Here is a 57671-nt window from a genome sequence, read left to right as displayed (position 1 = left end):
CGACAGCGGTGCCCTCGAAGCGATGAGACAACGTGCCATCGGTCGCGGCAAGAGGCAGATCATCGGCCCATTCACCGCCCCAGCGCTGGTGTTGCGCCCAGAGCAGCAGCGAGACGATATCGCGTGGAGTGGCACGGTCATAGGGCGACATGCCAGAGCCATCGGCCAGCGAAACGCGGCTGAAATCCACGCCGCTTGAAGCCAGAAGCTTTTCGCGTTCCTCCAGCCCGGCCTGAACCGTTCCCTTACCGGCCAGGAGGCCAAGCCGGCGCAGAAGAAGTTCGGCGTGAAGGTTCTGACTGTTCTTGAGGATATGTCTGATATCGATGGCAAGCGGTCTTTGCGGCATGGCGCCCAGACGGACAAACGGGAGGTCCTGTGGGGCGGCGTCCTCACCCTCTGGGCGATGACGGGCTTTCGTTTCATCAACGCGCACCCCACGGGCGACCAGCATGTCCCCCAGTAGCCTTGCGGCAAGTTGCGCGGGATCGACGATGCCAGAGTGCACAGTCAGGGGAGTGGGACCCGGCTTGATGGCGCCTGTGAGGATGCCGGTACCGCGCTCCGTGTCGCTGTCGGGGAAGAGCCTTATTGCCGGTGCCTCGGCCGCATCACTGCGTGTCACGACATGGTTCACCACGCGATAGGCCGGGGTGATGGCCGACACGGTGGCGGGTGCGCCCTCGACTGGGCCGGGCATCACGATCAGAGAGGCGATATTGTCGTCAAGCGTCAGGGCTGAAATGGCTGTGCCATAGCGGGTGGAGAGATTGTTCCAACTCCAGCCATCGCCCCAGCGCGTATCGGCAAACAGGGTGTCGTCACCGATCACGGCATGAACGTGTTTGAGGCCAGCTTTGGCGGCGGAATCGGCAAGTTCGGTCAGGCATTGCTGCGTGCAACCCGGCGCGGCGGAGAGAAACGGATCTGCCGCGCCGCGCAGGATAAGATCGGGCGCTCCGTTGTTGCGTGGTGCCAGGAACAGGGTCGTATCGAGCTGATAGGGCGGGCGTGTGAGCGTGTCATAGGCGACGAGCGCAGCAGCCGTCGTGAAAAGCTTGGCGTTCGAGGCTGGAACGAAGCGCTGCCCTTCATGACGCGCGTAGAGCACGCGCCCTGTGTCGTCAGTGACCAGAATGCCCCAGCGGGCGCCTCGGGCCTCCATCGGGGCCAGCAGGGGGGCGAGGCGGGCGGCCAGCCTGTCGTGGCCGGGGGCAGGCACACAGGCGGAGAGCCCGAGCGCCGAGGCGAGGGAGGCGAGAAACAGGAGGGCAGGGCGCATGAGCATCAGAATTCCATGCGTATGCCGCCGCGATAGGTCCGCCCCAGCAGGCTGCTATAGGTGGAATCCGCAGCCAGCCCGCTGGTGGGCAGCAGGATCGGCGGGGCGTTGCCCAGATTGGTGACGTTCAGGAAAATCTGCATCTGGCCGATATTCTGAACAGGCAGTTTGTAGGTAAAGTTCATGTCGAAATAGAAGGTGCCTGCTACCCGGTTATTGTTGATCGATGGGTAATTGGCATTATACACGCCGCAGGTTGTCGTGCACTGCACATAACTGTTCGAGTAATTCCCTGCGCTGATGCCGCGGGCCACTGCTGTGATGCTGTAGCTCTCCGCGCTATAGGTGGCCGAGAAACGATAGATCCATTTTGGTGGTCCGTTGGTGATGTCACCTGCCGTATCGACCACATAACCTACACCCGAGTCAGAAACGTATTTGAGGTAATTGCTGGCCTGACCATGCAGTGTGAAGGCTCCTCCTGCCTTGGGCAGGATGCGGCGCAGCGGGAAGGTATAGGAAGCGTCGATATCGATACCGCTGGTTTCAAGCTTGGCGAAGTTGAAGGGCGAGGCGCTGATCAGCAGGTCACGCGTGCCGCTCGGGTCGGGGCGAATGGCGGAACAGAAAGTCGTGTAGCCCTGATAACACTCGTCGATGATCGATTGCGGGTAGAATTGCTGGATGGCGTGTTTGATCTTGGTGTGAAACCAGTCGATGGAGAGGGCCAGCCCCGGTACGTAGCGGGGCGTGATGACGGCACCCACCACGGTTGTATTGGCAGTCTCCGGCTTCAGGTTGGGGTTGCCTGTCGTGGTGGACAAAACTGTGTCGGTCTTGCCCGTGGCCGGGTCGAGCACCGTGGTCGTTTGCGACGTGCCAGCGTTATAGAGTTCGTTGATGTTCGGCGCGCGGATGTCATGGGACTGCGTGGCGCGAAAGAGAATATCGCGTATCGGCTGCCACGTGCCGCCGATCTTCCATGTCGTGACATAACCCGATGTGGAATAGTCGGTGGCGCGTACCGCGCCATTGGCGGCCAGCCCGCGTGCAAGAGGCACCGCGGTTTCGACATAGGCTTCCTTGACGTTGTAATTGCCGAAAGTGGGCAGGTAGTTACCGACCGACCAGCCCTTCTGATATTCCGTCGGCACATAGCCTGAGGCGCGCTCATCGCGATATTCGCCGCCGATCGCTACATTCACGTCGCCGGCCCAGGTGGCAAACGGAATGGTGGAGAGATTGACGCCGGAAACGATCTCCTGAAAACGCTGCTCGCGCCATGGGTTGCCGAGCACATAGCTGATGGCGGCCTGTGACATGACGCCTGTACCAAGCCAGTCGATGGGCGCGCAGCCATTACCCGGATCCGTCAGGCTGGATCGACAGACAATCTGGCCAGAGGCATTGCGCACCGCATCTGTCGCGTTGGCGATCTTTGCTGTATTCATCACATTGTTGATCTGCTCATGCGAGTGCGTGACGCCATATTGAGCATAGGCCGTCCATGAGGCCTTGCGCCCGAAAAGCGTGAAATTACCCTCGCCGCCAAAGGTATAACGCTGCACGTCACGTGTGTTGGTGATCTGGCGATAGGGCATGTCGAGCGCGGTTGTGCCCACGGTGACGCCCGTCACGTTCCTGAGGGCATCCGCGCCCAGCGCGTCGATCAGATACGGGTTGGTGCTCTTGATCGCAATGGAGGTCAGGTATTGCGGCCCGGCGTTATAAACGTAGTTGCTCTGGTTATAGGCACCCTCGGCATAGAGGGTCATCCATGAAGCAACGTCATAGCTCAGGCGCCCATAGAGGTTCTTGCGGTCGCTCTCCGGTTGTAAGCCGAGATTGACGTTGTTATTGGCAAGACCTTCATCCCCACCGACCGACACGCTGGAAGTGGAGGGTGAGCCGTAATTGTAATGATTGACGCTGCCGCCCTGACCGAAATAGACGCCACGCAGGCTGTTGGCCACAGCGCCTGTCGAGGCGTTGATGATGCCGCCGGGCAGGGCGTTGTTCGTGCCTGCATTGCCCACGCGGATGTAATAGGGCTGGCCGTTTCCGGCGACATAAGCGGGGTTGGCAATAATGCGCTCGCCATTCTGGTTCCAGCCGCGCGTGATCTTGAAAATACCGTCCTGATGAGCGTAATCGCCACTAAGCAGGACATGGCCCTTGCCCTTGGCGAACCCGAAGCCGCCGGCAATGGCAGCATGCTCGTTCTGGCCATCACCGTAATTGGAAATGCCTGAATCGGCATCGACCTTGAGCCCGGTATAGGTCTTGTCGAGAACGAAATTGGTCACGCCCGCTACAGCATCGGACCCGTACTGCGCCGAGGCGCCCCCGGTAACGACATCCACGCGCTTCACGAGTTGCTGGGGCAGGGTATTGATATCGACGATACCCGTAATGGCAGACGGCGCGGTGCGCCGCCCATCAATCAGAACCAGCGAGCGCACGGCGCCGAGGTTGCGCAGGTTCAGCGCATTGATACCGGCCAGACCCGAGCTGAGAGCAAGGGTCGAGTTCTGCGGAGTGGTACTGCCTGCAAACTGTGGAAGCTGATTGACCAGATCAGCCAGATTGTTGGTGGGGGACTGGTTGCGTATCTCCTGTGCGCTGAGCGTGCTGACCGGCGTGGGCGATTTGATACGGCTATTGGCGATATGGCTGCCGGTGACAGTCAGAACCTCACGATTGCCGGATGGGCGATCACTGGCCTTGTCTGCCCTCCTTTGCGCGATGGCGGGTGACCTGGCGGGCCCCGCCTTGGCGTGCTTGTCTGAAACTGTGCCTGAAGGTGCGCCCTGCGGCGCGAGCGGCGTGATCTGAGCCTGTGCCGTGCCTATAAAACCCCTACTCACGGCATGGGGGGCGGACAGGATAGTGAAAGCCAGAAGCGCGCTGCGAATGTGATGCCTTGATGTCATGACGCTGCTCCTGGGGCCGGTAACAATCGCAACATTGCGATATCGAACCAATATGGGCAACCCGCTCCTCTCGTGTCGATTTCGGAACGACGCCCAACCCATAACTTTCTGTTAAGGGTTGGCGGTTCAGTCGCGCACCCTAGAGGGATCTTGCCTGGCAGCGCTTAACCGATCGGCAGGCGTTGTTTCCCGCTTGCAACTTGTGCGGGTTCTGCCTGTTGGAGGAGCAGACTGGCACTTCAGGAACTTCAGATGATGCTCAACCCGCCCTTGCGTTTTTCCCCGGATGTCGAAACGCCGGAGGAAGACGAGCAGCATGTTATTCAGGGCATCATTGATGGCATGATGGAGCAGAGCCGTGTGGTCGGCAAACGCGAGGGCCGCATGGTGCGTGCCAGCCATGCCAAACCGACGGCGCTGGCCGTTGGTACACTCGATGTTGCAGCGCATCTGCCAGCTGAACTCGCCCAGGGCGTTTTTGCCACGCCAGGCCAGTATCCCGTTGCGGCACGTTTTGCACAGGGGGCGGGCGAGACACTGGGCGATCGCGTCTCGATTCATCATGGCCTTTCCCTCAAACTGTTTGGTGTGAAGGGGGAGAAACTGCCCGGTCATGACACCGAAACGCAGGATTTCATCCTGGCGTCAGGCCCGACTTTCCCATCGGGCACGGCCGCGGGCTTCCTGCGTGATGGTGGGGTGATCGGCAAGGCCGCTGCTTTGCCTGAAGGGGTGAAGAGTGCGGTCTCGTCCGTGGCGCGTGGTTTCAATCATGCCCTTGGTCATGTGGGTACACAGAGCCCTATGGCTGATTTTCTGGGCCATCCCTACTCCCACCCGCTTTCTGAGCCGTATTACAGCCAGGCACCCCTGCGTTATGGTGCCTATGTTGCCAAGATCGCGGCATTTCCAATAATGCCGGACCTCGAAGCCTTGCAATCATGGCGGCTCGACCCCCATCATGATGAGGATGGGTTCCGGCATGAGACGATCACCTATTTCGGTGGGCGTGAGGTGGTGTTCGACATACGCGTTCAGCTCTGGAACAACGCCGAGACGCAACCTATCGAGGATGCCTCAATCATCTGGCCGACCGATGAGGCACCCTTTCGATCAGTAGGCAGGCTGAGCTTTCCCGTACAGAACGCCTTCAGTGCCCAACGCTCGGCGTTTTTTGAGGATCATTTGGTTTTCCGCCCGTCACAGGGGCTCAGTGCGCATCGTCCACTGGGTTCGGTCATGCGGGCAAGGATGCAGGTCTACAAAGCGCTATCTGCCTTTCGACACGGTGAGAACGGACAAGACGAAATCCAGCCGGTCAGCATCGAGCAAATCCCCGCCTGAATCTCCAGACAGGCTGTTCGACATATACCTGCTTCCCGCCTGCCGGTCCTGCGCGGTGAAGCTACCAACTGAAGGAAAGACCCCTGATCATGCGTATCGAATTTTATGTCATTGCGGGGCTGGTTCTGGTCGCACTGGTGAACATATTCTGGGCAGGAGCCGCCAAGACGCGCCAGTATGGCACGGAATGGAATATGGGCGCACGAGACGGCAAAATGCCGGAATTGCAGCCTGTACCGGCACGGCTGGCGCGTGCGCAGGCCAATCTGTTCGAGACGCTACCCCTTTTCCTTGCGACGCTGCTGGCAGCGTTGCTTGCGGGCCATGCGGGATGGAAGACGCAATGGGGTAGCTGCATCTATCTTGCAGCAAGAGTGATCTATCTGCCGCTTTATGCCGCCGGTGTGCCTGTTGTGCGAACCATGGTTTTCATGATCTCGCTTCTGGGCCTGCTTCTCACGCTCTGGGCGCTGGCTTTCGGGTAGGCTCTATCCAAGTATCAAACGCGAATGGGGCCTGACTAAGCCTTGCGATGCGCGAAATGTTAGCTGCGTTTGCCGATGATGCACGGTTGGCGGGGGAACCGCTGACCAAGGCGGTCCAACGGGAAGTCAAAGCTCGCCACGCACTCTGCGGCGGGTAGTGTCGCCAGCCGATATGCGAAAACGACCAAGCTCTTCAGAGCCGTCATCTGCAGGGTGGCCACAGCAGATTGGATCAAGACCTAGCGAGGCCTTTTGCCTCCCGGTTGGATGTCTAGAAAGGCAGGTACCTTACCCGCAATGAGATAGTGGTGCGAACTATGGAAATCGAACCTCAATACTTCGGGTTGATCGCATCACTATTTCCAATGATTTGAGGTATTTCGCCTTCTATACGCTTCTTCCTGTTTCTTTCCATTCCCATTATTGGACAAACAATCCGGGAAGGCAAGAGCTGATTTCGAAGGCTCTTATGGCTTGTGATTGGCTCGTCATGATCGGATGGAGCGCTGGTAGAGTTCGACCGGTGATCGCGGGGAGAATGAGCGATTGATAGCGCTTCTATCGATCATAAAATGTACTTATAGTGATCGATAGGTGGTGGGGATATCGATTATGCGTTGGAACTGGCAGCTTCAGGACTGGACATGTTTCCAGTTCGACAGGGCTCGTTTGGAAGAGGCTGAGAAGCGGATTTTAAAAGGTTCGGGCGTCGTCGTCGGGTCCATGCAACATCTGGATAACGCGGCCACTCAGCATCTTGTCGTGCAATTGCTGTCTCAGGAAATGGTGCAGAGTTCGGCTATTGAGGGCGAAGTGCTCGATCGTGCGAGCGTCCAATCATCGATAGCTCGACAATTAGGCTTTGCCGCAGACAGGCGTCGTTCCAGCCCCGCTGAAGCAGGCGCTGCGGAATTGATGACCGATCTCTATAGAAACTGTTCGACGCCTCTGACGGATCAGGGCCTGTTCGCTTGGCATGCCATGCTGATGAACGGCCGTCGTGATCTGGAGATTATTGGTGGTTATCGGACACATAGAGAGGCGATGCAGATTATCTCTGGTCCCATGCATGCGCCGCATATTCATTTTGAAGCGCCACCTTCCCAGCGTGTGTCTGCGGAGATGGCCCAATTTATCGACTGGTATAACAGGACGGCGCCAAATGGCGCAGACCCTTTGCCAGCTATAGAGCGGGCCGGGATCGCTCATCTTTGGTTCGAAACCATTCACCCTTTTGCGGATGGGAATGGTCGTCTTGGTCGGGCTCTCGCTGAAAAGGCTTTGGCGCAAAGTCTCGAAACCCCGGTAGTGACGGGGCTGGCCGCAACCATCAATACTCATAAAAAAGCGTACTACGATGAGCTGCACCGGGCGAGTACATCCAATCACATCGAGAGCTGGATGGCATGGTTCGCAAGCATCGTTCTCGAAGCACAATCCCGGACAATTGCCACGATCAGTTTCGTCGTGGAAAAGGCGCGGTTCCTTGATGGGCTCAAAGGACAGCTCAACCCTCGCCAGGAGAAAGCCGTACTCCGGATGCTGGCTGAAGGAATAGACGGATTCCAGGGTGGTTTGAGCGCCCAGAACTATCGCGCAATCACAGGAGCAACCTCCGCCACAGCCACGCGCGATCTGGCGGAGCTGGTCGCGCTTGGGGCGTTCATCAGGACTGGAGAGAACCGCTATGCCCGTTATTCTCTCAATCTCAAGCATCGTTCCGGATCTGATTGACCGCCACCGCATATTGGAAAGCTTCTGTCCGGCCGGGCATGGCTCACGCGAAGCGGTCTCTCTCGACTTCCACGCTTCCCTTGGCCGGGTATCGGTATAAGATCGTGTGTAACAACGGGCCGGATAACGGTCCATCATGACGTGACGAAGCAGGACCCAGAACGTGACTGAGCAGATTTCACAGGACACCATCAACAAGGCGCTCTGGAGCGCCTGCGACACGTTTCGCGGCACTGTCAGCGCCGATACCTATCGCGACTATGTTCTGACCATGCTGTTCCTGAAATACATCTCCGATGTGTGGCAGGACCATTATGATGGCTACAAGGCCCAGTTCGGCGATCATCCCGAGATGATCGAGTCCATGCTCGCCTCCGAACGCTTCGTTCTGCCGAAAGGGGCTGATTTTTACGCGCTGTTCAAGGAGCGCAACGCCCCCGGCAATGGCGAGCGTATCGACAAGGCGCTTCATGCCATTGAAGAAGCCAACGGCACCAAGCTCAAGGACGCCGGGAAGAGCGTTTTCCAGGATATCAGCTTCAACTCCGACCGCCTTGGCGATGAAAAGCAGAAAAACAGCATCCTGCGTCATCTGCTGGAAGACTTTGCCAAGCCAAGCCTGAATCTACGCCCCTCCCGCGTGGGCAATCTCGATGTCATCGGTAATGGCTATGAGTTCCTCATCAAGAACTTCGCCGCCAGTGGCGGGCAGAAAGCGGGTGAGTTCTACACCCCACCCGAAGTCAGCGAACTTCTGGCCCGTCTGCTCGATCCGCAGCCGGGTGACAGCATCTGCGATCCTGCCTGCGGCTCGGCCTCGCTGCTCATGAAATGCGGGCGTCAGGTCACGCAGAACCACAAGGGCAGCAAGAACTACGCCCTGCTGGGGCAGGAGGCGATTGGGTCAACCTGGTCTTTCGCCAAAATGAACATGTTCCTGCATGGTGAGGATAACCATCGCATCGAATGGGGCGATACCATACGCAGCCCCAAGCTGCTGGAAGACAAGGGTCATCTCCTGCGCTTTGATATCGTGACGGCCAACCCGCCTTTCAGCCTCGATAAATGGGGCCATGACGAGGCTGAACACGACCCGTATCATCGTTTTGCCCGTGGCATTCCCCCCAAGACAAAGGGCGATTACGCTTTCATCCTGCACATGATCGCCACGCTGAAGGAACGCACCGGGCGCATGGGCGTGGTGGTGCCCCATGGCGTGCTGTTCCGTGGAAGCTCGGAAGGAAAGATACGGCGCAAGCTGATCGAGGAGAATCTCCTCGACGCCGTGATCGGTCTGCCGGAAAAGCTCTTTTTCGGTACCGGCATCCCGGCGGCTATTCTGATCTTCCGCAAGGACCGCAAGACACGGGACGTGCTGTTTATCGATGCCAGTCGGGAATTCAAACCGGGCAAGAACCAGAACACGCTGAGCGATGAGGCAATCGAGACAATCGTTGCTACCTATCGCGCCAGGCAAAGCGTCCCGAAATACGCCCATCTCGCCACACCGGAAGAAATTGCCGAGAACGACTTCAATCTGAACATTCCGCGTTATGTGGATACGTTCGAGGAAGAAGAGGAAATCGACCTGACCGCCATTCGGGCGGAGCGTGTCGCCATCCGCGAAGAGCTTCTGACGCTTGAAGCGCAGATGGATGTTTATCTGAAGGAGCTGGGTTATGCTTCCTGAGGGGTGGGATTGCCGCACGCTCGATCTAGTCACAAAAATTACGGACTGTAGGCACAAGACACCAAAATCTATCAATTTTGGTATTCCAATTATATCGCCTGGAGATATTTCGTGGGGGAAATTGAATACAACTAATGTAAAAAGATATATTAATCCTATAGACTATTTTGAATACATGGGTCATTGTGCGCCCGTTTCTGGGGATATAGTTTTTGGACGCAACCAAAATGTCGGGGTGGCATCTTACGTATCTGATGATAAAAAATTTATTCTCGGCCAAGATACTGTGCTGATAAGTCCTTTAAGCGTCGATGCTTCGTATGTTTATTATTATCTTCAATCTGACATTGTGCAAAATAATATCAAAAAAATTGGCGGTGGATCGACTTTTTTTAGAATTAATCTGAAAGATATACGGAATTTAAAAATCATTTTTCCCCCTCTCCTCGAACAGAAAAAGATCGCGGCGATCCTTTCGACGTGGGATCGGGCGATTGAGGTGACGGAAAAGCTTCTGGCCAATAGCCAGCACCAGAAAAAAGCCCTCATGCAGCAGCTCCTCACAGGCAAAAAACGCCTGCCGGGGTTCACTGGGGAGTGGTTAAGAGTCTCGATAGCCCAAATTGTAAAAACCAAAAGTGGTAATGGAAAACTCATAAAGGGCGTTTTGAATTCTATGCGAACGGCGAATTCTTTTCCCGCTTACAGTGCTTCGGGACAAGATCTATGGCTGAGTTTTTATGAACATGATGGAGCTGCAATCATTGTGTCTGCAGTTGGCTCACGATGTGGAAAATGTTTTTTAGCATCAGGTAAGTGGAGTGCTATTGCAAACACACATATTATTTGGCCGAAAGAAGGCGCTTTAGATAACTATTTTCTGCTTTGCTTGATAGATCGAGAAGATTTTTGGATTCGCGGTGGCTCAGGTCAGCCTTTTGTGAAGATGAAAGATTCGTTGCTAAGGGAAATAACACTCCCTTCCTTCTCCGAACAAAAGGCGATTGCCTCCGTCCTTACCAAAGCCGACGAAGAAATCACGCTTTTGGAATCCGATCTCTCCCGCCTGCGTCAGGAAAAGAAGGCGCTGATGCAGCAGCTTCTGACCGGCAAGCGTCGGGTGAAGATCGAAGCGGACGCGGGATAATCCAGCCATGAGCGTCAACCCGAAATTTCAGGAAGAATACAGCGCCAAACTGCCCGCCTTGGCATTGTTGAGCACACTGGGCTGGCACTTTATTTCGTCCGGTCAGGCGCTGACCTTGCGGGAGAATAACCGCAGCCGCGTAGTGCTCGAACCGATCCTGCGGGCAGAGCTGAAAAAGCGGCGCTACAGCTTCGAGGGGCAGGAGCGCGCTCTTTCGGACAAGACCATCGACATTCTGGTCTCTCGTATCACCCATCCTGATTTCGTCAGCGGGCTGAAGGGCGCGAATGAGGGCATCACTACCCATCTGCTCTACGGCATAGCGGTCACGGAATTTATCGATGGGCGCAAGGCCACGCCCACCATCCCCCTGATCGACTGGCAAAACCCGCAGAACAACGATTTCAGCTTCACCGAAGAATTCAGCGTGCTGCGCACCGATCAGGCAGCCACCCGTCGGCCCGATATCGTGTGTTTCGTCAATGGTATACCGCTGGCTGTGATCGAGGCCAAGCGCCCCGACGGTCAGGCAGGCAAAGGCCCGACGGTGGATGAGGGGATTTCGCAATCCCTTCGTAACCAGCACAAAGATGAAATCCCGCAGCTTTTTGCCTATAGCCAGTTGCTCTTGTCCATTACCGGGCATGAAGGCCGTTACGGAACCTGCGGTACACCGAAGAAATTCTGGGCACGGTGGAAAGAAGAAGATGTGTCAGAGGCGCAGATGGAAGCGCTCAAGAACATGCCTCTGTCGCCTGACCAGAAACAGGCGATTTTCGCCGGGCGCAAGCCGTCGGACCGTGCCTGGTTTGATGACTGGGCCTCACGCCCGCTTTCCGTCACGGGGCAGGATCGCCTGTTGATCGGCCTGCTTGCGCCTGAGCGCCTGCTGGAGATGGCCCGGTTCTTTACGCTGGTGGACCGCAAGGCAGGCAAGATTGTCGCACGCTATCAGCAGGTTTTTGGCATCAAGCGGCTGCTGGAGCGCATCAAGACACGGCGCAGCGATGGCGGGCGCGAAGGAGGGGTCATCTGGCATACGACCGGATCGGGTAAATCCTTCACCATGGTGTTTCTCAGCCGTGCGCTGCTTCTGGATGACACGCTCAAGCAATGTCGCCTTCTGGTGGTGACAGACCGCAAGGATCTCGAACGTCAGCTCAGCGCCACCTTCGCCACAGGGGGCGAACTGGGAGACAGGAAGAACAAAAGCGACGTTTTTGCCAGCTCAAGCCGTCATCTGGCCCAGCAGATCGGCCAGAGCCATGAGCGCATTGTTTTTTCGCTGATCCATAAATTTTTCAAGGCCACGTCCTACCCCGAATGCCATAACGATAGCGCCGATATCATCGTGCTGGTGGATGAGGGGCATCGCACGCAGGGCGGTGAAAGCCATAACCGCATGAAAACGGCGCTACCCAATGCGGCGTTCATCGCTTTTACCGGCACGCCTTTGCTCAAGGGGCAGCAGACGACCAGTCGCTTTGGCAAGATCATCCATTCCTACACCATGCAGCAGGCCGTGGAGGATGAGACCGTCACGCCTCTGCTCTATGAAGAGCGCAAGCCCGATCTGGATGTGAATGACCGGGCTATTGATGCCTGGTTCGAGCGCATCACGCAGGATCTGGGCGAGGAGCAGAAAGCCGACCTCAAAAAGCGTTTCAGCCGCGCTAATCAGCTCTACAAGGCTGATGATCGCATCCGCCTGATCGCCAACGATCTCGCGGTTCATCTCGACGCCAATATCGATGACGGGCTCAAAGCCATGCTGGCCTGCGACAGCAAGCTCTCGGCCATACGCTACAAGCGTTATCTCGATGAAGTCGGTCTGTTTGAAAGTGCTGTCGTCATGAGCCCGCCTGATACGCGTGAGGGGCATGAGGAGGTGGACGAACGCAAACTGCCCGAGATCCAGCAATGGTGGAAAGAAAATATCGGCGACAAGGACGAGGAAGATTACACCCGCGAGACGGTCGCGCGTTTTGAGAAAGACCCGGCGCTCAGGCTGATCATCGTGGTCGACAAGCTGCTGACGGGGTTCGACGAGCCCCAGAATACGGTGCTCTATATCGACAAGCCGCTCAAGCAGCATAACCTGCTTCAGGCCATTGCGCGTGTGAACCGTCTGCATGAGAAGAAGAAATTCGGCCTGTTGATCGATTATCGCGGTATTCTGGCAGAGCTTGATACCACGCTTGCCCGTTATGACCAGCTCGCAGCGCAGAATGTCGGTGGGTACGATCCTGCCGATCTTGTCGGGCTTTATAGCCAGATGAGTTCGGAATATCGCGAATTGCCTGCGCTGCACAAAACGCTCTGGGCGATTTTCGATGGGGTGAAGAACAAGAGCGATCTCGAACAGCTGCGCAGCGAGCTCATGCCCCGCATGACCGAAGAGAACGGTCAAATGGTGGACGCCAATCTCAAACGGCGTGACGATTTTTACGAGGCTCTGACGAAATTTGCGACCTGTCTGAAAGTGGCCTTGCAGTCACTGGCTTTTTTCCAGGATAGCAGTGTTACCGAAAAGGATCGTCGCACGTATAAGGAGACATTGAAGCAGCTCACGAACCTGCGTCAGATGATCCTGCAGGATACGGGCGAGCGGATCGATTACGATCAATATGCCGATCAGGTGAAAAAGCTGCTCGACCGTCATGTGGCAGGCGTGCGGGTGCAGGACTCCTCCGGTGTATATGCCGTGGGCAAGATGGGCCAGAAAAGCGATGAAGCGCCTGAGGACTGGAGTGAGGACAAGACCCGTAACGAAACCGATCTGATCCGCACACGCATCACCAAAACCATCGAACACGAGATGCAGGACGATCCCTATGCGAAAGAGGCTTTCTCGGCGCTGCTGCGCAAGGTGATCGAACAGACCGAGAGCCTGTTTGACCACCCTCTGAAGCAGTACATGCTTTTTCAGGAATTCGAGGAGCAGGTCGCCCGACGCAAGCTGGATGCCATCCCTTCGGTTTTTGAAGGGCGGCGTTATGCGCAGGGCTATTATGGCGTGTTGCTGCAGACGCTGTCGGACAAACCAGAGGCCGAAAGTCCCGATGCCCATAAGGACTGGGTCGATCTGGCCTTCGAGATCGACCGCATGGTCGAGCAGGCGGTGCAGGAGCATTCGCTCAATCGGTCCGATATGGAGAATAAAGTCAGGCTCATGCTGCTACCGCGCTTGTTCGGGGCTGGTGTCGATCGTGCAAAACGTGATGTCATTGTCGAACATGTTATCCAGATCATGCGCGTCGGCCCTGCCAGCGCCGCGCTGTGACGCTGGAAGAACATATCCTGACCTATGGTGGCGAGCAGATCCGCGTGACGCTGCAGTCGCGAGGTCGGCCAGGTACAAGGCTGCTGGTCAAGGTCCATCCGGACCTGAGCGTGCAGGCCCTTGTGCCCGAAGGCACGACACAGGAGGCGCTGAAAAAGGCTCTTGCGGCAAAAACACGCTGGATCTGGCAGAAGCTGCGTGATTTCCGTGCAGTGCAGGAACATGCGACGGCCCGCGATTATGTCAGCGGTGAAAGTCACTTCTATCTGGGGCGCAGACATCTGCTGAAAGTCGAGATTGCGCCGGATGCATCTGAAACCGTTCGCCTGCTTCGTGGGCGTCTCGAAGTCAGGGTGCGTGAGCGCCATGCCCTGCGTATCCGAAAGCTGATGGAATTATGGTATTTTGCAAGAGCGCAGGAGGTATTTCGCTCCCGGTTTCAGGCCGTACTGCCCTCGGCCTTGTGGGTGACGTCACCACCCGCGCTGAAATTGCAGATCATGCAGACCCAGTGGGGCAATTGCTCGCCTGACGGTGCGGTGACGCTCAATCCGTGGCTCGTGAAAGCGCCACGCGACTGTATCGACTACGTCATTCTCCATGAGCTTTGTCATATACAGGAGCATCACCACGGTGCGGCTTTCTGGTCTCTGCTGGACCGCGTCATGCCCGATTGGGAGCGGCACAAGACAAGGCTTGATAATATGGCCGAGCTGCTCCTCCAGACATGATCTTGCCATGTGCACGATGGAAGCCTGTGCTGCATCCGAATTTGACCACGTCACTAGGGATCGAAGGTGTGAGATAGCTTCACCGAGGAGGGAATTTAGGCCTTAGCGACAGGTGCGGCTTTTTCGCTCTCCATTTCCTCTGCCAGTCGTTCTGCCTCAGCCTCGTCCAATTTCCTCGAAGCGACCCGCGTCACATATTTGGCTTGTTCAAGATTGCCGGCCAGCTTGTATTTCATGATCTCCGCCTGTGTCTCAGGCGGCAGTTTTTCTGGTGGTATCCAGATCGCGTCCAGCAGTTTTAGATTTTTTCTGGCCCTATTGCACTGTGCAACGTGGCGTCTTTTCCAAGCGGTGATCTCCTCCTGCCTTCGCCTAACGGCCTCGCGATAGAGCGTGACAAGCCACTCCCTACATGTGTCCCGTCTGGCGATCTTCCGAAACAGCTCATGGTTCTCTCTCTGCAACTGCGCATTGGCTTTTTCACGTTCCGTCGGCACGGGCAAGCAAAGCGGCTCGGGCAGTATGCCGCGTAGACCCAGATGCCAGAATACGGTTTCCAGCAGATAGCGCAGGATCTCGGCCAGCATTTTCGAAAACCGTTCGATTTCCTCATCGAGATGGGAGAGGCGTTTCTGCTTTGAAAGGATAAATACCCTGTCACGCAGAGCGTCACGCTCCTGTCGTGTTTTCTGCAGCTGTTTTCCGGTCTGCCAGAGCTGTTTGCATGTTCGTTCTATCTGCGCAAACAGAGCTGCGCCTTGCTCGTCGACAGAGCGCCGCGGGCCATACTCCAGAGGCGGCTTTGCATTGAGTACCGTCCGGCATGCTCTGACTTCCTGCTTCCACTGGCGGATGTAGTGAGCAAAGTTCGGTGGCAGTTTGTCGATACGATCCAGCGAAACGATTTTCGGCTGTCTGGGCGAGGGATGTGACGGCCTTGTTTTCGCAGCCGCTCTCGCGAATGCTTCCGGGTCACGCCTGAGCTCCTCAAGGGGCGGCGGGAGCAGACCACTCTCCTCTCCATGGCGCACCATCGAAGCCATCTCCAGAGGGGCACGCTCCAGGAGCGGCTTGACTGCTGCCCTGATATCACCGCATCTCGGTCTGGCAGCTTCCTCTACGAGGAGTTGGCGGAAATCCTTCATGCGTGTTTTCGTCAGACGCGTGAAAGGCCCGATCAGCACACCATCATGGTGTCGCACTGAGCTGCGCCAGTTCAGCATCTCTGAAGCAGCGTCGTTCGACCTTCTTCGTGACATGGTAGTCCCAGCCTGCCCAGACGTTGCGTGACACCAGATCACGTTGCAGCAGGAGCGCCCAAAGAGCGGAGAGACGAGAGAAGTGGTTCTTGACCGTCTTGGCGCTGATGGTCTCGAGCTTTTCGGTTTCAGCGCGCACGACCTCGTCACGGATCGAGCGACCGTTGCGTTCCTTGCCGTGGGTGGAGGGAAGACGGAAGAGGAGATCACGGAACTCGCCAGCGGTCTCGCCGGTAATCCGTTCGACCTCCATGTCGCCGAAGGCATCGATGAACAGGGTAAGCGCTTTGCGCGTGCCGCGTTTCGTATCCTCTGAGCGATTGGTATCTGGGTAAATAAAACGCTCCGCCGCCATGCTGACCGTCAGAAGCTTTGAGCGGGAACCTGAGCTTGCAAGCTTTTTCTTTGGTGTGGTTGGTCCGCGCGGGTCTGGTTCAGCAGTCAGCGGCACTGGGGCGATAGGTTCGCTCTTCGTGGCGGTTCCAATGTCGACGACGATGCTTTTCAGGAGATTGACCTGAGCGGCCAGATTAGCGGCCTCCGCACGCGCTTCAGGCAGATCTTTCTTCACGATTTTCCGCATCGTTTCGAGCCGCTCGGTATCCTTGGCAAGATAGGGGCCGATGATGGAGAGAAAACGCGTCACGAGGTTGTTGAACTCGAGGAAGCGTACCTGAACCTCTGTCATTTCCCTCTCATGCTTGAGCTCGAGCAGGCGCATTTCAATGGCATGGGCAGACTCGGTATCGCGAACGAAGCTCTCTTAGAAAGTGATGATCTCGTCTGGTGTGGGCGGTCGGGCTTTCGAGTCACTCATGGCGCGCACCTTGTCGAAGAACTGTCAGGTCCGGTCATATAGCTGTGCCGCCCGTCTGCGAGCCTCGAGTTTAGCCGAAGTATCAAGCGAAAGGGAGATCTCGGACCGCCTCAGGAGAGGCTGGATATCCTTCGGCACGGCCCTGCGAAAATGGTAGCGGGACCCTATCAGACGCAGCATCAAACTTTCCCGTTCTGGGAAGAATTCCGGGAAAATCCCGGTTTGACGCGTTGAGAGCAAAAAAACTATCAATATCAATGAGATAGTGGTGCGAACTATGGGACTCGAACCCATACGCCCTTACGGACTCGAGATTTTAAGTCTCGTGCGTCTACCATTCCGCCAAGTTCGCACAACACGGCTCAGGCTCTAGCACGTGGGCGAGGGGGTGGAAATCCCTTGCGGGCAGCATAGCTATTATCCAAGTGCCATCAACGCTGTACCATGCTGCCTGAGCCAGGCTTGCGCTGGCTTGCGGTGTTCATGAAACCGCTCCACCAAAGCCCAGAAGGCCGGACTATGGTCGAAATGCGTCAGATGGGCGAGCTCGTGCACCATCACGTAACGGCGGACAGATTCGGGCATCATGATCAGGCGCCAGTTCAGCATGACCCGTCCGGTTCGTGTGCAACTCCCCCAGCGGGTGCGGGCATTGCTGCAAGCGAAACGCGCGATCTGGCACGACATTCGCTCTGCCTCATGAGCGAGTTCGGCGGGGAGCATCAGCCCGGCCCGATGCCTGAGAAAAACCAGAACCCGATGCTCATAGCGCTCAATGGGACCGTTTATCTGTAAAATCCCCTCTTCCAAAAGAGCGCTTTGTCTTTGCTCAGGCGCATGAACCAAGGTAACAGGGCGATCATCGAGTAGGATGGTGCTTCCCGGAACAAGGACAGTCACAGCTGGCAGGGCATTGAGTCGTTCGCGCACCCAGTTGTCATGAGCGAGCAGAAAGCGTCGCGCATGATGCAGCGGTAGATGACGAGGGCAGGTCACCACGACCTGACGGTTAGCGCCGTCGATACGGAGCGAAATACGCTTGGCACGCGCAGAGTGTCGCCACGTTACCGGGTAGGCGGGATCTGTCACCAGCGTCGTTTATTCGACGGTCGCTTGCGCCGTTTTTTCGCCACGCCGGGTGGAATATCTGCTGGCCACTCAACGATATGGTCTTCAAGCATACCTGCTTCGCGCTCGCTAACCATACGGCCCTTTCCCGAGATTCCCGCCTCGTGCACAGAGTCAACCGAGCCCGTGCGCAGATGGTGCCATGCGGGGAGGTCCTGTCCGTCACGGATCAGGATATAGGCGCAGCTTGGAGGGAGCCAGTCGATATCGGCGAGAATTGCCGGCGTGAGCGACACGCAATCCGGCACCTTGCGAAACCGTGTGGGATACTCCGAACACTGGCAGGTTTCCAGGTTGAGCAGACGGCACGCGACATTCGTGAAATGGATCGCGTCGGTCTCTTCGTCGCGCAGCTTGTGCAGGCAGCATTTGCCGCAGCCATCGCATAACGACTCCCATTGTTCCTTCGTCATTTCTGACAGGGGGACCATCTGCCAGAAAGGGTGCTCAGTATCAGACATGGGCAATCCGGCCGAGAGCGAGGCAAAATCCGAGGGTAGCGAGAGAAATCAGACCGGAAAGCAGCATCGGGCCTCTCAGCAAGGGAAACCACAAGAGGCGCATACGCATGCGCGGTCCAGCCCCCAGGCCGGACGCCGCGCGTGTCAGTCCCTCAACTCTGCATGAGAGTCTCTGGTAAACAGGCAACGTGCAAAAAGGCGCTGAGAGAAAGCCTGCGATGAACATTGCGCCATGAACAGGCCAGTTGGGCATGGCTCTGCTCAACCAGAATGCCCCCACGAGGGACGCACAGGCCGTATGCGTGAAGAACCCTCTCGCCCTGCGAGATATTTTCAGTTTTGCAGACAAAAGAGCGAAAACGGATAGCAGGCCAAGGCAGAAGGCCCAGCCGCCAATAAGGGCCAGGGAAGGAATTATCATGGAGTTGCCGTCAGCCATGCCTGAAAGCGTTTCTGCAGGGCATAGTAGTTGATCGCCCAGAAATTGTCATTCACCGCCAGCATACGGATATCTCGTCCGTCCTGTGGAGCATCCTGCGTGTCATCATGGAGAGGAGTCTGATCGCGCAGCATTTTAAGAATGGCATCTGTCTGCTCGGGGGGGACGTTGCGCGGTATGGCCCAGGAGATTTTCTGACGAAGGGACTGACGCCACTGCGCGGCAAAACTCGCCTTGTCTCCCAGATCTGCCAGACGATCATGCGGTGTGGAAAGCATGAGCGCAGCCCCACTGCTCATGATTCGCGACGCTTCCTCAGGGGTGCGCCACCAGACCAGGTAGGGACGGAGTTGATCGAGTTTGCGAAAAGCACGATCTACCCCTGCGGGTGATGAGAGTACGGTATAAATATCGCCGGGTGCGACACCATCCGCCATGAGCGCAATTTCGAGCGTTCCCCGAGGGTCAAGGCGCAGGGCTCTCTTGCCGGGGTGACGGGCGATATCCCAGAAATCATTCCAGCCCGGGGCGTCATCCCCCAGTCTCCCGCGGTCCCATGCCAGAACGAGGCTGTCTTCCCCCGCAGCTATACCACAGGGCGAGCCCGAAGGAGTATGGGCGGGCGTCGGCGCCGCAGCGGCCGTCGGCAGGGTCTGCACCACGCCGTCGCGGCAAGCAGCGTAGAGCGTCATGTTATCCATCATGGCGGCCAGCCAGGCTGGCTTGCGTGCCTGTGCAGCCAGTCGCAGGGTGGCAAGGGTGCCATCCCACTCACGCAGCGGATAAGGCTGGTCGGGCATCAGGAGCGAATGCGCATCAAGACTGCCTGACAGCACGGCAAGGCCAAGTTGAGCCGGCGCTGGTCGGTTTGCCTTCCGGTTTTTCGCATGATTGGTGACATGGCGGGCATGATGTCCCGGCACCGCTGCCTGACATCGAGATGCAGGCGAGAGCACAGACAGGCAGAACAATGCAAGCAGCGCGTGTATCGCTTTGCTGCAAGCGTCACGTGTCAGGCGGTCATGTCGGAAAAGGGTGGGCGACGCGCTCAGGAAACAGCCTTTCTGTGGCAAATAATTTTCGAATGCTCCTTATAGATCGTCTTTCATGGGAAAGGCCACAGCCTGGCTGGCTTGCCACGCCAGTTGCATCGCCGTGCCAGGCGTCAGATGGCGTGTTGACTGAATAAGCGGGCGTCGCATCTCGATTTCCACGCCGTCTGACAGCCGTAGCCGTAAACGCATCTGCTCTCCTGTGTGCAACACTGATTGCAGGCTTGCGACAAGAGGCTGCGGGCCGTCATCATCCCCCGTGACTGACGAGAAGAGCGGGGTCATGCGATCAGGACGTATGCACACGACACAAAGGCTGTCCTCCTCCAGATCGGCATCCGCCAGGGCCTCCACTACGCCGCCACAGGCGAGATGCACCGTGGCAATATCATCCTCGACTGACAGAGTGCGCCCCGTGAGCAGATTGGCCTCGGCGAACAACGATGCAACCCAGGGACTGGCCGGACGATCCAGCAGCACACTGGCGTTGTCGCACTGGACCAGTGTCTGTCTGTCGAAAAGCGCGATACGTCCGCCCAGCCATACCGCGTCCTCACGGCTTTTGGCGGTGTAGAGAAGTGTCAGGCCGAGTGCCTTGTGCAGTTTCGTAATCAACTGACGTGTTCGACCAGCGGCCTGAAAATCGAGGCCGGACAGGATATCGTCCATCACCAGAATGGCTGGGCTGCAGGCAAGCGCCCGCGCGAGCCGAAGCCTCAGGTCGTATTCGGGCGGCAGATGATTGGCGCGTGTTGAGGCAAATGCGTCCAGCCCGAGGAGCGCGAGCCTGTTGCTGACGACGGCTTTGATCTCGTGAAGCGGGATGCCGCGAACGCGGAGAGGAAAGGCAATATTTCCGGCAACATCGAGATGGCTGAACACGGGCTCGCGCCCCGAGACGAGGGCGATATCGCGCTGTTCGGGCGGCGCATGAGAGATTTCTCGGCTGTTTAACGTGATTTTTCCTGATGCGGGCTGTGCAAAGCCCCCAAGAATATCACAGAACAGGCTGAGCCTCTCAGGCAAGTCGCCCAGCAGGCTTATGGCCTCACCTCTCCTGACGTCGAGCGAAAATCCTGGCGCGCCAGCTGCCATCGAAAGCGACTGTATCGACAGTAGCGGCTGATGACCTCGTGATGAACCTGACATGAAACCTCGCCTGAACCCACAGCGTTGTATCCGAAACCATAAAGATGCGGTGCAGGCCGCGTGAGGAGTTGTGACATGAGCAAATCTGACGTCAAGAAATCTGTCGACGTTGCCAGCAAGTCGGCACAGGAGCAGATCGACAGCCTGAAAGACCAGCTGGAGCAATTGCTCAAGGATCGCATCAACCCCGCATTGCTCGACGTTGCCGGTCGTGCTGATCAGGCAGTGGCCAATGCCCGTGAGATCACCGATGTGCAGCTGCACAATGCCGAAGCGCGTGTCCGTGCCCGTCCGATCGCTGCTGTTTTGATTTCTGCGGTCATTGGCTTTATTGCAGGACGAGTCTCCAAATAGGCTGTCCGTCTTTCCTGCAGGGCAGCCTTATGTTCCAACCCGTCTCAGGGGTGGATGTTCAAGGATGCCCTGCCTGCGCTGATCTCTGGCAGGCGCGCTCCCGGAATGTCTGGCGCTGGCACGACCACACCGTAAAGGCTTGCGAATCTCCATGAAGGTCATTGATGTCGGGCAGGAAGCCCTTCAGGCTCAAGGCGAAGTTCTGCAGCGCGTAGCAATGCGCATCGGTCGTCGCGTTGCCTATTTCATCGTCGCCGCCATATTCGGTCTGTTCGCACTCGTGTCCTTCCATGCGGTGCTCTGGGCGTTCGCTTATAGTGTGCTCCATTTCTCGGCATTTGGCGCAGCATGTTCGGTATTCGGGCTGGATCTGCTTTTCGTCGTTATTTTTGCCCTCCTTGGTACGCGCAACGTTGCTGATCCTGTCGAGTTCGAGGCAAGGCTGCGCCGTGATCGCAAGATGATTGAATTTAGACAGACTCTGGCCCTTTCCACGCTCACGGGTCTGCTGCTCGGCCCTGTCGGTCGCTTCACGGGCAAGCAACTCTTCGAGGTGCTCCGCAACATCTTCGCCCGGCGCTGACACCCAGTTGACTGCGACGTGAAGTCATTCGCCTCGAATGTAATGCAAAATTCAGGTTTGCCTGCTGGCGGCGAACCTGGCTTTCCCCTATGATCTTCCATCAATTGCCTCAGGCGTCAGGTCCGGGGCTCATCCGGGTTCGGTCAGGTCGTCCGGTGTCTGCGCCCCGATAGCATTGCGGGATATTCCGCGTTTCATGCGCTCGGGCTTGGCTCTCTCCCTTCTGATCCCGCAAGGTTGATAGCAGAAGGAGGAGGGAGACTGATGCTCGCGGAATTTGATCTTTTCGGCGTGTTCATATCTCCCATTGCCGTCTATTCCCTCGCCGCCATCCCCATCACGCTTTTTATCCGCTTCCTCCTCTGGCGCACAGGCGCTATCGAGTGGTTCTGGCATGTCGCCCTGTTCGAAGTGGCGCTCTATGTCTGCGTGCTCTGCCTGATGGTGCTCTATGTGTGAGGTCGAGAGGCAGCGCGGCTCCCTGCCCGCCTCACAGAGGCGTATGATGGGTCATGTCGCCTGTGGTGTCTGGCGTTCTACCATGCATGCTGCCTGCTTCCCCGCCCCGACTAACTTGGCCTCTTACAAGGAAATGCCTCCGTGTTGCTCGCTCGTACACTGATCCGGGTCTTTCTGACATTCGCAGTGCTCGGGGTGACGATCCTTCTGGGCTACACGCTGTGGGAGACTTACATGATCGCACCGTGGACGCGTGATGGGCGCGTTCGCGTGTATGTGGTCGATGCGGCGCCTGAAGTGTCGGGTACGGTGGTCAGTGTGCCGGTGCACGACAATGATTTTGTTCATCGTGGCGACCCGCTTTTCGTGATCGACCCGGTGCGGTTCCGCCTCGCGATCAAGGAGGCGGAGGCCCATCTTGCGAGCGCCGAGGAAGATCTCAAGCTGCGCCGCAACGATGCCAAGCGCCGCATGGGATTGAGCGGTATCGTCTCGGCCGAAGAGCAGGAAATCTACAACTCCAATGTTGAGACGCAGGAGGATGCGGTCAATGCGGCGCGTGCCACGCTCGATGTGGCGAGGCTGAACCTCCAGCGCTCCATCGTCTACTCGCCGGTTGAAGGCTACGTGACCAACCTCAATCTGCGCGTGGGTGACTATGCGCATGAGGGGCAGTCGCGCATGGCGGTCATCGATGCTGACAGCTTCTGGATCAACGCCTATTTCGAGGAAACGAAGATGTGGGGCGTGCATGTGGGTGACGTTGCCCGCGTGAAGCTCATGGGCTACCGCGAAATCATCCCGGCCCATGTCGTTTCCATCGCTCGTGGTATCAACGATCAGAACGGATCGCCAGACAAGCTGGGACTGCAGGATGTGAATCCCATTTTCACCTGGGTCCGTCTGGCGCAGCGTATTCCCGTGCGTATCCATCTTGATCGCGTGCCGCCCGAGGTCATTCTGGCGGCCGGAATGACCTGCACGGTCACGGTAGGCACTCCGCCACAAGGGCAACGGGGCCGTCTGACCACCTGGCTGCAGAACCATCTCTGATCATGGTGTCTCTTCCCCGCAGGCTTTGCGCCCTCACTTTTGCTGCCTCGCTTCTTGCCGGATGCACGGTCGGGCCCGCTTACAAGCCCGACCGCATGAAACTGCCAGATGGCTTTGTCGAGACCGATCACGCGGCCACCGCAGAGGAAATCGCCCGCACTGAGGCCGAGATGAAGGAGTGGTGGGGACAGTATAACGATCCGCTGCTTAACCGGCTTGTGGCTCAGGCCATCAAGGGTAATTACGACCTCCTCATTGCCGACCAGCGTATCATCGCCGGTCGCGCCATGCGTGAAGAGGCGGCCTCGGCCTGGTACCCGCAGCTCGATGTCAACGCAGGCGGTGGCTCAAGCCGATATTCCATCAATATCGACAACTGGCCCATCAGGCCCGGCAATCCGCAGAACCGGCCAGAGGCATCGGTCCTGACCTATGGTGCCCAGGCCAGTTGGGAAATCGACGCGTTCGGGCGTATCAGGCGCGAGGTCGAGGCCAGCGAGCGCGCCATCGATGTCAGCATCGAGGACCGACGCGCCACGCTGATGACGCTGCTTTCGGATCTGGTACGCGCCTATATCTCGCTCCGGGGGGCGCAGCTGCGTTTCTCGATCGCGCAGGCCAACGTCAAGAATGCCCAGAGCGAGGTCGATCTGACCAAGCGTCTTTATCTGGAGGGCATAGGCAACACGCTTCAGACCGCACAGGCGCAGAGCGAGCTCGATAGCGAACTGGCTTCGCTCGAACCTCTCAAGGCCCAGATCGACACGCTGAGCCACGGGGTAAGCGTCTTGCTGGGTGATATGCCGGGCGATCTCAAGGCAGAACTGGAGGCATTGCCCGACGGGACAGCCTCCCTGCCGGTCATGCCGCGCTTTCCAGCCACATTGCCCTCGATCGTCGTGGCCAATCGCCCCGATATTCGTGCCGCCGAGCGCGGCTATGCCGAAGCGACGGCTCGCATCGGCGTGGCCGTGGCACAGCTCTACCCCAAATTCTCGATTCCCCTGACATTCAATCCGAATGCCTCCGCCATGTATCAGGCGTTTCAGGTCAATGCGATGAGCTGGTCGTTCATGATGCTGGCAACCCTGCCGGTCATGCACGGGGGGCGTTTCACCTCGCAGGTGGTCGAGGTGCGCGCACGGGCCGAGGCCAGCCGTCTGACCTATCGCAAGACCGTGCTCAATGCCTTCCGCGAGGTTGAGGACGCCATGACGTCATGGCTGCATAACGACCATTATGTCGCCCAGCTGCATCAGGCAGCAACCGATAGTGGTCTGGCAGCGGACAGGGCGAGGCGGCTCTATGCCGCGGGTCTGACCGATTACCTGAATGTCCTGACGACGCAACGCACCTTGCTGGGGGCTCAGGACCGTGAGGCTGTGGCCCGTACGGCCAGGCTGCACGATTCCGTGGCGCTGTATACGGCGATGGGTGCAGGGTGGCAGGGTGTGGCAATGCGCGATACGGCCTTGCCAATTGATGCGGCAAAGCAAAGTATCCTTGCAAAGGCCTTCTCGCGCTAGCTCACTTGAATTGCGGATGATGGTCACAATATACAACTTATGAATTCTGTAGTATTCACGAAAAGCAAGGAGATACAGGCGTGAAAGATCCTTATGCAGCGCTTGGCCTGACGCGCAGCGCCACGGATAAGGAGATCCGCAGCGCCTATCGCAAACTCGCCAAGGAACATCATCCGGACCATAATCCGAACAACAAGAAGGCTGAGGAGGCCTTCAAGGCTGTTGGTGCCGCCTATGCCATTCTGGGCGACAAGGAAAAGCGCGCGCGCTTCGATCGCGGCGAAATCGATGCCGAGGGGAATGAGAGAGGGCCCTTCGGTGGCGGTGGCTTTGGTGGCGGCCAGGGTTTCCATGGCGGCGGTAACCAGTTCAATCAGGAAGATCTGGGGGCTTTTTTCTCGGACATGTTCAGCGGCGGTGGCACCGGCGCCGATTTTGGTGGGGGGCCATTTGGCGGACGTCGTCGGACGCGCCGGGGGGCAGACCGATCCTATACGCTGACAGTCTCGTTCGAGGATTCCGTACTGGGCACGACGAGCCGTGTGACCTTGCCCGAGGCAGGAACGGTTGAGGTCAAGATTCCTGCCGGAATCGAGGATGGTCAGACCCTGCGCCTGAGTGGCAAGGGTGGTGCAGGTATGGGAGAGAATGCCCCTGCCGGTGATGCGCTCATTACGATCTCGGTGACGCCAAGCACGATCTATACCCGCGATGGCCGCGATCTCAGGGCAAATGTGCCGGTTGATCTGGAAACAGCCATTCTTGGCGGCAAGATCGTGATCCCGACGCCCAAGGGGCAGGTGACCATGAAGGTGCCTCCTCATTCCGATACCGGTACGGTGCTGCGGTTGGGTGGCCGTGGTGTCGCCGAGCACGGCCAGCACAAGGCAGGGAACCTGTACGTCACGCTTCAGGTCAGGATCGGTGACGTCGATCCCAAGCTCGAGGCGTTCTTTGCCGAACAGCGCGCGCAGCAGGCTGAGGAGGCCTGATAACGGTGGCGAGGCCCGGTTTTTTCGACTGGAAGCTGATCTTCACCCGTGAAGTGATGGGGGCGATTGTTGCCCTTCTTTCCACCGCATTGCTCGTGGTCCTCTGCTATGGCGGCATGAGGATCTCGGGGATCTGGGCCGGACTTTAGTCTTTCCATCACGGGGGAGTGTGATATCTCGGGTCCACTGATCTGATTTCTTGACCCGGACCCCCCCCTCATGAGCGCATCCTCTCTCACGGAGCTTCCGACGCGACGACAGGCCTTCTCGGTCGTCTTCGCGATCGAACTCTGGGAACGTTTTGGCTATTACGGCATGCAGGCCGTACTGACGCTCTATCTGGTTCAGCGTCTGGGGCTGAGCGACGTGGCAGCCAATGTCATGATCGCCGCCTTTGTTGGTCTTACCTACATCACCCCGGTTCTTGGTGGCTTTGCCGGCGATCGCATCCTTGGCCCGAGGCGCACCATGCTGATGGGCGCCTTTGCCTTGGTCTTCGGTTATGCGGCGCTGGCGCTTGCTGACCAGCATCGCTCATTGCTGTTTTTCGCAATGGCCCTGATCTCGGCAGGGAATGGCCTGTTCAAGCCCAATGCGGCCAATCTGGTACGTCGTATCTATGAAGGCGACGACGCCGCGCTCGATGCCGCGTTCACCATCTATTACATGTCGGTCAATGTGGGCTCGACCGTCTCAATGCTCATCACCCCGCTGCTGCAGGATCGCTATGGACCTGCAAGCGCCTTCCTGACCTGTTCGGGCGGGCTTGTCGTGGGTCTGGCCTATTATTTCTGGCGTCGCCGCTGGATCCATCACGCTGGCTCAGCGCTGGATCAGGGGCCCTTCCAGCTCAAACCGTTTCTGACGGTGTTTGGCGGGTTTGTGCTGGCCGTGCTCGTGCTGACAGGCATCATCGCGAGCCCCGGTATCGCGCGGCTCTGCGTCTGGTGTGCCACGGCGGCCATCGCCTTCCTGTGGGGGCGTCTCTACTGGCGCTCGGGCAATGCAGCCCGACCCGGTTTGCGCCTGACCTTCCTGCTCTGTCTGGAGAGCATGGCCTATCTGATTTTCTATCAGCAGATGATGACATCGCTCACGCTGTTTGCGCTGCGCGCTGTCGATGGTGATCTTCGTATCGGTGGCGTCACCCTGGTGCATCTCAGCGCTGGCCAGTTCCAGGCGCTCAACCCGATCTGGATCATGCTGGCGAGCCCGGTTCTGGCAGCGCTGTATAACCGTCTGGCCCGTCAGGGACGCGACCTGTCCCTTGCGCACAAGATGGTGCTTGGCTTCGGCCTCGTGACGCTGGGCTTTCTCATCTGGTGGATTGCCGCTTCTCACGCCCAGCCTCTGGTTTCGGCTTGGGTCATGGTTCTGGGTTACGGTCTGATCTCGATTGCCGAGCTTCTGACCATGGCGCTGGGGCTGGCGATTATCGCTCGCTACACCCTGCCCGAAAGCAGTGGCTTCATGATGGGGTCGCTCTATTTGCTATGGGGCGTGGCCATGTACGCCGGCAGTCTGGTTGCCAATTTCGCGGCGGCCACGGGCACCCCGGCGACGGGTGCTGCTGCGGCGGCGCTCTATGTGCCTCTCTTCCGCGATCTGTTCGTGGCAGGGTTGATCCTGACGGGTGTTCTCGTATGCCTCTTGCCGCTGGCGAAGCGCTGGGATCGTGAGCATGTTCTGGCGACAGGACTGCACGCCAATCCTGATGCCCGACCCGCCATGCCTGCCGAAATGGAAGGCTAGTCTTCCCCGGGCAGGGCGGTCTCTCTGGGCCGCCTCGACCCGCAGCTGTGATCCTGTTTTGCAGGTCGCAGGGGACGGCAGGAGCATTTGATGCTTTGCCGCAGTGTATCGTTTCTACTCCCCGGCAGAGGCGCTTCTTTGTCACCCGGTTATGGGTGCAAGGCCGAAACGTGCCGTTCTTTTGCTCTTGAGAGCGGGCGTTTCTCGCAAGCGCCCCTTGCTCTCGACACGCCGCCTCCGGCGCGTGCGAGGTCGAGTGCTGACAAGGCAACCTGATTCAGGCCCGTTTCCAACATCCTGATATCCCTGAACGATGAGAGGCAGAATGGCACCGCACGCGCGGGTTTTGCCAATTGCTTCGCATGATGCCTATGATCCTGCCGTTCAGAATGACCCTGTTCAGAAGGACGACAACATGAAGCCGAACTCCCGTCTCGCTCTCGCCGGTCTTGCTCTCATGGCCGGTACGGCAGCTCTGCCCTGCCTGCCCGTCACAGGGCTTGTTTCACCAGCATCGGCTGCCAGTGCCCCGGCTGCCGACGCACCGCTGACGCTCAAGATTCTCAAGGTTGAGGGCAACAAGGCCGTCTCGACTGACGAAATCATGGCAGCGCTCCCCTATCATGTGGGTGATACCGTCACGCGCGATCAGCTCGATGCAGGCGTGCAGAAAGTGGCGGATCTCTACAAGGCCAAGAACATGGGCGCCAAGTTCAGCGAGAAGGAGCGCTTTGTCAAAAACACGGTGCAGTTCTATCTGGTGATCGAAGAACAGGCACCGCAGGCCGCCGCAGCCCCCGCGCCGTTCGTGCTCGACAAGGTCGAGTTCGTTGGCAACAAGAAAGTGCCGACCGCCGAACTTGAGGCTGTGACGAAGCTGCGTCCTGGTGCCACTGTGACGGCAGAAGCCGCAACCGCTGATACACAAGCTATCCAGAAGGTCTATCAGAAGCATGATCTGGGCGTGCAGATCCAGCCAGTCGCCACCCAGCCCAATCACGACAACCATGTCGTGCTGACCTATCAGATCACCGAGAAGTAAGGCGATCCGATATCGTCTCTCGCTATAAACCGGTGCAGGGTGCCGCGGTACCCTGCCTGCCGGATCGCCCGACCCTTCCCGTCAAGGGGCGGGCTGACCATCCAGAGCCTTGAAGAAGGCTTCGTCCAGCCGGACCGGTGTCAGGGCAGACGGAAGGTAGAGGGGGTGCTCGGGTCGGCCTCCCTTGCTCAGCCTCAGAACGAACAGGGGGATCCCGGCGGCATGCAGGGTCTGCGCAACATGATTGCCGCGCGCCCGTAATGAAGGGTGGGTGGGTGAGCCATAGGCTAGTATCACCTTGTCGGCCTGCCGCGCCATATCGAGCAAAGCCGCATCATTGCCTGGCCCCACGGGATCGTCGACTTCAAGCAGACGCTTCTGGTCCGTGCAGCGATAGCCGAAGCTGTTGCCGACAAACATCGCGCCATACCCCCACTCGCGGGCGTAGCGCTGGCATTTGGCAACGGTCCGGTCATCGCCATACTCGGTGGCAACAGACGGGTTCATCATAAGCCACATGATGCTGGGCTTTTCCGGCGCCCATACCCTGTGCAGGCGGTAGCGGTAGCAGTCACCGGGGCCATCGTAGAGGGCGGTGCTGGTCACGTCACCCTGCAGGCGCAGGGGACGCGAAGCGCCAACATGGTGGGTCTTGGCTGAGAAGGTCATGAATGATCGGCCGCCCTGTGTTATGGGCGGCCCGGTCCTTACTTATGGCGATTTTTCATGGTGTCGGACTTGAACATCTTCAGAGCAGCCAGAGCCTTGCTGACATGGTTGCCGGGGGAGTCCGCGCTTATTGTTTCAATGATCTGCCCTTCAGGTGCGATCACATAGGTAATACGCTGCGCAATATCGAGCATGGGCATCTTGGCATCATACAGGCGCGTGACCTTGCCATCGGTATCAGAAGCCACAGGGAATTGACCCTTGATCTGGCTGACCGAGAAATCATCCAGTTTGTGGATGTTGTCCATCGACACGCCAATGACACTGGCTCCAAGTGCCTTGAACTGGGGCATGGCATCTGCAAAGCCATGCGCCTCGGCCGTGCAACCCTTGGTAAAGGCGGCCGGGTAGAAGTAAAGCACGACAGGGCCGTTCTTGAGAGCATCGTGCAGCGTATAGCTGGTTTCCTGGCCATTCTGCGTGGCGGGAAGCGTGAAATCCGGTGCTTCACCCCCCTGTTTCAACGCAGCGTGTGCGGAAGGGACCGCCGCCGCTATCGAGAGTGACAGGAGAGCGGCGGAAACGGGGATAAAACGGCGTTTCATGATGTCTCCACAGGGAGCAGGGTCAGAATGATGATCCCGGAGAGACGACGACGCAGGGTGTGTCGCGGCCCATTTTCCGGCAGGCGGCCACGGCATTGTCATGGGATAGATTGACCAGGCGCGCCCGATACAGATGCGCCCGGCCCGACTGCACCGTGGAAACCTGACTACGCGCACCGGAGAGCGAAGTTCCGGCGTGATTCTGGGCCTGAGCTACGGCGCGTGTGGCCTGCACGGCAGAATTATAGGCACCGACCTGAATGGCCCAGTTGCCGGGCGTAACGGTCGGAGCCGTGTGCATGACGGCAGATTGTCGCACGGAGCGGGGCGTCATGACCGCCAGAACGGGCTCGGCGGAGAGATGGCGGCTAACGGGAATGGGCTGTACGGGTGCCCGTCCCGCCCAGGCCTGGGCCACATTGTCAGGACTGGAATCCGTGGAAGACTCCGACGCCGAACTTGTCAGGCTTGCCATCTGGACAGGAGCGGCCGTGGGCGTTTGTACGATGCCTCGCGCTGCCCAGGCAGAGCTGACAGAAGCGCGAGCCGAACTGGGTGCAGGGGCTTCTGCCACCTGCATATCCTGCTGGTCGGCCTGGTAAGTCGCTGACTGGGCCTGACGACGCCAGGCTGCACGAACGGAGGCGGTCTCGCTGTCATTCTGGGCGACCATGGTTGAGGCCGAGGGGTCGTGCTGGGCAACAAGCAGATCGGCCGCAGAGCGGTTGCGTGGCCAGATCCCCGCAATCTGGGGGCCGACATGAGCGACATAGCGGCGTGTCTCACGGGGGAGGGCGCGTCCCCGGCGAAGATAGGAGTCCAGGCTGCCTGGACCGTCATTATAGGCTGCCAGAAAGCCCGGAGACCCATAGATGTCATACATCTGACGGATATAGGCCGTACCTGCCATGATATTATCATGGGGGTCATACGCATCGTCACCCAGGCTATATTGCGTGCGCATGTCATCATAGGTGGGTGGCATGAGCTGCATGAGCCCCATCGCGCCTGGCGCAGATGTCGTGAACTGGCCGTTCCGGTCATATAGCCGCCCGCCGGATTCCTGCATCATGACAGAACGAATCCATGTCGTAGGCACGTCGAAACGCTGTGAGGCTTCCTCGATGTAAGGGCCCCATGGGTCATCTGCCGGTCCAGGCGGCGCATAATAGGACTTGGCGCGCTCGCGGTAATGCGCGGCTTCCTGGGCGACAGGGACTTGCGGTCGCTGGGCTGTGCTGGCGCAAGCGCTCAGAAGCACGGCTATCCCCGTGATTGCCAGTATGTTCCTCGGTGGCATCCCCACATGACGGGACCGGCCTGGTTCAGCTTTGCCAGCCTGGATGGTCGAGTGACGGGGAGGGGCCATGATGGATTTCACCTGATGCAACCGAGTGTGATCCGTAATATGGGGCGGGAATGAGGCAAAACTACGGAGTGCGATAAGAGAAAGAAAGCGAAAAATGGTGTTATCGCGTGGCCTGGGAAGATTCGGCGCCGGCTGTTGCGCCGCTGTTGCGAAAACGGGTGTGATCCGCTACGCGAATTGTCCAGCGCAAAGCGTATTTTCAGGCGCCTGTCCCATAAAGAGACCGTAAGCAATTCCCGGAGAGACATGAGCCAGCGTCGTTATGCCCTCGCATTGGAAGATATAGTTTCAGGGCTGCGCATGTGGCGGCTGGCAGCTACTCTCGGGTGGACCGATATTCGACTGCGTTATCGAGGTTCGGTGCTTGGTCCGTTCTGGCTCACCCTCTCGGCCCTTATCATGGTCGCCTCCATGGGGGTGATCTATGCGCGCATCTTTCAAATGGTGCTTCGTGATTATCTGCCTTTCCTGTCACTTTCCCTCGCTCTCTGGCAGGTCGGTCTATCAAGTCTGCTGATGGAATCCTGCACCTGCTTCGTTGAGGCGGAGGGAACGATTCATGCCATGAAGCTGCCCTATACGCTTCATGCCATCAGGCTGCTGGTACGTAATCTGATCGTTTTCGCTCACAGCATCATCGTGCCGATCGGTGTCTTTATCCTTTATGGTGCATGGCCGGGTCTGATCAGTATCGCAGCGCTGCCCGGGCTCGTCTTGTGGACGCTGAACGGTTATGCTGCCTGTCTGCTTCTGGGGCCGTTCTGTGCACGTTTTCGCGACATCACCTCCGTTGTGGGGGCCTTCATGCAGATCGCGTTCTATGTCACGCCGATCATCTGGCAGCCGACCCAGCTGGGTCCGCGCAGCCGATATCTGATTTTCAACCCGTTCTACGATCTTCTTGAAATGGTACGCGGTCCGATTCTGGGGCATCTCCCCAGTCCGAGCGTTGTCGCTGTCTCCTGCGGGGTCAGTCTTGTATGGTGCCTGCTCGGCTTTCTGACATTCGTCAGAACGCGTGAGCGTCTTGCGTTCTGGGTGTAAGAACGATGTCTTCCATTACCCTGCGGGATTACTCCCTTATCTATCCCATGTTCCATGGCAGTGCGCGATCGTTCAAGAAAAGTCTCTTCAAGGGCGTTCGGCAGAAGATCCAGAGCCGCCAGGCCGTGGGCGGCAGCATCGTCAGCCAGGACGATACGACAATCATCGTGGCTCTTGATGCGATCTCGCTGTCCATCACGGCTGGCGAGCGTGTCGGCCTGATCGGCCATAACGGTGCAGGGAAGTCGACCCTGCTCAGGGCGCTCGCCGGAATCTATGAGTCCTCGATCGGCCAGTTTGACGTGCAAGGTGAGGTTCATGCGCTTCTGAGCCCGCAGGCCGGGATGAATCCCGAGCTGACAGGGCGGGAGAATATCCGCCTGTATGCCCGTGTACTCGGCATGAACAAGCAGGAAACCCTGACCCTGGAAAAGGATGTCGAGGCTTTCGCGGAACTGGGTGCCTTTCTCGATTTGCCGGTCAGACATTATTCTTCAGGCATGATTGTCCGTCTGGGCTTTGGTCTGGCCACATCGCCGCGCCCAGACATCCTGCTCATGGATGAATGGTTCATGGCAGGGGATAGTCATTTCCAGAAGAAGGCTCATGACAGACTTGCGCGCCTGATCGAATACGTTCGCATCCTCGTCGTTACGTCGCATTCCCTTCCCATCCTGGAAAAGTGGTGCACGCGCATCATCTGGATGGAAGGAGGCCGTATCAGGATGGATGGTGCGCCTGACACAATAATCGAGGCGTACAAGTCAGCGGGGCAGGGCTGAGGGTAAGGTTCCCGCAGCTGCGCCGGGAACCACGAAGGATATCCTGCGATGGTGGCCTTTCAGACGGTCTTGTCGAAAGGCCGCCGCCACAGTCAGGGGGCCTTCAGCTTTTGAAAATGCCCGTGATGGTCGACAGAAGCGAAAGAGCCTCCTCACGCGGGCGCTGGAATGTGTTGCGGCCGATGATCGAGCCAAACCCGCCGCCCGCATGGATGCCGCGGATGGTGTCCAGCAGGGCCTCGGTGCTCTCATGTTCACCGCCCGAGAAGATCACGATGCGACGCCCGGCGAAGGTTGACTGTACGACGTGGCGCACACGAGCCTCCATGGTCGAGATGTCGATCTTCTGATCGAGATAGACCTTTTTGGCTGCCGGCAAGGAAAGCGCGTCTGTCGGAGGTTTGACCTTGATGATGTGCGCCCCGCATTCAGCGGCCATATGCGCTGCATAGGCGCAGATATCGATGGCGGTTTCGCCAGCCTTGTCCAGCATCGGGCCGCGTGGGTAACTCCAGACGATGACAACAAGACCAGCGGCCTTCGCCTCTTGGGCCAGTTCACGCAGTTCGTTCATCTGATCGAAGCAGTATTCGCTGCCGGGATAGATGGTGAAGCCGATGGCCGAGCAGCCCAGCCGCAGGGCATCGGCAACCGTGCCGGTGACGGCCTGGTTCTTCTCGGTGGCCAGCGAGTTCGAGCTGTTGCATTTGAGGATGAGCGGCAACTGACCGGCAAAGGTCGAAGCACCAGCCTCAAGCATCCCGAGGGGAGCTGCAAAAGCATTAAGTCCGGCTTCGATCGCCAGCGAAAAATGATAATGCGGGTCATAGGCCGGAGGGTTTGCTGCAAAGGAGCGGGCGGGTCCGTGTTCGAATCCCTGATCGACGGGCAGAATGACAAGTTTGCCGGTGCCAGCCAGAACGCCCGTGTTCATCAGACGGACAAGATTGGCCTTGGTGCCGGGATTATCTGACTCGTAATTGGCAAGAATCGCTTTGACCTGCGGCGTAAGTGACATGAAACGCTCCTGTTTTACTGTCATGCCCGTCATTTTCGAGTTTCCGGGCGACCATCATACCGCTGTTTAACTGATGCGCGGGCGCTCCGTTTCTTTCGCAGAGCCAACAACGCTTCACAGATGCGATATCGTTTGCACGGGCAATGGATCCTGTGCCGCTCTGCCGCGTTCGGGAGGTGGCTTCAAATGGCCTGTATGCCACCCGGATTGTCGCGGCGTGGCGGGCCTCTGAGGGCGATAAAGGAGCTTTCATGCGATATTCCGGTCAGGTCCCGCTATCACCGGTCAGGCGCAGTCGGCTCGCGGTTCCAGCGGTTTCCCTCATCGCTGCCCTTGGTGTGTCGTTTGCCAGCGGCGAACCGGCCCAGGCCCAGCCGGTTGCGCTGATCCACGCCCGTGTTGTCGATGGGACAGGCGCGCCGGCACGCACCGATCTCGCAATGGTGGTCGATCATGGTCAGATCATAGGCCTGGCCACGACACCGCCCGCGGGCGTCAGGATCATCGACCTTCAGGGCAAGACAATCATGCCCGCGTTGATCAGTGACCACAGTCATGTCGGGCTGGTGGACGGGATGAGTGCAGCGTCGGCCAACTACACACGCGCCAATATCCTGGCAGCGCTCAACCAGTACATACGCTACGGGGTCCTGACCGTGACGTCGCTCGGGTTGAACAAATCCCCCCTGTTCGATCAGCTGCGTCACGAGCAGCATGAAGGGGCCAATGAGGGGGCTGATCTTTTCGGTGTCGATCAGGGTATAGGTGCACCTGCCGGGATGCCGCCTGAAGCCATGATTGATGGCATGGGGCGTGACCAGATTTTCCGCCCGTCCACCCCGCAACAGGCGCGACAGGCTGTGGACCGGATGGCCGATGAGGGGACGGATTTCGTCAAGATCTGGCTCGATGATCTGCGTCTGACCAACCCGGGCAAACCGCCCTTGCCACTGCTCGGCGCGTCTGTCTGGGATGCAGCCATCAAGGAGGCCCACCGACGCCATCTGCGCGTGGCGGTCCATATTCACGATCTGGATCTCGCCAAAACGGCCCTCCAACATGGGGCCGATATTCTGGCGCATGGTGTGCGGGACAAGCCGGTCGATCAGGGCTTCATCACCCAGATCAGATCCACCGGAGCGTGGTATATCCCGACATTGTCGCTGGATGAGTCGACCTATTATTTTGCCGAGCATCCGGAGACACTGGGGCAGCCTGTCGCACATGATGCCATGTCGCCGGCCCTTCGCGACAGGATTGCCGATGAGCAATGGCGCAAGGATAGTCTGGCGAAACCTTCGGTCAGCGCGGCGCGCGCAGCATTGGCAATGAACGAACGCAATGTTCTTGCCCTGTATCGTGCTGGAGCAAAGATCGGGTTTGGAACCGACTCAGGAGCGACGCCGCTTCGCCTGCCCGGCTACGCCGAGCATCGCGAGCTTGTCCTGCTTGTGCAGTCAGGCCTTACGCCGTTGCAGGCTATCAATCTGGCGACCCAGAAGGCAGCGGCTCTTCTGGGGCTGCAGGATCGTGGCGTGCTGGCTGTCGGGAAACGAGCTGACTTCCTTGTCATTGACGGCGCGCCAGACCGCACCATATCTGACATCGACCTGATTTCTCAGGTCTGGCAGCGCGGCATGCCGGTCTCGGACGGGCTCGTCGCTAAAGGGAAGACACCATGATTCGTCATTTCGGGTCAAAGCGTATTCTGGGGGTAGCCCTTTCGGCGCTCTCTCTGGCTGCCCCCTCGCTTGCGTTCGCGCAGCAAGGCCCGGCACCCCACCGCTATGCGGACGGGACTGGCAACAACATGATTGAGCAGCTGAATTCATCCCAGCTGAACAACAATTACAAGGGGCCGTATTACAACCGCGGAGAGGCGCCACCGCCGTTCAGGCCCGTGCAGGTGCAGCCACCGCCGCCGCCGCCACCCCCTGTACGCCCGCACAGGCATCATTATCGCCCGCACCCGGTACCTCCCGGACCCATTCAACCCGTTTCCCCCGGCGGTCCACGCTGAGCAGGTCCTGCCCATGACCCCTGCTGTCATTCTGGCAGGGGGACAAGGCAGTCGGCTGGGGTATCGGGACAAGGCGCTCATCCCAGCCGGGAGGGGGGCTCTGATCGATCAGCTCCTTAACCGGTTACGGCCCCAGACCGGTCTGGTTGCGCTCTCGACACGACGCGATTGCGAAACAGCCTATGGCCGCAACCTGACGCAGCTTCAGGATCGACATACCGAGGCAGGCCCTCTCTCCGGTGTGCTTGCGGCACTTGAATGGGCACAGGATCTTGGCGAGACGGCCGTATTGACCGTGCCAGTGGATACAGCTTTTGTCCCGAACGATCTCGTCAGACGGCTGGAAGCGCCGCCCTGTTGTGCCATGAGCCGAGGTCGCATCCATCCTCTTGTTGCGCTGTGGCCCGTATCGTCTCTGCCCCTGTTGGATGACTACCTGAGCGCGGGCGTGGCATCCGGCGATCACCGTCAACTGGCCGTCTGGAACTTTGCGCGACGCATTAACATGACCCCCATCCCCTTTGATGATGAGGGGCCGGATCCTTTCTTCAACGTGAATACGCCCGATGATCTGCTGGCTCTGACAACGCTTCTTGACGCGTGATTAAGCGGGCTCAGTTGTCAACAGCCCGAACTCACGCATTGCCGGAACGAAATTCTCGTTTTCATGGCGTGAGCGGGCAAGCTTGACCAAGGCGAAGCGTTGCAGCGACGTCAGCGAGCCCCATGCCTCGCGTGTCGGCGGAGAGACTCCATCTGAAGCGGCCTGCTGAAGGACACAGTCAGGAATCGCCGCGCTATCACGCCAGAGATGATCCTCATTTGCCGGAAGGGGCTTGGGTGGCGCGTCACAGCGTTGCGCGATAAGGGACAGAAGATGAGCGTGATAGCGGTTTTGCTCGTCTGGCGTGACGCAGGCGCGTTCCAGTAAATCACGACGTTCGTCCGGAAGAAACTGGCTCCATTGGCGCAGGCTTAGCTTGATACCTGTCAGATCGAGCTTCATTCGCACGCACATCGGTATGCAACGTAACGATCCTGCAAAATCCTGCTCGAAACCGAAAATTTCCTGTGAAGCTGGTGAGGAGCTGGGTGTCATGTGGTCATCATTTCCAGAGTTTCGGGTCTGACAAGGCGATGGCCGCCGCAGAATACAGAGAAGCGATCCCGCCGCGCATTGCCGATCAGGGTCATATCTGCCTTGCGGGCAATCTGGATGGCGCGATCGGTTGGAGAGGAGACCGCGACCAGTGTCGAGATACCCAGGGTCAGTGCTTTTTCAACCATTTCGTATGAGCAACGGCTGGTCAGCAGGCAAAAGCCTCGTCCCGGATCCCTTGGTGACTGGCTTAGTATGCCGATCAGCTTGTCCAGCGCGTTATGACGCCCGACATCCTCACGCACGTAATGGATGATGCCATCGGGGGAGGCCCAGGCCGCAGCATGCACCATATGAACCTGCTGGTTCAGGACCTGCTGGTCTGGCAGGGCATTGAGCGCCGCGCGTATGGATGACACCGGGATACTATGCGCAGGCAGGCTCGGTGTTGCGGTGGCAATATCGTCCAGCGAGGTCACGCCGCAAAGCCCGCACGAACTGCCCCCGGTCAACAGGCGCTGACCCCGACGGATCAATCGGCTGAAATCGGCACCGGTGATGCGTATATGCGCCGTGAGCTGTTCCTCATGACGTTCGATATGGCAGGAGATCATATCGCTCGGCGCAGCAATGATCTTCTCGGTAAGCACGAAACCGAGCACGAAATCATGCAGATCAAGCGGTGTCACCATCATGACCGCATGAACATGGAATTCATTGAAAATCAGGGTGAGCGGTATCTCTTCGGCAATGCCAAGCTCGATCCGCTCCTGATCGCCCTCGGGGCCAATTTCGATGGCGTGGCGCAGCACATGGGCCGCTGCAAGACTATCCGGTCTCGTGGTCATGATGTCCCCTCCGCGAGGAAAACACGCACCGGGATCGATTTGGCAGCGGGTGTGCCACTGATCTCGTCGAAATGGTTGAGAGGCAGCAAGGGGTTGAGTTCGGGGTAGTAGCCCGCAATTGCGCCGCGCGGCATGGGATAGGCCACCGCCACGAGATCGTTCACGCGGCGATGGATGCCGTCTGTCGAGATCGTTTCCAGGCTGACAACCATTTCCTGCGTAATGCCGCGCTCTTCCATGTCCTCATCATTCATGAACACGACCATGCGGGTGTTGTAGATGCCCCGATAGCGATCATTCATGCTGTAGATGGTCGTGTTGAACTGGTCATGAGAGCGTATGGTGGAAAGACGCAGCATGTCAGGATCATCGACCGCATCATCGACGGCGAGGCCCGGAAAGAGCAGGAACTGTGCCTTTCCGGTCGGGGTTTTCCACGCGCGACGACGCGGCGGAATGTCGAGATGAAACCCTTGAGGGTTGCGTATGCGCGCGTTGAAATCGGCATAGATGTCGGGATAGACCGCCGCAATTTTGTCGCGGATCAGACTGTAATCAGTCGGGAACAATGCCCATGGGATGGTGCTGTCGGGTAGAGTGGCTTGTGCCATGCCACAGACAATGGCGACTTCCGAAAGCAGGTCCGGGCTGGCGGGCTCGAGCACGCCGCGCGAGGCGGTGACGTTCGACATGGCGTCTTCGATCGTCACGAATTGCTCGCCGGTCGCCTGACGGTCAATCTCCGAGCGGGCCACGACCGGCAGGATGAGCGCATCGCGCCCGTGGACGATATGTCCTCTGTTGAGTTTGGTCGCGATACCCACGGTCAGGTCCAGACGGCGCATGGCCTCATAGGCGCGCGGTGTGTCGGGTATGGCATGCACGAAATTGCCGCCCATGCCGATAAAGACGCGGGCCGTACCGGCAAGCATTGCCTCGACCGAATCAACAGCATGATGGCCATGGTCCCGCGGAGGCTCGAAACCAAAGACATCGCGCAGCCGGTCGAGATAGACCTGGCTTGGCTTTTCATCGATGCCGACGGTGCGATCGCCCTGAACGTTGGAATGGCCCCTGATCGGCGCAATTCCTGCGCCCTTCTTGCCAAAGTTACCCCGCAGCATGAGAAAGGCCGCAATCTGCTGGATCATGCGGGCACCCTGCTGGTGCTGGGTAATGCCCATGCCAAAGCAGATGATCGTGGCATTCGACCGGGCATAGATGTCGGCTGCGCGCTCGATCTGGGCCTTGTCGATACCAGCAATACGCTCGATTTCCGCCCAGTCCTGCTGCATCACCTCCTGGCGCAGGGCCGCAAAACCTTCAGTGTGGGTGGTGATGAAGTCATGATCCAGCACGCTTTCGCCTGCCTGATCCCGCTCGAACAATGCCTTCATCATGCCCTTGAAGAAAGCGAGATCGCCGCCGATCCGGATATGAACAAATTCGGTCGCAATCGCTGTCGATCCCCCGGTTGCCATCTGCACGGCATCCTGTGGTTCAGTGAAGCGTATGAGCGATCGCTCCGGCATGGGATTGACCACAACGATCGGCACGTTGCGTTTGCGGGCATGGGCCAGAAGCCCCATCATGCGCGGTGAATTGGTGCCGGTATTCTGCCCGACAATGAAAATGGCCTCGGCATGGTCGAAATCATCCATGACCACTGTGCCCTTGCCAATGCCAATGGCACCCGGAAGGCCGCGACTTGTCGGCTCATGGCACATGTTGGAGCAGTCGGGGAAATTGTTCGTGCCATAGGCCCGCACAAAGACGGAATAGAGAAATGCTGCCTCGTTCGAGGTTCGTCCCGAGGTGTAGAATTCGGCCTGATGTGGCGAGGTAAGTCCCCGCAGATGCTGCCCGATCAGGGCGAAGGCTTCGGGCCAGCTGCACGGAACATAGTGATCCGTCTGGGCATCATAGCGCATGGGCTCCGTCAGGCGGCCCTGTTCCTCAAGCCAGTAATCGCTCTGTGCGGCAAGATCGCTGACGCTGTACTGCGCAAAAAACTCCCGTGTGACGCGTCGCTTGGTGGCCTCGACCGCCAGACCCTTCACACCGTTTTCGCAGAACTCGATCTTCTTGTGCCGCGTGGGGTCCGGAAAGGCGCAACTCGGACATTTGAAACCGCCCGGCTGGTTCATGGCCAGAAGCGCCCGCGATCCCTTGCCCACCACGCTCTGCTCCAGCAGGGCCTTGGCCGTTGCCTTGACCGCACCCCATCCACCCGCAGGATGGTGATAAGGGCGATAAACGGTCTTGCGTTCGGACATGGACGGGTCTCCGGTGAGGGGGCAGAACCTCATCTTAAACGCATGAACCTTGCCAGCGTCGAAATCGCGGTCTCATTTCTGCGTGAGGGAAAGCACAATACCCCTCACGCAGAAGCCCCGGCATTGCTGACCAGTTCAGAAACTGCTGACCACCGAGAAGAACATGCCCCGCCGCTGGCCGTACTGGGCCTGGGTGACGCCCACGCCGCTGCCGTCGCGCAGCTGGTAACGATGGTCGAACAGATTGACCACATCGGCCCTGACCTTGAGGGAATGCCCAACCGGCACCTTCGTGAAGGTATGGGCGTAGCCAATGTTGAAAATGGCATAGGCTGGCTGCTTCTCAAGATTGGCAAAGCCGCTGCGCAGGCCGTAGCCATACAGGAAATCGAGATAGGCCATATCATGCTTGTTGGCATAGGAGACCCCGGCTGAGGAGGTGAACTCCCCCTGATGATCGAGCTGTATGCCGTGGCGCTGGATATAGGCCAGTTCTGCTGCCTCGAACTGGTATTGCGCTGAGTTGATGTCCTTCGCCCAGGTCTTGACGAAGGAGAAATTGCCATAGACCGACCAGCCTCCGTGACGCCATGAGTTGCCGATTTCCGCCCCGTAAACGCGGCCGCGGCGATAACTGAACGGTGCAAGAATGACCGCGCGCCCGAACTGCCCCAGATCGCCCTGGTCATGCGCCCATTTGCCAAACGCATCGATCGTGATCTGATAGTCGCGCGTGACATGCTGGAGAATACCGACATCGACGTAATGGGATTTCTCAACCCGTGTGGGTGTGTTGAGCATCGTATCGGGCGCATTGGTCGTGCCCGCGAATTTCTGAAGCGTCGCATCCGATATGTATTGCGGCGAGGGCGGCGCGAAGTAACGGGAATAGCCGAAATGTACCGTGGTCGACGGGCTGGCTTTCCAGACCATATTGGCGCGCGGGCTGACCTGTCCCTCACTATGGAAGGACGAGGCAAAGCGGTCATAGCGCAGCCCGTAATTGAACGTCAGGCGCGGTGTGATGTGGAATTCATCCTGGATATAGGCCCCGGCCTCGACGGCCCAGTTTCCGCTATGATCGATGATGCGCCTCGGGTCGATCGTGCTTTGGGCACCGGTCTCATCAACAGGAAAGGCCAGCGTGTCGGTATCGAGCTTTTCGGCCGTATATTGCGCGAGCAGGCCGAAGCGCAGCACGTGATGGGGGGCAATATCGTAGGAATTGTCGATTTGCAGACCGCCCGTGGTGAAATCATTCACCTCGTGCTGCGATATGCCTGAAAAAGCGAGATCCCTGTTCGGGTCATTGCGATAGCCGATGCGTCCGTAGCGGAAATAGGGCGAGATCTGCAGGTTCAAATTCTCTGTGCTGCGCTGATAGGACATCACAGCATAGTAGTTCTGCTCGCTTTGGCCGTCGCGCAACAGACGCGACTGGATGTCCGGATCACCGGGTGCAATGGTGGAGGACTGATAAAGTATGGGCAGGGCGGTTGTGTTGGGCAGCTCGAAATCGGCGTAGGAGGCGCTGGTCAGGAAACTCAGCCGGCTTTCATCGTCAATCTGATAGGCGGCATAACCGAAGGCCTTGCCCTGCTGGGTCGTGTCATGCGTGGCGCGAAAGCTGTTCGTCGGGTTTTCAATGCCGATGTCGTTCCGGTTGTAGGAGGCCGTCACGAAGTAGTCCCACCGGCCCTTCGATCCTCCCAGTTGCAGTGACGGAATGAACGTGTTGTAGCTCCCGCCATAGAGTGAGACCTGGTTTTCCCTCAGCGTTGCGCCACTCTTGGTCTTGACGTCGATGACGCCCGATGTGCGAAAACCGAACTGGGCGGGGAGCGTGCCTGTCAGCAGGTCCACCGACTGGATGATACGACTATCGAGTTCCTGCCCGAAGCCGTTCAGCCCCTCAGGCAACAGGACGCCGTTCACACGATAGGTGAGGCCGCCATGCTCGCCACGCACATGCACCTCGCCATAGCTGTCCATCACGACACCGGGGAGCCGGAGCAGGATCTGGCTGAATGCGGCGTTTTCACCTCCCGGTGTGACCTGTATCTGCCGTTGGTCGATGCCATAGGAAACCGCCCCCAACCCCGGTGCGAGACGGCCACGGGCCTGATCCATATGGGCTGTGACAGTAATTTCCTCCCGATGCGGGGGAGGGGCGGCACTTGCCACGGCAGGCTCGCTGCCTGCTTTCGACGGCTTTGCCCTGTCCTTTGACCTCGCAACAGATTGGCGGCCTGTATGTGTGGCAGACGGTGCCGGGCGATCCCGATGCGCAGGTGGCTCCGGCGGTGATGCCAATGGGGATTTTCGCACGGGATCGGCAAGGGTTGTACCCGCCATAAGAAGGAGGGCCGTCGGCAGGCCAACCCAGAGCGCAGGGCGGCAGCAGAAGCTGGAATTATGAGTGAGTGCTCTACTGAATTTCATATACTCAGTATTATAGCATTTGCTAATTTCGAATTCGAGACGAGACATGAAAGGGTCCTGAGCAGGATTGAGGGGCCAGAAGATGAAAGGAAGCGGTAAGATGCGGGATTGCCGAGGCATTATGGCCCGCCGTGTTGCAGGCTGAGCCATGACGCGGCGAAAAGTGCGGGGATCAGCTCATAAGCGTATCGTAGAGCAGCTTGAAGTTGAGCAGCAGGATCACGCCAGCGACGCCCCAGGAGAGCAGCTTCATGGGTGTGCCAATCGTGAATTGACCCATCTTGCGCTTGTCAGAAACGAACATCACGAGTGGGATGACCGCAAAGGGTAGCTGGAGCGACAGGACGACCTGGCTGAAAATCAGCAACGTGCCCACGCCATGATTGCCGTAGAGCGCCGTGACCACCACGACGGGCAGAATGGCGAGGCCACGTGTGACGAGGCGTCGGGCCCAATGGGGCAGGCCAAGATGAAGAAACCCCTCCATCACGATCTGCCCGGCGAGTGTGCCGGTAACTGTCGAGTTCGTGCCTGCAGCGAGAAGCGCGACCGCAAACAGGGTTGAGGCCATGCCCATGCCCAGAATGGGCGAAAGCAGGCGATAGGCGTCCTCGATTTCCGCTACGTCCTGATGGCCGGTATTGTGAAAAGCGGCGGCCGAAACAATCAGGATGGCGGCGTTGATGAAGAGCGCCAGCATGAGCGCCACGCTGCTGTCGAGTGTCGCCCATCGCAGGGCCTCACGCCGCCCGGTCTCGGTACGCGGGTAGTCACGTGTCTGCACGATGGATGAGTGCAGATAGAGATTATGGGGCATGACCGTCGCGCCGATGATGCCGATCGCGATATAGAGCATGGCGGGATGCGTGACGATTTCAGCCCGTGGGATGAAACCGGCCAGCACTTCTGCCACAGGGGGGGCTGCCGCCACGATCTGTGCCGTAAAACACAGGGCGATGATGCTCAGAAGCGCGATAATGAAGGCTTCGAGATAGCGGAAGCCCCGATTCATCAGAAACAGGACGATCAGCGCGTCAAAGGCCGAAATCAGCGCGCCTGCCAGTAGCGGGATATGGAACAGGAGTTGCAGGGCCACGGCCGTGCCGATCACCTCGGCCAGATCACAGGCAATGATCGCAAGCTCGCAGGTGAGCCAGAGCACGAGGTTCAGAGCGGGCGGAAAGTGGTCGCGGCAGGCCTGCGCCAGATCGCGTCCGGTGACGATACCCAGACGCGCTGCAAGGGCCTGAAGGAGAATGGCCATCAGGTTGGAGATCATGATGACCGAAAGCAGCGTGTAGCCAAACTGCGCGCCACCTTGCAGATCGGTCGCCCAGTTGCCGGGGTCCATATAGCCCACAGCCACCATGTAGCCCGGACCGACGAAGGAGAGGAAACGCCTTATCCAGCCCGACCCTTCCGGCGCAAGACGCACGGATGAGAAGACTTCCGGCAGGCTTTGTCCCTCACTGCCCAATGCGCGGACGAACCGCCGGGCTTTGGGCCCGGGAGGAGCCGGGTCGGGATGCGTCCCGCGAGCAGGTGGAAGAGAGGACATGATGCGTTACTCAAACCCAAGGCTTAGAAATATGCAATATACTATATTCACGAGTGGACAGTTTTGTGGACGCTAACGGTCCTGATGGCGCGAAGTTGAGCAGGTATTTCCGCGCGGGCTGATGAGACTGCGAGCGGCAACGTCTGGACCGATCACGCAGCCTCGTCATGGGGGGAGACAGGCAGAATGGAGGAAGGGATACGCGGCGGGCGAAGAGATGTCGTCCGGTAGAGGATGTTGTCAGCCGTCCATACCCCAAACGAGATGCACGCTTCGTCTACCGTGTCAGGGCGGGCTGTCCTGCGAGCAACGCGTGGACTGCCGAAGGGGAGGGTGTTCGTTCAGTCGATCTGCCGCGCAAGGCTGCTGCGGGCGGTGAAGACAGGCATGAGATGGCTGGAGCGCTGGCGCTACCGCGTTCCCGTTGCAGGGTTGCCAGAAAGCGAGGTCAGGACCGGGGGGATGGCGTCATGAAAGCGGTCAGGCCTGCTTCAAGCGCCTTGTGGAAAGCGGCCAGGGTCTCGTCACTGACATAATGCTCGATCCCCTCTGCATCGACCCGCACCGTCTCTTCGCTGATACCCAGAGCGCGGAGGAAATTCTCGACGATCTGATGACGGTTCTTGGCCTGATTGGCGACATCCTGCCCCATCTCGGTCAGGAACACGCCGCGATAGGGGCGGCGATGCACGTAGCCCTCATTGGCAAGGCGGGTGAGCATCTTGGCGACTGTTGGCTGTGAAACCCCCAGGCGGGTTGCGATATCCACCTGCCGCGCCTCATGGCCCTCAGCCAGAAGATCGGCAATGAGTTCCACATAGTCTTCTATCAGGGCATTGCGCCGCGCCGCCCGATTGAGACGAAAGCCTTCGGACTGCGTGTCGATATCGGGCAGGGTCATGTCACCTGCGCCGCTATCAGGCAGACCCGGCAAGGCAAACGCCTTCTCGCCCGGCTTTACATCCGCCTTTCCGCCTGCATCCTTACCCGATCGTGTCTTGCCGCCATTCATGGGTTTCTCATCGCAGATTAGGCGGGCAAGCTCAACCGTGGCGCCGATATGGCACAGTCAGAAAAGAGGCGGTGTCATAGGGCCATAGCCGTCCTGTGATCACGTCACGGTGCCTGACCGCGGCCCGCCTGATCCGGCATTGTGCGCCGCCCTCGTGCATGTCATGTCTCTGGCCTCAGCCGGCTGTTTGGACCGGGTGATGAAGGGCCGATGTTTCGTGACGAAGGCGGGCCCCACGACGGAACAGGAAAAGGCAGGAAGGACAGGATATGGCCGATCTCGACAGCATCGTTGCCGAAATCGCGCGTGACATGCAGATGATTACCGAGCGTGGCCATGTGGCAGATTACATCCCGCCGCTTGCCTGCGTCGATCCTGCCAAATTCGGTATTGCGGTCATTGACGCAGGGGGCACCGCTCATGTGGCCGGCGATGCGGATGAAGCCTTCTCGATCCAGAGTCTCTCCAAGGTATTCGGCCTGACCCTCGCCCTCACGCTGGAGGGAAGCGAGCTCTGGAGCCGCGTGCGTCAGGAGCCGTCGGGAAGTGCCTTCAACTCGATCGTCCAGCTGGAGAGCGAGCACGGTATTCCCCGCAATCCGTTCATCAATGCCGGGGCCATCGTCATTTCCGATATTCTGGTCTCCCGGCTGGGTCGTCTGGGTGCGCGTCAGGCGTTGCTCGATTTTGCGCTTTCGCAGTCCGGCGCGCCACAGGGGCTGCATATCGATGAGAACATGGCCCGCCAGGAGCGCGATACGGGGTTTCGCAATGCCGCCCTCGCCAATTACATGCGTACTTTCGGCAATATCAGAAATCCGATCGAGGACACGCTCGATCTGTATTTCCACCAATGCGCGCTTACCATGTCGTGTCGTCAACTGGCTGAAATCGGTTGTTACCTCATGACGGGCGGGGTGGATCTGCGTTCGGGGCGGATGATCACCTCTGTGCCCGATGCCCGTACCACCATGGCCCTTATGATGATGTGCGGGCATTATGACGGGTCTGGTGCCTTTGCCATCCGGGTGGGGCTGCCGGGCAAATCCGGCGTGGGCGGCGGTATTCTGGCCATTGCGCCCGGGCTGGCTTCGGTTGCCGTGTGGTCGCCGGGGCTGAACAGCCAGGGAAATTCCCTGCTCGGAACGCTCGCGCTTGAGCGTCTGGTGCAGCGAACCGGCTGGTCGGTGTTCAACCCGTTCCCCCTCTCGGTTCAGACCATTCCCTGATTGATGCGTTAGACCTGACAGGATGACGCTGCGCAGTGGCGTTGAAGAATGGAAGGAGAGTAACCGTCGTGAGCCGTATTACCCAGTTTTCGACCATCGGGGCCCTGATGGCCGGACATCTGCAGGCTGAGCAGAAAATCGCATCGCTATGCGCCTGCCACGAAACCGGGTTCGGTCTCGGTTGTTCTGCCGGGCTCAATGGCGAACTCACGATCTGCGAAGGGCGTGTTTATGAAGCAACGGCGGGCGAGCCCTTGCACGAGTTGCCGCAGCACGACGCGGTCCCTTTCGTGCAGATCACGGCGTTTCAGCCTCAGTTTCAGGTCGAGGTCGAGAACATCACCCACGAGACGGTTTATGACAGGCTTTGCACCCTGATCGCGCCCGATAATATCTTCATGGCGGTCAGCGTGACGGGGCTGTTCGACCATCTCGTGCTTCGCCGCCCCCATCGCGCTGCAGGCGAGAACGATCAGCATCGCGATGTTGAAGCTGTTGCCGCGAGCCAGAAAATCGACAGGTTCGAGGGGATAAGGGGCCGATTGATCGGTTTCTGGACGCCCGCCCTGTTTGGTCGCATTTCGGTTCCCGGCTTTCACTTCCATTTTCTCGACGATGAACGCCAGATAAGCGGGCATGTGCTGGAATTTGCCGCCCGTCATGCAACGCTCAGCGCGGAGGAAAAACCGACCATCGAGATTACCAACCCGCAAAGCGACTCGTTCCGGAATCGAACCATCGAGACGGACAAGCTCGATGACATGATCCACCGTATCGAGAAATAACCCGCCCCGGGCCACGGGATGCAGGGCCGGACAGGCTGAACTGGCGAAAAGCTCAGGCCGCGTGCTTGCCATGATGGTGTTCTTCGCCATCATGGGCACTTATTCGCCTTTCTGCCGGGTCCGACGCCATGCATCCGCTCGATCGTCTTGTCATTCTGCTCTATTTCGCGGGGCTTTGTTTCCTGGTCTGGCGTGTCAGTCGCCGCTCTGCAGGGTCGTCGCGGGATTTCCTCTCTGCGCATCATGACCTGCCGTGGTGGGCCCTGTGTCTCTCCCTTGTGGCGACCGAGACATCGACCCTGACATTCATCAGTATCCCGGGTATCGGCTATACGCAGGGGATGGTTTTCCTCGGTATCGCCGGGGGATATTTCATCGGGCGTGGCCTGGTCGCCCTGTGGTTTCTGCCGCGCTATGTCGAGGGCTCGATGACGAGCGCCTATACCGTGCTGGGCGCGCGTTACGGGCCCCCCATGCAGCGTCTGGCGTCCGGTGCATTTCTGGTCACGCGTTTCATGGCCGAGAGTATCCGCCTGCTTGCCGGCGCATTGCCCATCGTCTGGCTGTTCACGCAAAGCGGGCTGCCTATGGGCCGCTGGAGCGTCCTGTCCGCTATTCTGGTTTTCACGTTGTTCTACACAATTCTCGGCGGTCTTCGTGCGGTTGTGTGGTCAGACGCCATCCAGCTTGGCATTTACGGTTTCGGGGCAGTGTTCTGCGTGGTGTATGTCCGGCTCGGCATGGCGGGGCATGGCGCGCCGGGATCTGGTGCAGCAGGGCAGGGCTGGTCCATGGCCGTTCAGTCGGGCAAGCTCGCAGTCTTTCATCCCCTGACCGCACAGAACTGGCTGGGTGATCCCTTCACCCTCGCCGCCTCCCTTTTTGGTGGGGCTGTGCTCTCCATTGCTTCTCACGGCACAGACCAGCTCATGGTGCAGCGTATTCTGGCAGCGCGTTCATTGCGGGAAGCCCGCATGGCCCTGATTGGCAGCGCTGTTGTGGTGGCGGCCCTGTTCGGGCTTCTCTCCCTTCTGGGGGTTCAGCTCTGGGTTGCCCGTGCAGGACGCAGCCTTGCTGCGGATCATATGATGTCTTCCGACGCGCTTTTTCCTCATTTCATGATTGAGGCCTTGCCCGCCGGGATTGCCGGTCTGCTCATTGCCGGGGTGCTGAGCGCCACGATGGGGTCGCTCTCTTCCACGCTCAACGCGATGGCCGGGGCAAGCCTGACTGATTTCGGTCCGAGGCCCCGTCGGTGGATCGAACAGGCGATGCAGCATATCGGCTATCGGCCTGGCCCGCTCTCTGTGCCACGCTTCATGACCCTTTTATGGGGGGCTGTGCTGCTTGTCGGGGCCGCCCTGTTCACGATGGGAAGCAAATCGGCGGTTGTTCTGGGGCTTACCATCGCCGGGTGGTCCTATGGGCCGACATTGGGGGCGTTTCTCTGCGCGCTGTTTCTGCCCCGCCTCGGGGCACGGGCGGTCATGGTGGGGTATGTCGCATCCCTTGCGGGTATGGCGCTGGTACTGATCGTTGGTCAGTTGCGTGGTATCGCGATTGCCTTTTCATGGCTTGTGCCACTGGGCATCCTGTTTCACCTTGGCGCCGCGGGGCTGTATCGCGCTTTGGCGGGACAGCGCGCCGCTCGCCCAGAAGCTGCCAGTCAGGAGCCCCAACGTGACTGAAACACCGTCAGATATCCTTCCGCAGAAGCACGCTGTGGAGAAACTCCAGACGGAGCAGCAGGACCCGCGCTACGCCACGATCGAGCTTTGGCCGACGGCAACGATCCTCGATGCGCTGGCTGAAGCGCAGATGGCGGCCACGGCGCTTGTCCGGGCGGCTGTTCCATCGCTTGAAGCAGTCGTCGAGGCGGCCCTGCCGCGTTTGCGGCGGGGAGGAAGGCTCTTTTATGTCGGTGCCGGCACGGCGGGCCGGGTAGGTATGCAGGACGGGGTGGAACTGACTCCCACCTATGGTTGGCCGCCGGAGAAGCTGGTGATGCTGCTGGCAGGAGGCAGTGCCGCCGTATCGCAGGCTGCCGAGGGTGCCGAAGATGATGAGAAGGCGGCCTGTGCTGAGATGGACGCCAACCATGTGGGTCCCGATGACGTGGTGTTTGGCATCGCGGCGAGCGGCAACACGCCTTACAGTTGCGCGGCGCTCGGTTTCGCGCGCAGCAAGGGCGCGCTTACCATTGGCATAAGCTGCGTGGCAGAGGGTCGCCTGCTGCGTGAGGCCGAGCTTGGCATTGCACTGCCAACAGGCGCCGAAGCGGTTGCGGGCTCGACACGGCTCAAGGCAGGGACGGCGCAGAAAGCAGCGCTCAACCTGCTCTCGACCACGCTCATGATCCGTCTCGGGCATGTCTATCAGGGGCTGATGGTGGATATGCGTGTCACCAACGCCAAGCTGGCGCGGCGTGCGATCGGCATGGTGCGCCGCATTGCCGGGGGAACCGACGCGGAGATCGGGAATGCGCTGAAACAGGCTGATGGCAATGTCAAACGTGCTGTGCTGCTCCGTCACGGCATGACGCTCGAGGAGGCCGAACTCGCCCTGAGGACGCATGGGGGTGATCTGCATGCGATACTGGGCCGCGAGACAGAGACCGATTCATGATCCCGTCCCGACAGGATGACGGGCCCCCAACGGGGCATGACGGCAGATCTGAAGGCGCGGGCAGATTTCTGCGCGTGATCGGGCTGATGAGCGGTACATCGCTCGATGGGGTGGATGCTGCCCTGATCGAGACGGATGGCGTGAGCGTACGGTATCGCGGCGCTGCGCTCAGTTTGCCTTATGAGGCCTCGTTGCGTGAGCGTGTTTATGCCCTGTTCGGCCAGGCAGCCGCCTTTGCCGGTGAGACGCTCGACGCCCTGCCGGAAGAATTCAGGGCGGTCGAGCGTGAGTTGACCGATGCCCATGTGCGGGCCGTGCAGCAGGTGCTGGAGCAGGAAGGCACGGCCGATCTTGTCGGGTTTCATGGCCAGACACTCTATCACGCGCCGGAACGGGGGCGGACATGGCAGATGGGTGATGCCTCTCGTCTATCCCATCTGACCGGGCTGCCGGTCATCCATGATTTTCGTTCGGCCGATGTCGCGGCAGGCGGGCAGGGCGCCCCTTTGGCACCTTGGTATCATGCGGCCTGTCTGGGCGATATGCAGGGGCCCGTGGCGATCCTCAATATCGGCGGCGTGGCCAATGTCACCTTCGTCGGGGCGGATGGGACCATACTGGCAGGCGACACTGGCCCGGGGAACGCGCTGCTCGATGACTGGGCCCTGCGCCATACAGGCGTGGCGTGCGACCGGGATGGCGCTCTGGCGCGTGCGGGGCAGGTCGATCAGGCTATTCTGGCCAGTCTGATGGCCGATCCTTTTTTCGCACGGCCCCTGCCCAAATCGCTGGATCGGCAGGCTTTTGCGATGGCGCTGGAGCGCGTGTCGGGCCTGGGGGCAGAGGATGGCGCCGCGACCCTTGTGGCATTCACGGTGCGCAGTATTGCCCAAAGCGTCCTGCCAGAGGTGCCGCGTGGCTGGTTTGTGTGCGGGGGAGGGCGTCACAATCCGTCGATCATGCAGGCGCTCGGCCAGAATTTGCCGGGCACGGTCGCGCCGGTGGAAGCATTGGGGTGGAATGGCGATATGGTCGAGGCGGAGTGCTTCGCCTTTCTCGCCATGCGCAGCTTGCGCGGCTTGCCGCTCTCATCGCCTGGCATCACAGGGGCGCCCGGTTTCGGCTCGGGGGGCAGGCTGAGCTGTTCAGCCCTCGTGCCGTCGTCGGTTCTTGCAGGGGCGTTCGCCCGTTGAGGGTGTTGCGGGCGTGGGTCTGCGCGTTCTTTTATCGCGTCAGTCCAGCCATCCCCAAGGCGTGATGCGGATCTCGACTGACCCCGATTGACACTCTGTGCAGGCTGGTGCGTTGATGACCTGTAACAAAGGATGGACCGAGCATGGGCAAATTGATGGCATTTCTGGTGGGCGCACTCGCTCTCACTTCCTGTAACGGGATCGATCATGCGGCCTGCGCCAATGATCCGACGGCCACCTCCTATCAGGTGACGAGCGCAAAATCGGTCCTGCATACCTGCAACTGATCGTCCTTTCATTCCGGCGAGGCGTCCGAGAGTCGTCTCGGAATGAAGTGAAAAGGACGAGCCGGGTCGACTCTTACCATCGGTCAGTCTGTCTCATAAATGTGACAGTCTCTTACCTATGGGAGAGGGGGGCGAATTCGCCGGCCTGATGACCACTTTTCTAAAGTCAGCCGATCGTCGTCGAGACGGAAACACGGCTAATTGAGCGAACGCGACCGGAACAAGTGGCGCATCACTGCCTTTCTCACTTCACCCGTTGCGAAAGGCCGTCCTGACCGATGAATCAAGCTCTCGTCATTCACGCACCCCGTGACCTGCGTCTTGAAGCCTTTGAGACGCCCCCCCTTGGGGCAGGCGAAGTCATGGTGCGTGTTGAAGCAGGGGGCATTTGCGGCTCAGACCTGCATTATTATCATCATGGTGGTTTTGGCGCGGTGCGCATCCGCCACAAGATGGTGCTTGGACACGAAGTTGCCGGGCGCATTGCGCAAAAAGCTCCGGACGTGCAGGGGCTCGCGATTGGCGATGTTGTGGCCGTCAATCCGGGACTGGCCTGCGGTCACTGCGCCATGTGTCTGTCGGGGCTGTCCAACCACTGCACTGATATGCGCTTTTACGGCAGCGCCATGCGCAACCCGCATGTGGACGGTGCCTTCCGGCAGGAACTGGTTTGCAAGGCCGTGCAATGCGTCAGGGGTTTTGAGAAATCACCCGCTGATCTTGCCTTGGCCGAACCCTTCGCGGTCGCGCTTCATGCCGTAAATCGGGCAGGGGCATTGCTCGGCAAAAAGGTTCTCGTCACCGGGGCCGGCCCAATCGGAACGCTTGTTGCGATCGCTGCGCGGCTGAATGGTGCGCGGCGGGTGGTCGTCACGGATGTCCTGCCTGAGCCGCTTGTGATTGCGCGCGAAGCAGGGGCGGACGAGGTCATCAACGGACGCGACAATCCTGATGCGCTTGCGGCCCTCAAGGGGCAGGTCGATGTGATGATCGAGTGTTCAGGCAATGAGCAGGCACTCAGGAGCGGGATCGATCTGATGAGCCCTTGCGGAACCATTGTGCAGCTTGGTCTCGGCGACGATGTGACCCTGCCGCAAAGTCGGGTCGTGGCGGGTGAATTGAACTGGGTCGGGTCATTCCGGTTCCGCGAGGAATTTGCCCTCGCCGTTGAGTTGATCGATAGCGGCAAGGCCGATCTCTCTGCCCTCGTGACCCATCGTTTTGCGCTCGATAAGGCGAGAGAGGCATTTGATCTGGCGTCAAATCGCAAAGAGGCCATGAAGGTACTTCTGACGCTGTAAAATACGCAGGCATAGCCGATCTCGATTGAGCCGGGGTGGGAACGTACGGTCTGACTGGCGACAGGCTCTCGAATTTCAGTCCCTGCGCCCACATGCTTTATGCAACTGGGGTGAGCCGTAAGTTGCTGTTTATGCGTGACGCTGTCTCGTCCGCACTGCCTGTCCGGGCTTTGGTTCGACAGACGCCAGATAGGATCTCTCCTGATAGGCTGACACTGGCTGCTCAGGGACCAGATCAAACCTCGACGAATCATGGTCAGGCCCCTGGAGTAGCGGCACGACACCAACCCGATAAGGCTCCTTGAGCCGTCAATGGTGTCCGCGCTGGGGGTATTTTACCAGAGGGCCGGTTCAGTACTAATGGCCTCAGCGCGGTGGCGAGGGGCTGGCGATGCGGTCAGCCAATTGCTCGAACAGTTTCTGCAGCAGGGCTGCCTTGGCCGCATCATCGGCCACACTGCCCTGCACGGTCAGACTGGCACGGCCCTGACGCGCAGGGCGGGACTCGTCGCCGGGCAGATCAGTCCATGAGGCGAGCAGAATAGCCTGACCCTGCCTGGTCAGATCCATACGTTCAATTGTGATGCTCAGGCGTGACTCCGGGGTTTCCAGCGGTGAGTGGGCCGTGACCGTGCGTTGCGGCCAGTCCTGCGAAAGGCGTGCCACGATCAGATCGGTCGCTGATTGCGACAGGCGGCTGGCCCAGCGTCCGTTGCTGCTGCGTATCAATCGGCTGCCATCACGGACCAGGATGTCTTGTGTATCCAGATAGTCCGGCATGACGATACGCGGAACATAGACCACCGCCGTTCCTGTGCCTGCCGGTAAGGCCGTGCCCGGATCCGGGGCAATTGTATAGAACTGTACGGGCGCCGAGGCACAGCCCGTCAGCAGGCCCAGAGCGATGGCCGGAATAAGCTGGCGCGTTTTCATTGGCGGCGTCCTGTCAGCAGAAGTTGCGGGTTGCGCTCCACATCATTGGCAAAGCCGCGCAACGCTGCAGCCGCCGAGGCAATATCGCGCAAGCTGGCATCCAGATTGGCGCGATCAATCGAGCGGGGTGAGGTCATGCCTTGCAGGTTCGACAGCGTCTTGTTGGCGGTCACCATGGTTTCGCGGCTGTTTTGCAGCAGCAGACGCAATTCCTGCCCGCGCGCCGTCAATTGATCGGACCCGGTCGTGGCCAGCCGGTCCACGCTGGCCAGGGTGCGCAGCAATTGCGGCTGGACGGCTGTGATCATGTCATGGGCGGCATCGAGTGTCGCGCGTGTGCTCTGCGATGTCTGTTGCAGGTTGTCGGCAAGGGCCGGCAGGCGCTCATCGAGCATCTCTGCCAGATGGTGCATGATGGCGATTGTTGCAGCCGCGTCATCGCTAAGCTTGCGCAAAGGCAGATGGGTGATGGTGTTGGTAATGGCCTGAATGGACGATTGGCGCGTCGGGATCTCGGTTTCGTTCGTGAGTTCGGGATGCAGGATTGCCGGCGTATTGGGTGAGATGTCGAGATCGATCTGCGACGTGCCCGTGACAAAGCTCTTGAGGTTCATCTCACCGCGCAGACCATGATCGACGAGGCTTTTCAGGCTCGGAAGATGGCCATGCTTCTGCCCGGCCACCAGAATATCGTCGCGTCGCAGCGTGACATAGACCGGGATATAGGCCTCGCGGTTTTTCGGATCGTATTCGATGGCAATGCGATCGACCGCGCCGACCTGAACGCCACGGAAATTGACCGGTGCACCCACAGAGAGACCGTTGGTTGACCCACGAAAGATCAGAACCGCCCGATCTGTATGGGTGAACGGATGGAAATTGCCGAAAAAGACAAAGGCCGCCACCATGAGGGCCATACCACCCAGCACGAATGCGCCGACAAGGGCTTGCCTGTTCATGAGGGGGATCCTTCTTCGTTGCGTTGCCGGTTCATGAAAGCATGGACCTGACTGTCGTCGCAGTGATCGCGCAGAAAGCGCGGCGAGCCGTGCGCGATGGGTCTTTTGGTGATGGCATCGAGAAAGATGCCATCGTCTGCGATACTGAACAGACTGGGCAGTTCATGGCTCACGATGACGATGGTCGCGCCCAGACCGTCACGCAGATTAAGGATGAGGTCATCCAGACGCGCTGAGGTGATCGGATCGAGCCCCGCAGAGGGCTCGTCGAAAAACAGGATATCGGGGTCTAGGGCCAGAGCGCGTGCAAGGCCGGCGCGCTTGCGCATGCCGCCGCTGATTTCCGACGGTGCGAGATCGATGGCGTCGAGCAGGCCCACCAGAGCGAGTTTGAGCTCCACCAGTCGTCTGATGGCCCGGGCATCGAGAGAGGTGAACATCTGCAGGGGCAGGGCGACATTCTCGCCCACAGTCATGGAGCTCCACAGGGCACCGCTCTGGAACAGCACGCCAAAGCGGTGATTGATCTGCGTGCGATCGGCATCCGTGCCTTTCCAGTAGTCCTGCTCGCCAACCATGAAGCGGCCTGTACTGGGACGCAGCAGGCCGATCATGCTTTTGAGCAGGGTGGATTTGCCGCAGCCCGAGCCCCCCATCACCGCGAAAATGCTGCCCCGCCGCACCGATAGATCGATATGCGACTGGATGATTTTGGGGCCGAAAGCGAGGGTCACGTCCTGCATTGTCAGGATGGCGGGAGCAGGGGGCTGTGTGTCTGTCTCGTGGCTCATGGCTCAGACCCCCAGACTATTGGCGATGACAGCAAAGATGGCATCGAGTGCAATGACCCCGACGATGCCAATCACCACGGCCCGCGTTGCGGCAATACCGACATCTGCCGCCGATCGCCCTGCCTTGAGGCCGATGCGGCAGCTCGTCAGCCCGATGAATGCGCCAAAAACGATGCTCTTTATGAAACCAAAGATGAACTGGCCGATGCCAAAGGCAATGACGGTCTGATGAAAATAGCCAAGGCTCGTGATGTCGAGCATCGATATGGCCACCACATAACCACCCAGCATGCCAATCAGGCAGCCATAGAGATAGAGAAACGGCATGGTGACGACGAGCGAGAGCACGGCGGGCAGGATGAGATAGGAAGAAACCGAGATGCCGAAAACCTTCAGCGCGTCGATTTCCTCATTGCCCTGCATGGTGGATATGCGTGCGGCATAGGCCCCGCCTGTGCGCCCGGCCATGATGATGGCCGTCATGACCGCTGCCATTTCGCGCACGGTCGCAATGCCGACCAGACTGGCGACATAGATACCTGCGGCAAATTTCTGCAGCTGTACGGCACCGACGAAGGCCAGAATGGCCCCGACGAGAAAATTGACGACCCCGACGATCAACAGTGCTGACGGGCCTGCGTTGAACAGATCGGAAAAGAGGTCACTACGCCGTAGGCCAACACGCCGGAACAGCGAGCGGAACGCGGCCAGCGCCGTGCGTGAGGCCATGCCGGCAACGATGCCTGTCTCGGCGAATACATCAATCGCTTTGCCCCCGACATGTTCGAGGAAGGGCTGGCGGGGTTTTCTCCTCGGCGTCGCGGGGCCAGCCTGATCAGGAAGCAAATCGAGCAATTGCTGCATCGGATGCGGCAGGGACGTAGTGTCGAACACGCGCTGTGACGCATCGCACAGGCGGCGCACATCCCACAAAAATGCGATCAGCCCGGTATCCCAGCCCGTGACGCCAGAGACATCGCAGGTCAGTGTGGTGGCCTTGCCCATCGGCGCGAGTGCCTCAACCGTGCAGTCCGGCAGCGCTGAATCATGACTAAGCCAGGATCCCGTCAGGACGAGTCGTGCCGGGGGAGATGCCATGTCCTGCGTCATGCGATCAGGGGGCGGGATGATCTCAAACCGGCCGGTTGGCGTCGTCCCTGCCGCGTCGGCCGTTGGACGCGCGTTCAGGACAGGCGATGTGTCTGGGGTGTCGGGGGTTTGGCGCATCAGGCCGTCACGCTGTCAGGTTAGCTGGACAGGAGGCGTATTGTCGGTGCCGTAGCGGAGGCTTTTGGTTTACTGCCATCATGCGGTGGTATTGTGAGGGCAAGACGGCGCCCGCGCAAGAACAGCGGGCCCCACCCGGGGCAGGCTGCCCGACATGTGATCATTGCAGACCGTTCCGGGCGGCGGCGTTCAGGTCGCCTTTTCGCCCAGACATCCAGGGTCAGGCCGTTCGATCAATGTTCCTCCATATAGAATTCCACAGGAACGGTAAGGCTCAGCGTGGCACCCGGTATGGTATCGGGCGGGGCGGGCAGAGGCTCGGCGCGCCGGACAAGCGCGAGGGTCTCGTCATCCAGCAGGGCATAGCCGGTCGGTCTGACGAGACTGGCCGAGAGCACATGGCCTTTGCGGTCCATCGTAAAGCGCAGCATCACGGTTCCTTCCTGATGCTCGGCCTGTGCCTGTGCCGGATAGCGCTTGAAGCGTTCAAGCCGCGCCAGAAGACTGCCCTGCCAGCTTGCCTTGGCCTGTGACATTTCCCGCGTCGAAGGCGCTCCCTTGGCGCTGGTGGCCGATACGGCCGAGGGGGGCGCATCCGAAGGTGGGGGTGCGGCATTCGCTGTCGACTGCGTTGGCACGAGTGGAGCGACGTGGCGCGGTACGGGCGGTGTGGGCGTTACCTTGCGACGCACCGGCGGCACCTTGATTTTGGCAGGCACCGGCACGGGCGGCAGGGGGGCGGGCGACGGAGGAGCCATGATCTCGGGAGGTTTTTCAGGTGCGGGCAGTTCCGGCGTGGCGACCTGAGGTGGCCCGGGCGGCCGCTCCTGGGGCGGAGAAGGAATACTGGCGGGCTCGGGTGCAAGATCAATGGCGATCGCAGCAGGCGGGGGCGCATAGGGGA

General features: G+C 59.2%; 52 protein-coding genes and 1 tRNA gene (1 of these 53 running past the window's edge). 28 read left to right on the top strand and 25 right to left on the bottom strand.

Annotation, left to right across the window (positions count from 1 at the left end; translation table 11 throughout):
* Positions 1-1282, bottom strand: the 5' portion of a protein-coding gene (gene dacB / locus ED655_RS13250; RefSeq protein ID WP_162993528.1) for a D-alanyl-D-alanine carboxypeptidase/D-alanyl-D-alanine endopeptidase. The gene continues 242 nt to the left of window position 1, outside the view; 1282 of the gene's 1524 nt are visible here — the first part of the coding sequence; it begins with the start codon at positions 1280-1282; its stop codon lies off the left edge, out of view.
* A gap of 5 nt (positions 1283-1287) precedes the next feature.
* The gene (locus tag ED655_RS13245; RefSeq protein WP_122050565.1) at positions 1288-4215 is read right to left on the bottom strand and encodes a TonB-dependent receptor plug domain-containing protein; all 2928 of its coding nucleotides are present in this window, start codon (positions 4213-4215) and stop codon (positions 1288-1290) included.
* A 252-nt stretch (positions 4216-4467) separates the two neighbouring features.
* Between ED655_RS13245 and ED655_RS13240 the strand changes: the two genes are divergently transcribed.
* The 7 genes from ED655_RS13240 to ED655_RS13210 all read left to right on the top strand — a co-directional run bounded on the left by ED655_RS13240 (position 4468) and on the right by ED655_RS13210 (position 14629).
* On the top strand, positions 4468-5559 hold the full coding sequence (locus tag ED655_RS13240) for a catalase family protein (protein ID WP_205836048.1): 1092 nt from the start codon (positions 4468-4470) through the stop codon (positions 5557-5559).
* An 89-nt stretch (positions 5560-5648) separates the two neighbouring features.
* Entirely contained in the window at positions 5649-6044 is a 396-nt protein-coding gene (locus tag ED655_RS13235; RefSeq protein ID WP_122050564.1) for an MAPEG family protein, read from the top strand.
* Between the two features lie 612 nt (positions 6045-6656).
* Complete coding sequence (locus ED655_RS13230; protein ID WP_122050563.1) at positions 6657-7778, top strand: Fic family protein; 1122 nt, start codon at positions 6657-6659, stop codon at positions 7776-7778.
* A gap of 163 nt (positions 7779-7941) precedes the next feature.
* Entirely contained in the window at positions 7942-9468 is a 1527-nt protein-coding gene (locus ED655_RS13225; protein WP_122050562.1) for a type I restriction-modification system subunit M, read from the top strand.
* Complete coding sequence (locus ED655_RS13220) at positions 9458-10615, top strand: restriction endonuclease subunit S (RefSeq protein ID WP_122050561.1); 1158 nt, start codon at positions 9458-9460, stop codon at positions 10613-10615. Before ED655_RS13225 ends, ED655_RS13220 begins: the two co-directional genes overlap by 11 nt.
* A 7-nt stretch (positions 10616-10622) precedes the next feature.
* A complete protein-coding gene (locus ED655_RS13215) occupies positions 10623-13898 on the top strand; it encodes a type I restriction endonuclease subunit R (protein WP_122050560.1) in 3276 nt (1091 codons plus the stop codon).
* On the top strand, positions 13895-14629 hold the full coding sequence (locus ED655_RS13210; protein WP_408735682.1) for a M48 family metallopeptidase: 735 nt from the start codon (positions 13895-13897) through the stop codon (positions 14627-14629). The genes ED655_RS13215 and ED655_RS13210 overlap by 4 nt, the downstream gene beginning before the upstream one ends.
* Before the next feature lie 95 nt (positions 14630-14724).
* Here the strand turns inward: ED655_RS13210 and ED655_RS13205 are convergent, their stop codons facing one another.
* From ED655_RS13205 to ED655_RS13170, 8 genes are all read right to left on the bottom strand, one after another.
* Positions 14725-15888 (bottom strand): hypothetical protein, encoded by a 1164-nt coding sequence (locus ED655_RS13205; RefSeq protein WP_162993527.1) that lies wholly within the window; start codon positions 15886-15888, stop codon positions 14725-14727.
* Positions 15818-16534 (bottom strand): hypothetical protein, encoded by a 717-nt coding sequence (locus ED655_RS13200; protein WP_162993526.1) that lies wholly within the window; start codon positions 16532-16534, stop codon positions 15818-15820. Before ED655_RS13200 ends, ED655_RS13205 begins: the two co-directional genes overlap by 71 nt.
* A 195-nt stretch (positions 16535-16729) precedes the next feature.
* Positions 16730-16885 carry a DUF6538 domain-containing protein gene (locus ED655_RS16030; protein ID WP_346773217.1) on the bottom strand — a complete coding sequence of 52 codons (156 nt, stop codon included), beginning with the start codon at positions 16883-16885 and terminating at the stop codon, positions 16730-16732.
* A gap of 86 nt (positions 16886-16971) precedes the next feature.
* Positions 16972-17057 (bottom strand) — tRNA-Leu (locus tag ED655_RS13195).
* Positions 17058-17122: 65 nt separating this feature from the next.
* On the bottom strand, positions 17123-17794 hold the full coding sequence (locus ED655_RS13190) for a M48 family metallopeptidase (RefSeq protein ID WP_162993525.1): 672 nt from the start codon (positions 17792-17794) through the stop codon (positions 17123-17125).
* Positions 17791-18294, bottom strand: a complete 504-nt coding sequence (locus tag ED655_RS13185) for a YcgN family cysteine cluster protein (protein WP_122050556.1) — start codon at positions 18292-18294, stop codon at positions 17791-17793. The genes ED655_RS13190 and ED655_RS13185 overlap by 4 nt, the downstream gene beginning before the upstream one ends.
* Positions 18295-18711: 417 nt before the next feature.
* Entirely contained in the window at positions 18712-19806 is a 1095-nt protein-coding gene (locus tag ED655_RS13175) for an extracellular solute-binding protein (RefSeq protein WP_122050554.1), read from the bottom strand.
* 18 nt (positions 19807-19824) lie between these two features.
* Positions 19825-20934: an ABC transporter ATP-binding protein gene (locus tag ED655_RS13170; RefSeq protein WP_122050553.1), complete on the bottom strand. Its 1110-nt coding sequence runs from the start codon at positions 20932-20934 to the stop codon at positions 19825-19827.
* A 75-nt stretch (positions 20935-21009) separates the two neighbouring features.
* Between ED655_RS13170 and ED655_RS13165 the strand changes: the two genes are divergently transcribed.
* From ED655_RS13165 to ED655_RS13130, 9 genes are all read left to right on the top strand, one after another.
* Positions 21010-21288 (top strand): hypothetical protein, encoded by a 279-nt coding sequence (locus tag ED655_RS13165; RefSeq protein WP_122050552.1) that lies wholly within the window; start codon positions 21010-21012, stop codon positions 21286-21288.
* A gap of 151 nt (positions 21289-21439) precedes the next feature.
* Positions 21440-21871: a phage holin family protein gene (locus ED655_RS13160; protein WP_122050551.1), complete on the top strand. Its 432-nt coding sequence runs from the start codon at positions 21440-21442 to the stop codon at positions 21869-21871.
* Positions 21872-22135: 264 nt separating this feature from the next.
* A complete protein-coding gene (locus tag ED655_RS13155; RefSeq protein ID WP_122050550.1) occupies positions 22136-22330 on the top strand; it encodes a DUF1656 domain-containing protein in 195 nt (64 codons plus the stop codon).
* Between the two features lie 141 nt (positions 22331-22471).
* Positions 22472-23383, top strand: coding sequence for an HlyD family secretion protein (locus ED655_RS13150; protein ID WP_023980007.1), 912 nt, complete (start codon positions 22472-22474; stop codon positions 23381-23383).
* 2 nt (positions 23384-23385) lie between these two features.
* On the top strand, positions 23386-24909 hold the full coding sequence (locus ED655_RS13145) for an efflux transporter outer membrane subunit (protein WP_122050549.1): 1524 nt from the start codon (positions 23386-23388) through the stop codon (positions 24907-24909).
* A gap of 80 nt (positions 24910-24989) precedes the next feature.
* A complete protein-coding gene (locus ED655_RS13140) occupies positions 24990-25901 on the top strand; it encodes a DnaJ C-terminal domain-containing protein (RefSeq protein ID WP_035444535.1) in 912 nt (303 codons plus the stop codon).
* Between the two features lie 5 nt (positions 25902-25906).
* A complete protein-coding gene (locus ED655_RS15625; protein ID WP_162993523.1) occupies positions 25907-26050 on the top strand; it encodes a hypothetical protein in 144 nt (47 codons plus the stop codon).
* Positions 26051-26120: 70 nt separating this feature from the next.
* The gene (locus tag ED655_RS13135) at positions 26121-27653 is read left to right on the top strand and encodes a peptide MFS transporter (RefSeq protein WP_122050548.1); all 1533 of its coding nucleotides are present in this window, start codon (positions 26121-26123) and stop codon (positions 27651-27653) included.
* A 325-nt stretch (positions 27654-27978) separates the two neighbouring features.
* Positions 27979-28695 carry a POTRA domain-containing protein gene (locus ED655_RS13130; RefSeq protein ID WP_162993522.1) on the top strand — a complete coding sequence of 239 codons (717 nt, stop codon included), beginning with the start codon at positions 27979-27981 and terminating at the stop codon, positions 28693-28695.
* Between the two features lie 81 nt (positions 28696-28776).
* On the opposite strand, the gene ED655_RS13125 is transcribed toward ED655_RS13130, so the two are convergent.
* From ED655_RS13125 to ED655_RS13115, 3 genes are read right to left on the bottom strand one after another with little or no spacing between them, the layout of a single operon-like run.
* Entirely contained in the window at positions 28777-29364 is a 588-nt protein-coding gene (locus ED655_RS13125; RefSeq protein WP_122050546.1) for a DUF1643 domain-containing protein, read from the bottom strand.
* A 38-nt stretch (positions 29365-29402) separates the two neighbouring features.
* Positions 29403-29969 carry a peroxiredoxin gene (locus ED655_RS13120; protein ID WP_122050545.1) on the bottom strand — a complete coding sequence of 189 codons (567 nt, stop codon included), beginning with the start codon at positions 29967-29969 and terminating at the stop codon, positions 29403-29405.
* Positions 29970-29991: 22 nt separating this feature from the next.
* Entirely contained in the window at positions 29992-31338 is a 1347-nt protein-coding gene (locus tag ED655_RS13115) for a transglycosylase SLT domain-containing protein (protein ID WP_122050585.1), read from the bottom strand.
* Between the two features lie 246 nt (positions 31339-31584).
* Between ED655_RS13115 and ED655_RS13110 the strand changes: the two genes are divergently transcribed.
* Positions 31585-32382 (top strand): ABC transporter permease, encoded by a 798-nt coding sequence (locus ED655_RS13110; protein WP_122050544.1) that lies wholly within the window; start codon positions 31585-31587, stop codon positions 32380-32382.
* A gap of 5 nt (positions 32383-32387) precedes the next feature.
* Entirely contained in the window at positions 32388-33164 is a 777-nt protein-coding gene (locus tag ED655_RS13105; protein WP_122050543.1) for an ABC transporter ATP-binding protein, read from the top strand.
* Positions 33165-33267: 103 nt separating this feature from the next.
* On the opposite strand, the gene ED655_RS13100 is transcribed toward ED655_RS13105, so the two are convergent.
* A complete protein-coding gene (locus ED655_RS13100; protein ID WP_122040136.1) occupies positions 33268-34182 on the bottom strand; it encodes a class I fructose-bisphosphate aldolase in 915 nt (304 codons plus the stop codon).
* Between the two features lie 251 nt (positions 34183-34433).
* On the opposite strand from ED655_RS13100, the gene ED655_RS13095 reads away from it, so the two are divergent.
* The 3 genes from ED655_RS13095 to ED655_RS13085 are packed head-to-tail and all read left to right on the top strand — an operon-like array spanning position 34434 to position 36806.
* Positions 34434-35864, top strand: a complete 1431-nt coding sequence (locus ED655_RS13095) for an amidohydrolase family protein (protein ID WP_122050584.1) — start codon at positions 34434-34436, stop codon at positions 35862-35864.
* The gene (locus tag ED655_RS13090) at positions 35861-36202 is read left to right on the top strand and encodes a hypothetical protein (RefSeq protein ID WP_122050542.1); all 342 of its coding nucleotides are present in this window, start codon (positions 35861-35863) and stop codon (positions 36200-36202) included. Before ED655_RS13095 ends, ED655_RS13090 begins: the two co-directional genes overlap by 4 nt.
* Positions 36203-36215: 13 nt before the next feature.
* Positions 36216-36806, top strand: a complete 591-nt coding sequence (locus ED655_RS13085; protein ID WP_122050541.1) for a molybdenum cofactor guanylyltransferase — start codon at positions 36216-36218, stop codon at positions 36804-36806.
* Here ED655_RS13085 and ED655_RS13080 read toward each other — a convergent pair whose 3' ends face one another.
* The 6 genes from ED655_RS13080 to mntR all read right to left on the bottom strand — a co-directional run bounded on the left by ED655_RS13080 (position 36807) and on the right by mntR (position 45326).
* Positions 36807-37301 (bottom strand): nitrate reductase associated protein, encoded by a 495-nt coding sequence (locus ED655_RS13080; RefSeq protein WP_122050540.1) that lies wholly within the window; start codon positions 37299-37301, stop codon positions 36807-36809.
* Entirely contained in the window at positions 37298-38149 is an 852-nt protein-coding gene (fdhD, locus tag ED655_RS13075) for a formate dehydrogenase accessory sulfurtransferase FdhD (protein WP_122050539.1), read from the bottom strand. The genes ED655_RS13080 and fdhD overlap by 4 nt, the downstream gene beginning before the upstream one ends.
* A complete protein-coding gene (locus ED655_RS13070; protein WP_122050538.1) occupies positions 38146-40425 on the bottom strand; it encodes an FdhF/YdeP family oxidoreductase in 2280 nt (759 codons plus the stop codon). Before ED655_RS13070 ends, fdhD begins: the two co-directional genes overlap by 4 nt.
* A 135-nt stretch (positions 40426-40560) precedes the next feature.
* On the bottom strand, positions 40561-42555 hold the full coding sequence (locus ED655_RS13065; protein WP_408735683.1) for a TonB-dependent receptor: 1995 nt from the start codon (positions 42553-42555) through the stop codon (positions 40561-40563).
* A gap of 484 nt (positions 42556-43039) precedes the next feature.
* Positions 43040-44425 carry an Nramp family divalent metal transporter gene (locus ED655_RS13060; RefSeq protein WP_122050537.1) on the bottom strand — a complete coding sequence of 462 codons (1386 nt, stop codon included), beginning with the start codon at positions 44423-44425 and terminating at the stop codon, positions 43040-43042.
* 448 nt (positions 44426-44873) lie between these two features.
* The gene (mntR, locus tag ED655_RS13055) at positions 44874-45326 is read right to left on the bottom strand and encodes a manganese-binding transcriptional regulator MntR (protein WP_031241733.1); all 453 of its coding nucleotides are present in this window, start codon (positions 45324-45326) and stop codon (positions 44874-44876) included.
* Between the two features lie 380 nt (positions 45327-45706).
* Between mntR and ED655_RS13050 the strand changes: the two genes are divergently transcribed.
* The 7 genes from ED655_RS13050 to ED655_RS13025 all read left to right on the top strand — a co-directional run bounded on the left by ED655_RS13050 (position 45707) and on the right by ED655_RS13025 (position 52857).
* Positions 45707-46666, top strand: a complete 960-nt coding sequence (locus tag ED655_RS13050) for a glutaminase (RefSeq protein WP_122050536.1) — start codon at positions 45707-45709, stop codon at positions 46664-46666.
* Positions 46667-46734: 68 nt separating this feature from the next.
* Positions 46735-47451, top strand: coding sequence for an acetolactate decarboxylase (locus ED655_RS13045; RefSeq protein WP_122050535.1), 717 nt, complete (start codon positions 46735-46737; stop codon positions 47449-47451).
* Positions 47452-47579: 128 nt separating this feature from the next.
* Positions 47580-49139, top strand: coding sequence for a sodium:solute symporter (locus ED655_RS13040; RefSeq protein WP_122050534.1), 1560 nt, complete (start codon positions 47580-47582; stop codon positions 49137-49139).
* A complete protein-coding gene (locus ED655_RS13035; RefSeq protein ID WP_240993663.1) occupies positions 49132-50076 on the top strand; it encodes an N-acetylmuramic acid 6-phosphate etherase in 945 nt (314 codons plus the stop codon). Before ED655_RS13040 ends, ED655_RS13035 begins: the two co-directional genes overlap by 8 nt.
* Positions 50073-51269: an anhydro-N-acetylmuramic acid kinase gene (locus ED655_RS13030; RefSeq protein ID WP_122050533.1), complete on the top strand. Its 1197-nt coding sequence runs from the start codon at positions 50073-50075 to the stop codon at positions 51267-51269. The genes ED655_RS13035 and ED655_RS13030 overlap by 4 nt, the downstream gene beginning before the upstream one ends.
* A gap of 143 nt (positions 51270-51412) precedes the next feature.
* Positions 51413-51556, top strand: coding sequence for a hypothetical protein (locus ED655_RS15620; protein WP_023979983.1), 144 nt, complete (start codon positions 51413-51415; stop codon positions 51554-51556).
* A gap of 278 nt (positions 51557-51834) precedes the next feature.
* Positions 51835-52857 carry an L-idonate 5-dehydrogenase gene (locus tag ED655_RS13025; protein WP_122050532.1) on the top strand — a complete coding sequence of 341 codons (1023 nt, stop codon included), beginning with the start codon at positions 51835-51837 and terminating at the stop codon, positions 52855-52857.
* Between the two features lie 366 nt (positions 52858-53223).
* On the opposite strand, the gene ED655_RS13020 is transcribed toward ED655_RS13025, so the two are convergent.
* The 5 genes from ED655_RS13020 to ED655_RS13000 form a co-directional block, all read right to left on the bottom strand.
* Positions 53224-53790: a PqiC family protein gene (locus ED655_RS13020; protein ID WP_122050531.1), complete on the bottom strand. Its 567-nt coding sequence runs from the start codon at positions 53788-53790 to the stop codon at positions 53224-53226.
* Positions 53787-54749 (bottom strand): MlaD family protein, encoded by a 963-nt coding sequence (locus ED655_RS13015; RefSeq protein WP_122050530.1) that lies wholly within the window; start codon positions 54747-54749, stop codon positions 53787-53789. Before ED655_RS13015 ends, ED655_RS13020 begins: the two co-directional genes overlap by 4 nt.
* Positions 54746-55540, bottom strand: a complete 795-nt coding sequence (locus tag ED655_RS13010) for an ABC transporter ATP-binding protein (RefSeq protein ID WP_122050529.1) — start codon at positions 55538-55540, stop codon at positions 54746-54748. The genes ED655_RS13015 and ED655_RS13010 overlap by 4 nt, the downstream gene beginning before the upstream one ends.
* Positions 55541-55543: 3 nt before the next feature.
* The gene (locus tag ED655_RS13005; protein WP_122050582.1) at positions 55544-56650 is read right to left on the bottom strand and encodes an ABC transporter permease; all 1107 of its coding nucleotides are present in this window, start codon (positions 56648-56650) and stop codon (positions 55544-55546) included.
* Positions 56651-57000: 350 nt separating this feature from the next.
* Positions 57001-57671 (bottom strand): energy transducer TonB (locus ED655_RS13000; protein WP_162993521.1); only part of this gene is annotated, 671 nt, incomplete at its 5' end.

It is taken from the genome of Asaia bogorensis, from assembly GCF_900465345.1.
Taxonomy (GTDB): domain Bacteria; phylum Pseudomonadota; class Alphaproteobacteria; order Acetobacterales; family Acetobacteraceae; genus Asaia; species Asaia bogorensis_A.
The sequence above is the reverse complement of the archived record's forward strand: the minus strand, read 5'-3'. Positions and strand labels throughout refer to the sequence as shown.

What these genes read in the sequence shown, in the direction of transcription:
- ED655_RS13245 (WP_122050565.1), bottom strand. Translation starts at nt 4,215, where the DNA reads ATGACATCAAGGCATCACATTCGCAGCGCGCTTCTGGCTTTCACTATC.
- ED655_RS13240 (WP_205836048.1), top strand. Translation starts at nt 4,468, where the DNA reads ATGATGCTCAACCCGCCCTTGCGTTTTTCCCCGGATGTCGAAACGCCG.
- ED655_RS13235 (WP_122050564.1), top strand. Translation starts at nt 5,649, where the DNA reads ATGCGTATCGAATTTTATGTCATTGCGGGGCTGGTTCTGGTCGCACTG.
- ED655_RS13230 (WP_122050563.1), top strand. Translation starts at nt 6,657, where the DNA reads ATGCGTTGGAACTGGCAGCTTCAGGACTGGACATGTTTCCAGTTCGAC.
- ED655_RS13220 (WP_122050561.1), top strand. Translation starts at nt 9,458, where the DNA reads ATGCTTCCTGAGGGGTGGGATTGCCGCACGCTCGATCTAGTCACAAAA.
- ED655_RS13215 (WP_122050560.1), top strand. Translation starts at nt 10,623, where the DNA reads ATGAGCGTCAACCCGAAATTTCAGGAAGAATACAGCGCCAAACTGCCC.
- ED655_RS13205 (WP_162993527.1), bottom strand. Translation starts at nt 15,888, where the DNA reads ATGTCACGAAGAAGGTCGAACGACGCTGCTTCAGAGATGCTGAACTGG.
- ED655_RS16030 (WP_346773217.1), bottom strand. Translation starts at nt 16,885, where the DNA reads ATGCTGCGTCTGATAGGGTCCCGCTACCATTTTCGCAGGGCCGTGCCG.
- ED655_RS13185 (WP_122050556.1), bottom strand. Translation starts at nt 18,294, where the DNA reads ATGTCTGATACTGAGCACCCTTTCTGGCAGATGGTCCCCCTGTCAGAA.
- ED655_RS13170 (WP_122050553.1), bottom strand. Translation starts at nt 20,934, where the DNA reads ATGTCAGGTTCATCACGAGGTCATCAGCCGCTACTGTCGATACAGTCG.
- ED655_RS13165 (WP_122050552.1), top strand. Translation starts at nt 21,010, where the DNA reads ATGAGCAAATCTGACGTCAAGAAATCTGTCGACGTTGCCAGCAAGTCG.
- ED655_RS13160 (WP_122050551.1), top strand. Translation starts at nt 21,440, where the DNA reads ATGAAGGTCATTGATGTCGGGCAGGAAGCCCTTCAGGCTCAAGGCGAA.
- ED655_RS13155 (WP_122050550.1), top strand. Translation starts at nt 22,136, where the DNA reads ATGCTCGCGGAATTTGATCTTTTCGGCGTGTTCATATCTCCCATTGCC.
- ED655_RS13145 (WP_122050549.1), top strand. Translation starts at nt 23,386, where the DNA reads ATGGTGTCTCTTCCCCGCAGGCTTTGCGCCCTCACTTTTGCTGCCTCG.
- ED655_RS13135 (WP_122050548.1), top strand. Translation starts at nt 26,121, where the DNA reads ATGAGCGCATCCTCTCTCACGGAGCTTCCGACGCGACGACAGGCCTTC.
- ED655_RS13130 (WP_162993522.1), top strand. Translation starts at nt 27,979, where the DNA reads ATGGCACCGCACGCGCGGGTTTTGCCAATTGCTTCGCATGATGCCTAT.
- ED655_RS13125 (WP_122050546.1), bottom strand. Translation starts at nt 29,364, where the DNA reads ATGACCTTCTCAGCCAAGACCCACCATGTTGGCGCTTCGCGTCCCCTG.
- ED655_RS13120 (WP_122050545.1), bottom strand. Translation starts at nt 29,969, where the DNA reads ATGAAACGCCGTTTTATCCCCGTTTCCGCCGCTCTCCTGTCACTCTCG.
- ED655_RS13115 (WP_122050585.1), bottom strand. Translation starts at nt 31,338, where the DNA reads ATGGCCCCTCCCCGTCACTCGACCATCCAGGCTGGCAAAGCTGAACCA.
- ED655_RS13110 (WP_122050544.1), top strand. Translation starts at nt 31,585, where the DNA reads ATGAGCCAGCGTCGTTATGCCCTCGCATTGGAAGATATAGTTTCAGGG.
- ED655_RS13105 (WP_122050543.1), top strand. Translation starts at nt 32,388, where the DNA reads ATGTCTTCCATTACCCTGCGGGATTACTCCCTTATCTATCCCATGTTC.
- ED655_RS13100 (WP_122040136.1), bottom strand. Translation starts at nt 34,182, where the DNA reads ATGTCACTTACGCCGCAGGTCAAAGCGATTCTTGCCAATTACGAGTCA.
- ED655_RS13095 (WP_122050584.1), top strand. Translation starts at nt 34,434, where the DNA reads ATGCGATATTCCGGTCAGGTCCCGCTATCACCGGTCAGGCGCAGTCGG.
- ED655_RS13090 (WP_122050542.1), top strand. Translation starts at nt 35,861, where the DNA reads ATGATTCGTCATTTCGGGTCAAAGCGTATTCTGGGGGTAGCCCTTTCG.
- ED655_RS13085 (WP_122050541.1), top strand. Translation starts at nt 36,216, where the DNA reads ATGACCCCTGCTGTCATTCTGGCAGGGGGACAAGGCAGTCGGCTGGGG.
- ED655_RS13080 (WP_122050540.1), bottom strand. Translation starts at nt 37,301, where the DNA reads ATGACACCCAGCTCCTCACCAGCTTCACAGGAAATTTTCGGTTTCGAG.
- fdhD (WP_122050539.1), bottom strand. Translation starts at nt 38,149, where the DNA reads ATGACCACGAGACCGGATAGTCTTGCAGCGGCCCATGTGCTGCGCCAC.
- ED655_RS13070 (WP_122050538.1), bottom strand. Translation starts at nt 40,425, where the DNA reads ATGTCCGAACGCAAGACCGTTTATCGCCCTTATCACCATCCTGCGGGT.
- ED655_RS13065 (WP_408735683.1), bottom strand. Translation starts at nt 42,555, where the DNA reads ATGGATCAGGCCCGTGGCCGTCTCGCACCGGGGTTGGGGGCGGTTTCC.
- ED655_RS13060 (WP_122050537.1), bottom strand. Translation starts at nt 44,425, where the DNA reads ATGTCCTCTCTTCCACCTGCTCGCGGGACGCATCCCGACCCGGCTCCT.
- mntR (WP_031241733.1), bottom strand. Translation starts at nt 45,326, where the DNA reads ATGACCCTGCCCGATATCGACACGCAGTCCGAAGGCTTTCGTCTCAAT.
- ED655_RS13050 (WP_122050536.1), top strand. Translation starts at nt 45,707, where the DNA reads ATGGCCGATCTCGACAGCATCGTTGCCGAAATCGCGCGTGACATGCAG.
- ED655_RS13040 (WP_122050534.1), top strand. Translation starts at nt 47,580, where the DNA reads ATGCATCCGCTCGATCGTCTTGTCATTCTGCTCTATTTCGCGGGGCTT.
- ED655_RS13030 (WP_122050533.1), top strand. Translation starts at nt 50,073, where the DNA reads ATGATCCCGTCCCGACAGGATGACGGGCCCCCAACGGGGCATGACGGC.
- ED655_RS15620 (WP_023979983.1), top strand. Translation starts at nt 51,413, where the DNA reads ATGGGCAAATTGATGGCATTTCTGGTGGGCGCACTCGCTCTCACTTCC.
- ED655_RS13025 (WP_122050532.1), top strand. Translation starts at nt 51,835, where the DNA reads ATGAATCAAGCTCTCGTCATTCACGCACCCCGTGACCTGCGTCTTGAA.
- ED655_RS13020 (WP_122050531.1), bottom strand. Translation starts at nt 53,790, where the DNA reads ATGAAAACGCGCCAGCTTATTCCGGCCATCGCTCTGGGCCTGCTGACG.
- ED655_RS13015 (WP_122050530.1), bottom strand. Translation starts at nt 54,749, where the DNA reads ATGAACAGGCAAGCCCTTGTCGGCGCATTCGTGCTGGGTGGTATGGCC.
- ED655_RS13010 (WP_122050529.1), bottom strand. Translation starts at nt 55,540, where the DNA reads ATGAGCCACGAGACAGACACACAGCCCCCTGCTCCCGCCATCCTGACA.
- ED655_RS13005 (WP_122050582.1), bottom strand. Translation starts at nt 56,650, where the DNA reads ATGACGCAGGACATGGCATCTCCCCCGGCACGACTCGTCCTGACGGGA.